The sequence below is a fragment of the Adlercreutzia wanghongyangiae genome, from assembly GCF_035989245.1.
Classification (GTDB): domain Bacteria; phylum Actinomycetota; class Coriobacteriia; order Coriobacteriales; family Eggerthellaceae; genus Adlercreutzia; species Adlercreutzia wanghongyangiae.
In genome coordinates, this window is record NZ_JAYMFF010000011.1 from 1 (window position 1) to 57,671 (window position 57,671).

The following is a 57,671-nucleotide window of genomic DNA, read 5'->3' on the forward strand; positions in this document are numbered from 1 at the left end:
TCGTTAGGGGCGCCGTCGTTAGAGATACCATCGTTAGAGATGCCGTCGTAGGGGCGGGCTTCAGCCCGCCCGCAACCATGGCACCAGGTGCCCCTCTCCTACTCCGGGTCGCCGTACAGGGCGAAGACGCGGCGGCGTTCGGCGCCGATAGTGGTCAGGCTGTTGTGGCCCGGCAGCACGGCGGTGTCGTCGGGCAGCGCCGCCAACTTCTTCAGCGAGGCGCGCATCTCGGCCATGGAGCCGCCCTCGAAATCGGTGCGACCGATGGTGCCGCAGAACAGGGTATCGCCCGACACCAGCACGGGCAGCCCATCGGAGTGGTTTCCAAACTGGGGGATGTTGAACAGGCACATGGAGCCCTTAGTGTGGCCCGGGGTCTCGATGACCTTCCACTTCATGTTGCCCACTTCCACCACGTCGCCGTGGGCCACTGTGCGGTCCACCGGGCAGGGTGTCGGGTTGTCGTCCACCACGTTGGCCTGCGGGTCCTCGATGGCCGGGGCCTCGATGGCCGACGCGATCACCGGCGCACCCGTGGCCTCGCGCAGGGCGGCCGCGGCTCCCACGTGGTCGGAATGACCGTGGGTGAGCACGATAGCATCCAGCTTCGCCCCATCAAGGGCGGCCACGATGGTGTCGGCGTTGCAGCTGGGGTCGACCACCATGGTGCCCTCGCTGTCGGAGATGATGTACACGTTGTTCGCCAAAAAGCCCATGACCAGGTACTTCACATCGACGCACAGTCCGCTGACCTCGTACAGATCGGTTGCCATTGCTATCCTTTCCTCGCTGATTTCGCTGCGCCCTGGGGCATCATGCGGCGGGCGTCGAACACGCCCTCCACATCGGACAGGCGTTTGATCACCCGCTCGATGACCGTCAGGTCGGACACCTGGAACAAGAAGCGCATCTCGACCATACCATCACGGTGGGTGGTGGTGTTGCACGACAGCACGTTTGCTCCCATTTCGGAAATAACCCGTGTCACATCCAGCAGCAGGTTCATGCGGTCCAGCGCCTCGATGAATATCTCCACCTGGTAGCTGGCCGCTGCCGAGGGCGTGCCCTCCCACTCCACGTCGATAATGCGCTCGGGATGGCGTTTCAGATCGAGGGCATTGGGACAGTCGGCCCGATGCACCGATACGCCGCGCCCGCGGGTCACGAACCCCAGAATGTCATCGCCCGGCACCGGGTTGCAGCAGCGCGACAGGCGCACGAGCACATCGTCCACGCCCTTCACCACAATGCCCTGCGACGTGTGGGTCTCGTGCTTCTTCGGGCGCTTCACGCTGGTGAGCATGGGCGCCATCACCCCGGTGGACGATGCCGACGTGCCCACCGTGGGTTTCTCGGCCTCCTCGTTGCCCTTGTCCACCAGAATCTTCAACAGGCGGTTCGACACATGCTGGGCGCGTTCCTTGCCCGTGCCGATCTGCACGAACATGTCGTCGGGGTCTTTGAACCCCATGGAATCGGCCACCAGCTTTAGCGCGCGGGTGGACTGGGCGTTGGAGATGCCCAGGCCGTGCTTGCGCATCTCGCGGGCCAGCATGTCGCGGCCCATCTGCAGATCGTCCGAGCGCGTCACCTTCGAGAAGTACGAGCGAATCTTGCTGCGGGCGCTGGGGGTCTTCACCAGGTTCAGCCAGTCGCGCGACGGGCCGGCGCTCTTCTGCGTGAGAATCTCCACGCGGTCGCCCACCTGCAGCCGGTAGGACAAGGGCACGATGGAGCCGTTCACCTTCGCGCCCACGCAGTGGTTGCCCACTTCGGTGTGGATGGCGTAGGCGAAGTCGATGGGCGTGGAGCCGGCCCGCAGGCTCATAACCTCGCCCTGGGGCGTGAACACGAACACCTCGGTGTTGTCCAGGTCCATCTTCAGCGACTTCAGAAACTCGCGGGAGTCCTCGGTCTCGTCCTGCCAGTCAACCATCTGGCGCAGCCACGCCAGCTGGGCATCCAGGTTGTCGGCCGCCCCGGGCCGCGAGGCGCCCGTCTCCTTGTAGCGCCAGTGGGCCGCCACGCCGTACTCGGAGTTGCGGTGCATCTCCTCGGTGCGGATCTGCACCTCTAAAGGACGGCCCGTGGGGCCCATCACCGTGGTGTGCAGCGACTGGTACATGTTGAACTTCGGCATGGCGATGTAGTCTTTGAACCGCCCGGGCATGGGGTGCCAGATGGTGTGCACCGCGCCCAGGGCCGAGTAGCAGTCCTTCACCGAGCTGGTGATGATGCGCACGGCAATGAGGTCGTAGATCTCCGAGAAGCCCTTGCCCTTCTTCGTCATCTTCTGGTAGATGGAGTACAGGTGCTTCGGGCGTCCCATGATCTGAGCCGTGATGCCCAGCTTGCCCATCTCCTCGTGCAGCACGTCGATGACATCGGCCAGGTACTTCTCGCGCTCGGCGCGCGACTCGGTGACCATGCGGGACACCTGCTTGTACTTGTTGGGCTCCAGGTAGAAAAACGACAGGTCCTCCAGCTCCCACTTGATGGAGTTGATGCCCAGGCGGTGCGCGATGGGCGCGTAGATCTCCAGGGTCTCGCGGGCCTTGAAGATGCGCCGGTCCTCGCGCAGGGCCGCCAGCGTGCGCATGTTGTGCAGACGGTCGGCCAGCTTGATGACGATCACGCGAATGTCCTTCGACATAGCCACGAACATCTTGCGGATGGTGGCGGCCTGTTCGTCGGTGAGACTCTCCACCTCGATGCGCGTGATCTTCGTGACACCCTCCACCAGCGCCCGCACCTGCGGGTTGAAGGTGCGCTCCACCTCCTCGGCAGTCACCTTGGTGTCCTCCACGGTGTCGTGCAGCAGCGCCGCGCAAATGGTCTCGGCATCCATGCGCAGATCGGCCAGAATGATGCCCACCTCGATGGGATGGATGATGAACGGCTCGCCCGACTTGCGGCACTGGCCCGCATGGGCCGCGCTCGCGAACTCGTAGGCGCGCCGCAGCATGGCCTCCTCGTCGGCGTCCATATAGGCGGCGGTCAGCCGCGCCAGTTCGGCGAAGCGCCCGTCGGGCGTGCTGGCTGCCGAGGCGGCTGACTGGCCCGTCGGGTCGGGCCGTCCTAAAAGCGCATCGACGGTCTGCTTGGTAACCGCCCCGCTCGGCCCGGTCGGGGCCGGGCACGCGTTGATATCTTCCCTGTCGGCGCTCACGGCGCCTCCCTTCTCCTATTGGTTGCGGCCGCGACGCGGCACGATGGGATGCGACAAGTGCACCCCCAGGCCCTGGGCATCCAGCCCCAGCGCCCAATTGCAGAAGCCGCCGAAGTCGGCGCGCTCGTCCAGACCCTCGCGGTAGCGCACCGAATCGGTCAGCTCCACCTTCGACGCCCCTTCGTGCACGCGCACCCACAGCGCGGTGCGACCAGACTCGTACACCGTACGCGTCTCGATGAGCCCCAGCTCGCGGAAGACCGCCAGACCGCAGGCCGCCGAGGTGGGGCTGACGGCCCGGAAGTGGTCGGACGCGGCATCGGCCAGGTCGGCTTCCCCCACGCAGAAGTAGTCGCCCGCGCACTGGCGCTGCAGGCTGCGCAGCCGCCGGTACACCTGGGCCATCACGTCGTGATCGGGCGTGGCCTCGGCCAAAATGCGCTCGTTTAGGGCCGCGTCGCCCCGTCCGTACAGCAGATGCACCCAAGCGGGCTTGCCGTCGCGGCCGGCCCGACCGCTCATCTGGTTGAACTCCACGTCGCTGAAGGGCAGATGATACAGCACCACGTGCCGAATATTGGGAATGTCCACCCCTTCCCCAAAGGCCGACGTGGCCACCAGCACCTTCAAATCGTCGTTGCGGAACAGTTCCTCCACCCGCTTGCGCTCGGCACGAGACAGCCCCGCGTTGTAGAAGCCGATCATGCAGGCCAGCTGCGGCACCCGGCGACGCAGCTGACGCGCCAGGGCCACGGAATGCTCGCGGGAGTTCACGTACACCACGGTCTTCTCACCGCGGGCGATAAGGCTCGCCAGGTAGTCGTCACGATGGGCGATGTTGCGCTGGTCGTCCAGCTGCAGGTTCTCGCGGCCCGTCTCGTCGATGACCGACGTGCGCACCGGCAGTACCGCCCCGATGTCGTCGGCGATGGCATCGTTGGCCGTGGCCGTCACCGCCAGCACCGTGGGTGCCCCCAGCCGCGCCAGGGCATGGCCCAGCTGCGTGTAGGCCACGCGTTGCCCGGCCTTGGCCTGACCGATATGATGGGCCTCGTCCACCACCACGAACTTGATGCGGCCCGAAGCGGCAAAGTCGTCCACGTGGAACATCAGGTACTCCGGGGTGGTCAGCACGATGTCCAGCGTGCCGTCGGCCAGCCCCGCGTACACGCGCTCGCGCTCCTCCGGCGTGCTCTCGCCGGTGATGACGGCGCTGGCGATGCCGAAGCGCTCCAGGCTCGCCCGCAGGTGGAACACCTGATCGGCGATAAGCGCGCGCAACGGGTAGATGAACAGGCTCGCCTCCCGCGCTGTCAGGGCGCGCACGGCTGCGTGCACCTGGAAGCACAGCGACTTGCCACGGCCCGTGGCCATCACGGCAAAGGTGGACTGGCCCTCGCGCAGGGCGTCCAGAATCTGGCGCTGGGCCGGATGCAGCGACGCGCCGCCGATGATGGCGTCCACCACCGCGGCCTCCAGGCCCGCCGGGTCGCGCTTGGCCAGCGCCTCCCACGGGGCGCGCAGCTCGGCCAGAGCCGGCCGCGAATCGGCCTCTTCGTGGTCGACGGCGGCTCCCGCGCACAGCTCCTCGTCGGATTCCGCGAACTTGTCGGCGAAGAACGACAAGACGTCCGGATCGAGACAGGCCTCCAAGGCGCAGCAGCTGCGCGCCGGTGCCACCGTTTCCAGCATGGCCTTCACCGATTGGCGGCCGCGCCACTCGTCGATCTGCACCGTGAAGGCGGCGTCCACCACCGCGTCGTTCACGAGCAGCGCATCGATGGCCGGGCAGTGGAACATGATGCCCGCCACCGAGGCCCGCCCGTTGGTGAGAGTGCAGGCGAAGTGGTCCTTGGTCTGCCCCACGGCCCGCGTGTTCACCAGCGTGACGCCCTGGGCCAGAAACACCGGCTGGGGGTTCTCCTGACCGAAGGGGGCCAGACGGTCCACCAAAGCCACGGTATCCAGCGTCAGCTCGTTCAGGTGCACGCAGGCATCCACGCAGGTCAGGGGATGGAAGGCCGCCTCGGGCAGCTTCTGCATATAAGCATCCAGCCCCTCGGCGAATTTCCGCAGGTTCTTCGTGGGAATGGTCACGCCTACGGCTGCCCCATGGCCGCCGAAGCGCGTGGTCAGGTGCGAGAGCGACTCCACCGCCTCGAACAGGTTCACGTTGCCCACCGACCGGCCCGAGCCCCGGGCCTCGTCGCCGTCCACCGTGAACAGCAGCGACGGCACCCCGTAGGTGTTCACCAGGCGCGAGGCCACGATGCCCTTCACGCCCTCATGCCAGCCCTCGCCGGCCACCACCAGCGCCCGCTGGCCCCGGTAGGTGTCGGCTGCCTGGGCACGGGCGATGTCGGACAGCTCGGCCTCGATGGCGCGGCGCTGGTTGTTCACCTCCTCCAGCGCCTCGGCCATGGTGCAGCAGTCGGCATAGTTGTCGCACATCAGCAGGTCGAGCGCCAAATCGGCGTTGCCCATGCGCCCGGCCGCGTTCAGGCGCGGAATCAGCGAGAACGACAAGTTGGTGGCGGAAAGCGGCTTGCCCGCCTGGCCGGTAGTGGCCAGAAGCGCCGCGATGCACGGGCGCGGGTTCGCGTTCATGCGGGCCAGGCCGTCGGCCACCAGCGCCCGGTTCTCGTCGCGCATGGGCATGAGGTCGGCCACGGTACCCAAGGTGGCAAAGTCGGTGTAGCTGCGCCACAGGTGCGGAAAGCCCATGCGCGCGCCCAGCATCTGCACCAGCTTCAGCGCCACGCCCACGCCGGCCAGAATGGCGCTGGGGCACCCGGGTTCCATCTTCGGGTCGGCCACGCACACGTTCTCGGGCACCAGATCGGCAGCCTCATGATGGTCGGTGATGTACACCTCCACGCCCGCCTCCACAATGGCGGCCACCTCGTGCTTGCAGGCAATGCCGCAATCCACCGTAACGATGACGTCGGGGGCCAGCTCGCGGGCGCGCTCGAAGGCCGCCGGGGTAATGCCGTAGCCCTCTTCGAAACGACGCGGGATGAACGGGAAGGCGCAGGCCCCCAGGGCCCGCAAGCCCCGGGTGAGCACCGTGGTGGCCGAGATGCCGTCCAGGTCGAAGTCGCCGAACACCACGATGCGCTTCTTAGCCTCCATGGCCGCCTGCAGGCCGTCGGCCACGTCCGCGAGACCGGGAATGTCGTAGGGATTCAACCAGTCGCGGTCGAGCGACGGCGAGAGGAAGCGCTTCGCCGCGCGCACCGTGGTGATGCCGCGGGCCACCAGCGTGGCGGCGATGAAGCGGGGCAGCCCGAGGTCGTGCTGCAAACGCGCGACAACCGCGGGATCGGCTTCCCGAATACTGAATTGGGCGGTCATAGTCTAAGGCTACCTAACATGCAATGTTCTTGTTTCTTGCACGCCATTTTCGCACAAACCAGCCGCCCTGTCATCGGCCGTTGCCAAACCCTCGCAGTACCTAGCGGGCACCACCCCTCAAAAGCTCGTGCACCTCGCTCGGCGTGGCCGCCGCCATGACCGTCCGCGCAAGCGCATCGGCATCGGCAGCGGACCATTTCGCAATAGTGGCGCGGGTAGCCAGGATAGCTGCCGGGGACACGCTGTACTCCGTCAGCCCGAAGCTGATCCACAGGGGAATGAGCGAGGGGTCGGCCGCCGCCTCGCCGCACATACCCACCGGGATGCCCGCCGCGAGGCCGGCGGCGATGACCGAGCGGATGGAGCGCAGCACCGCCGGGTGGAACGTCGAGTACAGGTAGCGCACCCGGTCGTTGCCGCGATCGACCGCCATGGTGTAGCCCGTCAGATCGTTGGTGCCGATGCTGAAGAAGTCCGCCTCGCGGGCCAGGATATCGGCGGTAAGCGCCGCGGCGGGAGTCTCGATCATCACGCCCACGGGCACGTCCTTGTTGCAGGCCACACCCTCGCGGTCGAACTCCTCGGCGTAGCGGCGGATGAGCGCGCGCACCTGGCGCAGCTCCTCCACGCCGGTGACGAGCGGAACCATGATGCGCACATCGCCGTAGGCGCTCGCCCGCAGAAGCGCCCGCAGCTGGGTGCGGAAGACGTCCTCGCGCGCCAGGCAGTAGCGAATGGCGCGGAAGCCCAGAAACGGGTTCTCCTCCTTCTCGAGGCCCAGATAGGGAATGTCCTTGTCGCCGCCGATGTCCAGGGTGCGGATGATGACCGGACGCCCCTTCATAATGAGGGCCGCCTGCTGGTAGGCGCGGAACTGCTCCTCCTCGGTGGGCATCGCGCCGCCATCCATGAACAGAAACTCGGTGCGGAACAGCCCCACGCCCTCGCCGTCGTTGGCGACAACGGCACGGGCATCGTCCGTCGAGCCGATGTTGCCGAACAGCTCCACCTGGCATCCGTCGGCCGTGACGGTCTTCTTGCCCACGAAGCGCTGGAGTGCCTCCTTCTCGCGCAGGTACTGCTCGCGGCGGGCGCGGGCCTGGTTTAGAGCCTCCTCGTCGGGATCGGCGAGCACCACGCCCTCGGTGCCGTCCACCACCACCGTGGCGCCCTCGGCCAGCAAGTCCACGGCCCCCGGCACCGCCAGCACGGCGGGAATCTCCAGGGCGCGGGCCAAGATGGCCGAATGGCTCGTCATGCCGCCGGTCTCGGTGACGATGCCCACCACGTTCTCCCGATCGAGGCCCGCCGTCATGGAGGGCACCAGATCGTGGGTGACAAGCACCGTGCCCTGGGGCACGCAGGACACGTCCACCTCGCGCACGCCGAGCAGCTGGCAGAGCACCCCGCTCTTGATGTCGCGCACATCGGCCGCCCGCTGGCGGGTCAAATCGTCGTCGGCGGCCTCGAACATGGTGGCGAACATCTCGCAGATCTGGTCGAGGGCCGCCTCGGCGCACTGGCCGGCGTCGATGAGCCCCTCCATCTCGGCGACCATGTAGGGGTCGGCGATCATGAGGATGTGGCCCTCCAGAATCGCCGCCTCGGCGTCGCCCACGCGCTCGCGCACGACAGCGGCCTTCTCGCGCGTCAGCTCGCTGAAGGCGTCGATGGCGCGGCGCAGCCGCTCCTTTTCCGCCGGAGCGTCTTCCACCATGCGGGGAGTGTAGTCCAGCGAGGGGTCGGTGATGATCATCACCGACCCGATGCCGAGGCCGGGCGCGGCCGCGACCCCCTCGAGGGCGGCCATTCCCTACTCCCCCAGGCCCGACTCGATGAGCCCGATGGCCGCGTCGAGGGCCGCCTGCTCGTCGTCGCCCTCGCAGCGCACCTCGATCTCGGTGCCGCACTTGATGCCCGAGGCAACGATGGCCATGAGGCTCTTCGCGTTCACCTCCTTGCCGTCGGCCACAATGGTGACGTTCGACGCAAAGGGTGCCATGGCCTGGGCCAGCACGCCGGCCGGGCGCATGTGCAGGCCGCTGCCGTTGGTGAGGGTGATCGTCTGGGAAACCATATCTGTGCTCCTATCTGCTTAGTCTCTTCCGTTTCGCGCGGGCGGCCGCGCACCGGCGACCGCCCGCGCTCGTTTTTCGATAATCCGCGCTCGTTCACGCTAGTCCTCGTGCTAGTCCTCGCGCTTCTTCTTGAGCAGCGCCAGCATGAGCATGCCCACGACCGAGCCTGCGGCCAGAGCCACGAGGTACATGAGCGCGCCGCCGATGACCGGCACCACGAAGATGCCGCCGTGCGGGGCCATCAGCGTGCACCCGAACAGCCACGACAGACCGCCGGCCACCGCCGAGCCCACCACGCAGGACGGGATGACGCGCAGCGGGTCGGAAGCCGCGTACGGAATGGCGCCCTCGGTGATGAAGGACAGGCCCATGATGTAGTTGACCGGGCCGTTCTTCCGCTCGTCGGCCGTCCAGCGGTTCTTGAAGAAGGTGGTGGAAAGCGCGATGGCGATGGGCGGCACCATGCCGCCGATCATCACCGAAGCCATGATCTGGAAGCTGGCGTCGGTGCCGAGCGCCAGCATGCCGGTGCCGAACACGTAGGCCGCCTTGTTGAAGGGGCCGCCCATGTCGATGGCCATCATGCCGGCCAGAATCATGCCGAGCAGGATGCCGAAGTTGTTGTCGGACAGCCACGTGAGCGCGTTGGACATGCCGGTGTTGATCATGCCCATGAACGGGCCGACGGCGCACATGATGACGGCGATGGCGCCCAGACCCGCCAAAGGATAGATGAGAATCTGCTTGATGCCGGCCAGGGAATCGGGCATCTTCTCGCACAGCTTCTCGATGCCGAGCATGGCATAGCCGCCCGCGAAGCCGGCGAGCAGGCCGCCGAGGAATCCCGAGGGAATGTCGCCGCCCGGCAGCCCAAAGGTACTTCCCAGCGTGGCCATAAATCCGCCGACGAAGCCCACCACCAGGCCCGGGCGGTCGGCGATGGATTGGGCAATGTAGGCCGCCAGAATGGGAACCATGAAGCTGAAGGCGAAGCCGCCGATGGTCTTGAACCAGGCGGACACCGGCGTGCCCGTGCCGAAGCTGCCATCCTGGGGCACTCCGGCGATGCCGTCGATGAGGAAGGCGAGCGCGATGAACAGGCCGCCGGACACCACGAAGGGCAGCATGTGGGACACGCCCTCCATGAGGTGCTTGTAGATCTTGCGGCCCGCAGACTCGCCGGCGACGTCCTCGGCGGCCTCGCGGGCGCCCTTCTCGGCGTGGTAGACGCCGGCCTCGCCGTTCACGATCTTGTCGATGAGCTCGTCGGGGCGGTTGATGCCGTCGGCCGCCTTCACGATGACGATGGGCTTGCCGTCGAAGCGGGCCATCTCCACTTCCTTGTCGGCCGCCACGATAATGCCGTCGGCCGCGGCGATCTCGGCCTTGGTGAGCCGGTTCTTCGTGCCGCCCGAGCCGTTGGTCTCGGCCTTGAGCGGAATGCCGCGGGCCTCGCCGGCCTTGGTGAGGGCCTCGGCGGCCATGTAGGTGTGGGCGATGCCCGTGGGACAGGCGGTCACGGCCAGGATGCGGTAGCCCTCGGCCGCGGCCGCAGCGGCCTCCTTCTCGGCCTTCTTCTCGGCGTGCTCGGCCTTTACCTCGTCGATGAGCAGCTCGGTGCCCTCCACCGAGCCTTCCATATCGGCCGCGGCCTCGGCCTCTACCTCATCGGCGAAGCGCTCGCGCTCCTTCGCGTCGATGATCTGCAGGAACTCCTCGGGAGTTGTGGCCTCCATAAGCTTCTGGCGGAACTCGATGTCCATGAGGATGGTCATGAGGCGCGAGAGCACCTCCAGGTGGGTGTCACCGCCGTCATCCGGCGCGGCGATCATGAACAGCAGGTTTGAGGGGCCATCGAAGGCGCCGTAGTCCACGCCCTCGGGAGCCGTCATGGCCGCCAGGGCCGCGCGCTTCGTGGCGTCGGTCTTCGCGTGGGGAATAGCGATGCCCTCGCCCACGGCCGTGGTGCCTTGCTGCTCGCGGGCGATGATGGCCGCCTTGTAGGCCTCCTTGTCGTTGAGGTTGCCCGCGCCGTCGTGCAAATCGACTAACTGCGCGATGGCGGCGGCCTTGTCGGCGGGGTGGCCGCCGATGGCAATCGCCTCCGCTTGGAGTAAATCGACAATTCTCATAGATGAACCGCACTCCTTTCCGTTGCCTGTTCGACAGAAGTCGCGGATAGCAGGTCGGCAACCTGCTCCGCCGTTGCCAGAGAAGAAGAGAACGCCGTGGCCGACCCGGCCGCCAGGCCGAGGCGCAGGGCGTAGGAAAGGTCACCTTCGCCGGGACAGCATGCCTCGCACCCCGGAAGGACCGCGCCGGCAAGGCCCGCCAGAAAGCCCGCCACCATGGAGTCGCCCGCGCCCACGGAGTTGACGAGCACACCGGATGGCGCGGACCCCCGGGCCACCAGGCCGTCGGCGTCTACGAGAAGGGCCCCGTCGCCGCCGCAGCTGACGAGCACATAGCGTGCACCGCGCGCTGCCAGCTCGCGAGCCGCCCCGATGACGGCCGCCTCGTCGCGGGCGTCGCAGCCGGCCAGCTCGGCCAGCTCGTGGTTGTTGGGCTTTATGAGGAAGGGCCGCGCCTCCAGGGCCGCCATGAGGGCCGCGCCCGTGGTATCCACCACGCAGCGCGCGCCGCGCTCGGCGGCCACCCGGGCCAGCTCGGTGTACAGGCCGGCCTCGCAGCCCGGCGCGAGCGAGCCGGAGAGCACGAGCCAGTCACCCTCCCCCAGCGCCGCGACGCGCTCCCGCAATTGAGCAACGGCCGCGCCCCCCACCTCGGGGCCGCGGCCGTTGATCTCGGTTTCCTCCAAAGCGTCCTGGATTTCTCCGCGCTTCATTTTCACGTTGATGCGGGTCTGGCCCGCGGGCAGGCGCACAAAATCGCAGGGCACCCCGGCCGCTTCCACGCCTTCCGCCAAGGCGGACCCCGTCGTGCCGGCGATAAAGCCCGAAGCGCGCGTCTCAAGCCCCAAACGATGAAGCATCGTGGAGACGTTCACTCCCTTCCCGCCGTAGGACAGCTCGTCGAAGACCGAGCGGTTCGTCGCCCCCTCCTTGAACGAGGTCAGGCGCATCATCCAATCGAGAGCGGGATTGCACGTAACGGTGAAGAACATAGGCGTCCCCCGTATCGCAGCCGACATGCCAGTGCGCAGTATAGCACCGCACTTTCCCGTTCGCCACGTGGGAAGATAATCTTTTTCACACCGCGTCAGCAGCACCACTCCCACGCCGCCCCCATGCGATTGCCGTCGTTACGCGCCGGAAGACGCACCGCGACATCGAGGGGCGCCGCGCCCTCCGCACGCGCTAGCGGTTGTCCACCTTCTCGGGGTACATATCGTGCTGGGTAAGGCGCTGCCACGCCACGTCTTCCCACGGCGTGCCGGGGCGCCCGTAGTTGCAGTACGGGTCGATGGAGATGCCGCCGCGCGGGGTGAACTTGCCCCAAACCTCGATGTACTTCGGGTCCATGAGGCTGATGAGGTCCTTCATGATGATGTTCATGCAATCCTCGTGGAAGTCGCCATGGTTGCGGAAGCTGAACAGATACAGCTTCAGGCTCTTCGATTCCACCATGCGCTCGCCGGGCACGTAGGAAATGTAGATGGTGGCGAAGTCGGGCTGGCCCGTGATGGGGCACAGGCTGGTGAACTCGGGGCAGTTGAACTTCACGAAGTAATCGTTGCCCGGGTGCTTGTTCTCGAAGGTCTCCAGCACTGAAGGGTCGTAGTCGGTGGGGTACCGCGTGCCCTGGCTGCCAAGGTGCGTCACGCCGCCGGCGCGGGTCTCGTCCTCGTCGCGCCCGGCGGCAGAAGCCGTTGCCGACACCGAAGCCGCCGCATTTGGCAGCGGCTCGCCTTGCGTCGACGACAGGTCGGCCACCCGTGTCAAACCCGCGTCTTCGCGCGCCAAATGCGCCGCGATTGCCGCCAGGGCCGAGGCGTCCACCGACCCCTCCGACGGGGCGCTCTCAGAACCGTCATGCTGCTCATCGCCGAAAAGCGCTTCGGCCATCTCCATCGGTTTCATTCCTCGCCTTTCTTCCTTTCGAGATCCGCCAGAACGGTCATATGGTCAAAAACCCACCGATTTATATGCTTTCACGCAGGCGATCCCTGCATTTTGGCCAATAATTCCCTGATTTATAGTGAAGGATAAGCCGAGAGCGTTCTTTTGTATAGACTTCGTTGGTTTTCCGCCCACAAACAACCCCCTCCGAACCCATTTCCAGCAAATTCGCCTTAGACATCCTCTATTTTGTGGCCGCATTCCCACATTGCCTCTGCGCTTTCCTTATAAATCTGCGATTTTGTGACCATTCCAGCCGGAATCGGGTCGTTCCTTCGGCGGAAAGAAGGGCTTTCCGTACCTGCAGCAATCCGTGACGCTCAGCCTTCCACCCACGCCAACGCGGGGTCTTCTGCGCCGTTGGCGGCGAAGGCGGCGGCGCGGTCGAGGCAAGTGGCGCAGCGGCCGCAGGGAACCTCTCCCCCTTCGTAGCACGACCACGTCAGCTCGTAGGGCACGCCCAGCTCAAGCCCCATGCGCACGATATCGCCCTTGGACGCCTCCACGAAAGGCGCCTCCAGGCGCAGCTCACCGCCCGTGCCCTCCACGATGGCGCGGTTCATGGCCTGCACGAATTCCAGTGAGCAATCAGGGTAGGCGTTGCCGGCCACGTCGTCGTGATGGGCACCGTAAAGCACCACCGAGCAGCCCAGCGACAGCGCCATGGACGCTGCCGACGACAAGAACAGCCCGTTGCGGAAGGGCACGTAGGTGCTCACCGGGGCGCCGTCGGATGCGGCCTGCTGCTCGGCGTAAGTGGCCTCGGGCACCGTCTCGTTGGAATGGACCAGAAGCGAGCAGTTGCTGTCGGCGAAAATAGCAGCAAGGTTCAGGAACCGCTGCTGCACGCCGTAGTAGGCCGCCACAGCCTGGGCTGCCTCGATCTCGCGGGCGTGCTTCTGGCCGTAGCCGATGGACAGCGCGTACACGTTCTCCGCACCATAGTCGCGCACGGCGCGGGCCAGAAGCGTGGTGGAATCCACGCCACCCGAGCACAGCACGAGGGCTTTCTCATTGTTCATGATTCATTCCTTCCAGTTCCTTCGACTTCGCGCCTCCGGCGCTCCGCTCAGGACGGCATATGGTACGCCCTCGGTACCCTGCTCGGGGCAACATATGGTATGCGACCCCGTGCCACCCTGGGCGGGGCGCGCAGCCGTACGACCCCGTGTCATTCCGAGTGGAGCGCGCAGCCGAAGCCTCCCTACACTCCGCGGGCTTCGTCGGGCCAGATGATCTTATGCAGCTGCAGTTGCAGGCGCGCACGGTCCAGACCGTGCTCGATGAGATAGGCGGCGATCTCCGCCGGCTCGATGGCGCCCCATACCGGGCTCACGAGCACCTGGCAGCGATCCCACAGCCCCGCCTCATCGGCACGCCGCTCCATGAAGGCCAGATCGTCCGCGCTGCCCACGACGAACTTCACGGCATCGTGCCCGTCCAGCAAATCGTAGTTCTCGCGCATCATGGCGGCCGACACGGCTTCGCCAGCACCAGGCGTCTTCCAATCCACGGTGAAGTGCAGGCTGCCGGGCAGTCCCGCCTCGGCACACGCCGCACGCAGATGAGCCATGGGCGCCAGATCGCGCGAGCCGTTCGTCTCTATCTCCACGCGCATAGGACGCGGGTCGTCCACCGTGAGCAGCGCCTGCACCAAATCGGGCAGGTAAGGCTGCAGCAGCGGCTCGCCTCCGGTGAGCGTCACGGCCGACACGCCTGTCTCGGCCACCCAGCTCATCAGCTGAGGCACGCTCCATCCCTCCACTTCCACGAGCGGATGATTCGCCCAGCGGGTATCACAGTAGGTGCACCACATGTTGCAGCCTGCGAAGCGGATGAAGGCGGCAGGACGACCGGCGGCCAGCCCCTCCCCGTTCACGGACACGAACTTCTCGGCCACGGGGAACAGCTGCGCCCGGGCCGCGATAGTGTGGCGGGCCTGGTGGCGCTCGGCGTCCAACAAGCCGTCGTTCTCTTCCTCAGGCACCATGGTCTAACGCTGCTCCCGGTAGTAGGCGCAGTTGTTCGGCGTCTCGTATACGTCCACCTGCGACACGGGCAGCCCTTGCTCGGCCAAGGCGTCGAAGAACCACTTCGCCAAGTTCTCGGCCGTGGTGCGGAAGGGCACGATGAACAGCGCGAAGCCCTCGCGTTCCAAGCACGCCAGGGTGTCGAGGGCAAGAGAGCCCTCCTCGATGATGAAATGGTGGTCGAGCTTGTCGGTCAGCGCGCGCAGGGCGGCCTTGAAGTCGCCGAAGTCCACCACCATGTCCTTGCAGGTGCCCTCCGTCTGCAGGCGCTCAACCTCCAGATAGGCCACCACGCGCCAGCGGTGCCCGTGCAGGTTCTCGCACTTCCCGTGGTAGTCAGTCAGAAAATGAGAGGCATCGAACGAGCTCTCAGTCTTCAATCCGTACATATCGATTTCTCACCAATCTACGAACATTTGTATGCTATAATGCCAACTGCAGGGAGCATCAAGCCCACTGCATTCACCCCGCAACCATGCTAGCTAGGAAAGGGGGTGATGCAGATGAGCGAAATGCTGGCCTTAATCCAAGTCTTGCTTGGGGTAGCCTCCTTAATTGTGGCCGTTTTGGCCCAAATAAGAGAGAACCCGCCGGATAGCGGCGGGAACCCCTCGCAAATGGACGAGGATTAGGCACCCTCGTCGAAGGGCGTTCCGTTAGGGGCGCCCTTCTTTAGGCAAGGGGAATTATAGCACACCTAAGCCCGCTAGAACGCGGCGTCGAAGGGGTCGGTCACGATGATTTCACTTTGGCCGCGGGTAAGTTCGGTGAGCTTTTCCAGGAAGGGGGTCTGGGTGCCGTCGAGCATGCGGAAGGTGAGCAGCACGTTCTCGGCGAAGTCGCTCTCCTTTAGCTTGGCTTCGCAGGCCTCGGCGATGCGGCACACCTGCTCATACAAAGCGTAAGGCACCTCCAAAATCACATCGACGCAAACCGACACCGTGACGACATCTGCCGCGTCGATGGCCGCCTTCGTCGCGTCGGTGTAGGCGCGCACGAGGCCGCCCGTGCCCAGCAAAATGCCCCCGAAGTAGCGGGTCACCACCACGGCCACGTCCTCAAGCCCCGCATGCTGAATGGCCTGAAGCGTGGGCATGCCCGCGGTCTTGGCCGGCTCACCGTCATCGGTGTAGCGGATGCGGCCGCCGCGCAGCACGTAGGCGTACACGTTGTGCCGCGCCATGCGGTGGGCGGCCTTCACCTCGGCAATGAAGGCGAGCGCCTCCTCCTCGGTGGTCGCCGGCGCAATGCGGCCGATGAAGCGGCTCTTCTTCTCGACGATCTCCGCCTCGGCGGGCGCAGCTATGGTTTTATAGCATTCCACGGACGCACCGTCCCTTCTTGTCCCGCCCGCTGAGATCCGTAGGGGCGGCCTTGAGGCCGCCCGGGGCCGCAACCGCGCTACGCGCGTTTAATCGCAAGCCTTTCGGTGCTGGGACGGGACGGCTGAAGCCGTCCCCTACAGAGTGGGAATGACCGGGGCCGTCCTCCGAGAGATGGGAGTGGCCGGGGCCGTCCCCTACAGAGCCTATCCGCCGCACGATTATTCCCCCAGCTTCTCGGCGGCTTCGAACCACTCGAGCTCCAGGGCCTCTATTTGGGTTTCGAAGTCGGCGATCTCCTCTTGCATGGCGGTGAGCACCAGGTAGTCGGATTGGTCGGCCGCAGCCATTTCCAGCTGCTTGGCCTCGATCTTGCCCTTCAGGGTGGCGATCTTCTTCTCATTGGACGTCATGAGCTTGCGCAAGGTGCGCTGCTCGCCGCCGGAGAGGGCGGGGACAGACGGGCTCCGGGAGGTGTCGGGGGTTGCGGGGCGGCTGAAGCCGCCCCCTACAGAACCGCTCCCCGAGCCTTTCCCGGAAGCGTCCCCGGGGGTGCTCCCCGAGCCTTTCCCGGAAGCGTCCCCGGGGATGCTCCCAGAGCCTTTCCCGGAAGCGTCCCCGGGGGTGCTCCCAGAGCCTTTCTCGGAGCTGTTCCCGGTGTCTTTCCCGGAATTTATCGTGACGGAACGGGCGACCCCCGCTTCCTCTTCGAGGCGCAGGTACTCGTCCACGCCGCCGGGCAGGTGGCGCACCTTCCCATCGATCAGCGCGAACTGGTGATCGGTCACGCGCTCCATGAGGTAGCGGTCGTGGGTAACGAGCAAAAGCGTGCCGGGCCAGCCGTCCAGCAGGCTTTCCACCGCGGCCAGCATGTCGGTGTCCAGGTCGTTGCCGGGCTCGTCCAAGATGAGCACGTTGGGCTCGTCCAGCAAGATGAGCATCAGCGCGAGCCGTCGCTTCTGGCCGCCCGACAGGTCGCACACCGGCTCGTTCTGGTCGTCCTTCGTGAAACCCAAACGTTCCAGCAGCTGGCCCGGCGTCATTTCCTTGCCGTCCAGCATGGTGCGGCGCGAATAGCGGGCGATCACCTGGCGCACGCGATCGTTACCCAGCTTCGTCAGCTCGCCCAGGTGCTGCGACAGCACCGCGAAACGCACGGTCTGGCCGATTTTCACCCGCCCGCGATCGAGCGGCTGCAGACCCTGGATAATACGCAAAAGCGTGGTCTTGCCGATGCCGTTGGCGCCCACGATGCCGTAGCGGTCGCCCGGGCCGATAATCCAGTCCACGTCGTCCAAAATCACGCGGTCGCCGAACCGCAGCGTGGCGCCCTGAAGGTCGACCACCTGCTTGCCGAGCCGTGCCATGGCCATGCGCTTCAGCTCCAGCTCGTTGCGCAAAGGCGGCACGTCGGCAATGAGCGCCTGGGCCGCGGCCACGTGGAACTTGGGCTTCGTGGCCCGGGCCCGCGCGCCGCGCGAAAGCCACGCCAGCTCGCGACGCAGGGCGTTCTGGCGCTTCTGCTCGGCCAGAGCCTGCAACCGGTCGCGTTCCACACGCTGCATGATATAGGCCGAGAACCCGCCCTCGAAGGGCCACACCCGCTGCCCCTGCACTTCCCACATGGCCTGGCACACTTCGTCCAGAAACCAGCGATCGTGCGTGACCACCAGCAGGGCCCCCGAACCCGGGCGCCAGCGCGTCTTCAGATGATCGGCCAACCAGGTGATGGCGCGCACATCCAGATGGTTGGTGGGCTCGTCCAGCATCAGCACGTCCCAGTCGCCGATGAGCAGCCGCGCCAAGTCTACCCTGCGGCGCTGGCCGCCCGACAGCGTGCTCACCGGCGCATCCCAGGCCACATCGCCCAAAAGCCCCGCGATGATAGCGCGGGTGCGGGCGCTGCCAGCCCACTCGTATTCGGGCACATCGCCCACCACGGCATGCTCCACCGTGTCCTCGTCGCGCAGGTCGTCGGTCTGCCCCAGCACGCCCACCGACACTCCGCGGGTGCGGATCACGCGGCCGTCGTCCACCTCCACGTCGCCGGCCAGCACCCGCAGAAGCGTCGATTTGCCGTCGCCGTTCTGGCCCACAATGCCGATGCGCGCGCCTTCGTCAACGCCGAGGGACAATTCGGTGAACACCGTCTTGGTGGGGAATTCCACCCGCACTTTTTCGCAACCGAGGAGAAATGCCACGCGGGCCGCCTTTCGCTTACTTTCGTTTTGGAAGCAGATTATACGCTAGCGAATCTTCCACAGTGCCGTGGCCAATACGGCAGCCGAGAACAACGTGGACAGGCCGAAGGCCGCCTCGTAGGGCAGCGCCGTCAGCGCCGCGCCGCCGTCCACCCCGGCCGCGGCCACCGCGCCTGCGCCCAGCGCCGAGATGATCAGCATCATCAGCGCGGTGCCCAGCGAAGCGCAGGCCTGACGGGCCGTGGCGAAAAACGCGCTGCCGTCCATGATAAGGTGCCGATCCAGCCCCGAAAGGCCCCAGGAATTCAGCGGCCCCACCAAGGCGCTCACGCCCACGGCCCGCACGCCCTGCAAGGTGGTGAGCAGCCACAGCGGCGCATCGGAGCCCACGAACATGAACGAGCCGGCGCCCACGGTGAGGAACAGGGCCGCCGTCACGCACACCTTGCGCGGCCCGATGCGGTCCACCAGCACACCGGCCAGCGGGTTCACGAACAGCGCCACCACCGTGGCGGGAATGAAGGCGATGCCCGCATCCAAAGCCGTCATGCCGCAGGGCCCCTGGATGAACAGCGGCAGAATGAGCGTGATGCCCATGAACGAGGCGAACAGGCAGTTCTGCGCCACGAACGCCGCGCGGTAATGACGCGAGCGGAAGATGCCCATGGAGATGAGCGGATGCTCGATGCGCCGCTGGCGCAGCACGAACATCACGATAAATACGGCGCCCAGCAGCGCGGGCACCCACACTTGGAAGGCCGTCAGCGGCATGGCGGCCGCATTGGAGGCGCCCAGCAGCAGACCGCCGAATCCCAAGGTGGACTGCACGAACGACGGGAAATCGAAGACGGCGTCCGATTCATGGTCGCCGTGGCTCTTCACCAGCAGGGCCGTGGCCGTCCACAACAGCGCCAACAGCCCCACCAGCATCACGTAGAAGCTGCGCCAGCCCCAGGTGCCCGCAAGCGCACCGCCGATGAGCGGCCCGATGTTGGGCGCGAACCCCATGGCGATGCCGCCGATGCCCATGGCCGTGCCCGTGCGCTCGCGCGGAAAGCGTGTCATAGCCACCGACTGCACGAGCGGCAGGGTGATGCCCGTGGCAATGGCCTGCAGCACGCGAGCAACGATGAGCACCGCGAACGTCGGCGCGAAGAAGCCGGCCGCCGAACCGGCCAGGTAGAACCCGAGGGCCAGATACACCAGGCGCTTCACCGACAGGCGCCGCGACAGGAACGTGACCACCGGCACGGTAATGCCCATTACCAGCATGTACGCGGTGGTCACCCACTGCCCCACCGCCGCGTCGATGGCGAAGTCGTCGCATACCTCGGTGAGCATGGAGTTCATCACCGTCTGGGTGAGCGAGCCTAAGGCGCAGGTGATAACGACAATGGCGAACAGGGCATAGGCGTGCCCTTTTTCGGAAAGATGCATGGAAACCTCCGTACCTTCATCGGGTTCATCGGCGTTCAAGATTTCGCTCGGGCGCCCTCGGCGAGGCACGTTGCTACAAAACGAACGGAAGGGCGCACTGGCGCCCTTCCGCTATTATAGCGCTTCCCCGCGGCACAGCCGTCAGTTGAATCGCTGTTGGGTCTTCTCCAAGCCGTTGTCCATAAGGTACGTCACCGCGCTCGCCCCCTCGGCCACGGCGTGCTGAAAGGCCTCGGCGTCGTCCTTGCGCGGTTGCGAGAGCACCCAATCGACCACGGGCTTGCGTCCCGGCGGCCGCCCGATGCCGATGCGCACACGGTACCAATCGCGGGTGCCCAGCTTGTCGCAGATGGAGCGCAGCCCGTTGTGGCCGGCATGTCCTCCGCCGAACTTCACGCGGATGGTGCCCGGGTCGATGTCCAGCTCGTCGTGGATGACGATGAGGTGGTCGGGATCCACACCGTAGGTCTTCATAAGCGTCTTCACCGGACCGCCCGAGGTGTTCATGTAGCTCTGGGGCTTCGCGAGCACCACTTCCTCCCCACGCCACTTTCCCTTGGCCGTGAGCGCCCCGCCCTCGGTCTTCCAGTAACGGCAGCCCAGCTCCTCGGCCAACGCATCCACGGTATCGAACCCGGCGTTGTGCCGCGTATGCTCATATTCCCCGCCCGGATTCCCCAGGCCGACGATTAAATATGTTGTCTTATCTTCCACTTTTTCTCAAATCTTTTGTCGCGCCAGTGGTCCCGAAGGCAGCAAAGTCAACGTAGATTCGAGATAGCGGGTGAGGGTCCGCGCGGAGTTCCGCAGCGAACGGAAATGCCCAGTGGGCATTTCCGCCGAGCGAGGACTGTCTGAGCACGGCGCCCTTACCCGCTAGCTCGAATCGGACAGCCCAAAAGCTATTCGAACAGCTTCCCGATAGAGCCGTTGTTGTAGACCACATCGATGGTCTGGGCGAACAAGGGAGCGATGGACAGCACCTTGATCTTGCCCGTCTGGCGCGCCAGCGGCACCGGCACGGCGTTGGTGACCACCACTTCCTCGATAGGCGAGTTCTCCAGGCGCTCATAGGCCGGGCCGGAGAACAGGCCGTGGGTGGCGCAGGCGTACACCTCGGCGGCGCCCTTCGCCTTCAGCGTCTGGGCGGCGGCCACCAGCGAGCCCGCGGTATCGATCATGTCGTCGTTCAGAATGCAGATCTTGTCGGTCACGTCGCCGATGAGCGCGGTGATCTCGGCTTGGTTGTGCTTGGGACGGTCCTTGTGCATGATGGCCAGATCGCAGTCAAGCGCCGTGGAGAACTTCTTCGCGGCCTTCGCACGGCCCACGTCGGGCGACACCACGCACAGGCGGTCGGCATCCAGCCCCTTGTTGCGGAAGTAGTCCACGAAGATAGGCATGGCGGTCATGTGGTTCACCGGAATGTCGAAGAAGCCCTGGATGGCGTCCTGATGCAAGTCCACCGTGATGACGTTGTCGACGCCCGACACCGTGAGCAGATCGGCCACCAGCTTCGCCGTGATGGGCTCGCGCGGGGCGGCCTTGCGATCCTGGCGGGCGTAGCCGTAATGAGCCACCACCGCCGAGATGGAACGGGCGCTGGCGCGCTTGGCGGCGTCGGCCATGATGAGCAGCTCCATGAGCGCGTCGTTCACATCGAAGCCCTCGCTGGCGCACACCGACTGGATGAGGAACACGTCGGCGCCGCGGATAGACTCCTGGTAGCGAGCGTAGATCTCGCCGTTGGCGAACTTCTCGTGCTTGATGTTGCCGAGGCTCACGTTCAGGTTCTTCGCGATTTCCTCGGCCAGCTCCGGATTCACCGAGCCGGAGAACAGGGCCATGCGCTTGGTCATCTCGGTCATAGGGTGCGTCCCTTCTGCAACGGGTTTTCAGCTTCGGCTATTGTAGTACGCGGCGCGGCCGACGCGGAGGGCAACGGCCCGCTTTGCGCTATTTCTTCTTCTCGATGGGGTGCGCCGCCACCCAACCGGCGATCTCGGACTGGCGGGCGCGACCCAGGGCCAAGGCTCCTGGCGTCACGTCCTTCGTGATGGTGGAGCCCGCGCCCACCAGCGCGCCGGCGCCGATGGTCACCGGGGCCACCATCATGGTGTCGCTGCCCACGAAGGCGTCGTCCCCGATAACGGTGGCGTGCTTGTTCACGCCGTCGTAGTTGCAGGTGATGGAGCCGGCGCCGATGTTCACGCCCTCGCCCATGGTGGTGTCGCCGATGTAGGACAGGTGCGGCACCTTGCTGCCCTTCCCGATGGTGGACTTCTTGATCTCCACGTGGGTGCCGGCCTTCGCGCCCTCGCACAGGTGCGTGGCCGGGCGCAGGTAGGCGCGCGGGCCGCAGGTGGCGCCGTCGTCGATGCGCGCCTCCACGGCCACCGTCTCGTCGATAACGCAGCCGCGGCCCACCACCGTGTCGGTCAGGCGGCTGTTCGGGCCGATGACGCTGTCCTCGCCCACCGTCGTCTTGCCCAGCAGCATCACGGCGGGCAGCAGCTCCACGTCGGGCGCGATTTCCACCTCGGGGCCGATGAACGTGGTGGCCGGATCCCACATGGTCACGCCCGCGGCCATGTGCGTGTCGTTGATGCGCCGCTGCATGACGCGCGTGGCGTCGGCCAGCTGGCGGCGCGAGTTCACGCCCAGACACTGCTCGGGGTCGGCCGTCTTGTAGGCGAGCACGGGACGCCCCGCCGCCCGGCTGATGGCCAGCACGTCGGTAAGGTAGAACTCGCCCTGGGCATTGTCGGAGCCCACCTGCTCCAAAGCCTCGAAGAGCGCCTGGGCATCGAAGCAGTAGAAGCCCGAGTTGCACTCGGTGATGGCCGCTTCCTCGGGGCTCGCGTCCTTCTGCTCCACGATGCGGGCCACTTCCCCGGCGCCGTCGCGCACGATGCGGCCGTAGCCGAAGGGGTTGGCCAGCTCCATGGTGAGCACGATGACCGCGGCGTTGTGCTCTTCGCGCAAGGCGGCCATCTCGGCGATGGTCTCGGGACGAATGAGCGGCGAGTCGCCGGAAAGCACCATCACCGCGCCGTCGAAGCCGGCCAGGGCCTCCTTGGCGGCAAGCACCGCATCGGCCGTGCCGCGCTGGGACTGCTGCACCACCACGTCCGTATCGGCTTCCACCAGCGGAATCACCCGCTCGCGCTGATGCCCCACCACGGTGACCACCTTGTCGGCGCCAGCGGCCTTCGCGGCCTCCACCACCCATCGTACGAGCGGTCGGCCCAGCACCTCGTGGACCACCTTCGGCTTCTTCGACTTCATGCGGGTGCCGGCCCCCGCCGCCAGAATAATCGCAGCAGTTTCCATGAAACGCCTTTCTATAGTCACGCGTGCGCCCACAGCGCTCAATTCCAATAGGCCAGTATAACGCATGGCCCTTATAATCGAGAAAACAGCCACGGAGAAAGGACGGACCCATGGCCCAGGGTTTGGAAGAGCTCAGCCGCGAGCAGCTGGTAAAGCTTTTGGAAATCACCGCAAAGGACCTTATCGCGCTGGACGGCACCTGGTTCCAATCGCTGGAGCGCGCGCAGGGCATGGACGAGGCCATGGAGCACGACCGCGGCGCATGGCGGCGCTTCGTTCCCAGCGAGGCGCGGCGCTTAAAGCAGCTGCTGGAGCTGCCCGACGGCTGCGGGCTGGCGGGCCTGGCGAAGGCGCTGCCCTTCCGGTGCACGTCGCTGGCCAACGAATGGGAGCTGATCTGGGACGACGACGGGCGCGCCCTCACGTTCCGCATCACCAACTGCCGCGTGCAGAATGCGCGCTCGCGCAAGGGCATGGAGTTCCACCCCTGCAAGAGCGTGGGCGAGCTGGAATACGCCGGCTTTGCTACGGCGCTGGACGATCGCATCCAGTGCGAATGCCTTAGCTGCTTCCCCGACATCACCGACAGCACCTGCAACTGCGCCTGGCGGTTCTGGCTCGCGGACGAGGGAGCGCGTCGGACGGTCTAAAGGCCGCCCCTACGGAGAAGGCAGAGGCAGAGCGGAGCGCGTCGGGCGGCCTAAAGGCCGCCCCTACGGGGGAGACGGAACGGGGCGGAGCGGGGCGCGGGTTGTGTCGGAAACCGCGCCCTGCCCGTAGCCCGATAGGCTACTTGAACCGCTTCAGCAAAAGGGAGTTGCTGACGACGCTGACGCTGGACAGGGCCATGGCGGCGCCGGCGAGGGCCGGAGCGAGGATGCCCACGGCGGCCAGCGGAATCATGATGCAGTTGTAGATGAGGGCCCAGAACAGGTTCTGCTTGATCTTGCGCATGGTGGCCTTCGACAGGCGCAGGGCCACGACGAGGTCGGACAGGCGATTGCGCATGAGCACCACGCTTCCGGCATCCAGCGCCACATCGGTACCCGAGGCCATCGCCACGCCAATGTCGGCGGCAGCGAGCGCCGGGGCGTCGTTGATGCCGTCGCCCACGAAGGCCACGACGGCCTTCACGTCGGCGGCCGCATCCTGGGCGGCGCTTGCGGGCGACTCGAGAGGCACTGGTTCGGCGGGAATGCCCATGTCGGGGTCGGAGGCGGCCATGAAGGCGGGGTCGGCGGCCTCCGCTTTCAGAAGGCACTCGTTGTCCTTTTCGGTGCTGCGGGCCTCGGCGGCGGCGTTGCCGAGCATGGCGGCGTCGGCGGCGCCCCGCACGGCGCGCACGCAGTCGGCTTTCTCGAGCGGCTTCACACCGGCGAACACGTGGTCGGGCGCGATGCCCACCTCCTCGGCGATGGACCGGGCCGTGGGCGCGGCGTCGCCGGTGACCATGTAGGAGGTCACGGAGAAATCGCGGGACAGCTCGCGCACCGTGGCCGCCGCGTCCGGTTTGGGCTCGTCACGGAACTGGATGCGTCCGCGCGGCACGCCGTCGACGGACACGAGCGAGCCCGTTTCGCCAGCTGCGGCCTCGTCGCCAGCGGCCTTCCCCACGCCCACGAACACCGCGTGGCCCTCCACAACGCCGCGCACGCCCTCACCGACAACGGCCTCGAAGGATTCCACGGAAGGCAGTGCCACAAGACCCTTCGACTCCGCACCTTCGGCGCTCTGCTCAGGATGACATCCGGAAGAGGCCGCCGCATCGCCGGCCAGCGCAGACTGCGCGTAGGCCACCACAGCGCGCGCCAGAGGGTGCTCGCTTTTCGCCTCGAGCGCAGCGGCCAGGCGCAGGGCATCGTCGGGCACGTCGCACGACACCACCGCCGGCTCGCCCTGGGTAAGCGTGCCCGTCTTGTCGAACACCGCCGCCGAGAGGTTCCCCATGGTTTCCAGCACGGTGCCATCCTTGATGAGCACGCCCAGCTGCGCGCCCTTCCCCATGCCCACCGTCAGCGCCGTGGGCGTGGCCAGGCCCAGCGCGCAGGGGCAGGCCACGCAGATGACCGCGATGGCCGGCATGAGCGACTGCACGAGACGCCCGTCGGGGCCGGCAGGCACCACGAAGAACCAGATGCAGAACACGACAAGCGCGATCAGCAGGATAGCCGGCACGAACACCGCCGCAATGCGGTCGGCGATGCGCTGGATGGGGGCCTTGGTACCCTGGGCGTCCTCCACGGCACGCACGATGCGCGCCAACGTGGAATCGGCGCCCACGCGCAACGCGCGCACGGTCACCGATCCGGTGGTGTTCTGCGTACCGCCCGTCACGGCATCGCCGGCGGCCTTCACCACGGGCAGCGTCTCGCCGGTGAGCATGGACTCGTCCACCTCCGTGACGCCTTCCACCACCACGCCATCGACGGGCATCTTCTCGCCGGGACGCACGAGCACCGTGTCGCCCGCCACCACTTGGGCCAGGGGCACCTCGCGCTCTTCGCCGCCGCGCACCACGCGGGCAACCGGCGGCGTGAGATTCATCAGCGACTCGATGGCCTGGTTCGTGGCACCCTTGGCGCGGCTTTCCAGCATCTTGCCCAGCAGCACGAAGGTGATCAGCATGGCGCAGGTTTCGAAATAGGGCATGCCGTCGTTGATGGCGAGGGATTCGTGGCTCGACCAGTCGCCGCGCACCACCGGCAGGAAGGTGATCCACAACGAGAAGAGAAACGCGATGGTGGTGCCCAAGGCCACCAGCACGTCCATGTTCGCCGAACCGCCCTTGAGCGAGCCCCACGCCCCCTGGTAGAAGCGGGCGCCGCAGCCGAACTGCACGGGAATCACCAGGGCGAGCAGCAGAAGGTTCGCCGCGAACATGGCCTGCACATGGGTGGGTTCGGCCACGAACGCGCCGGCCAGCGCCGCCCCCACCCCCATATGCCAACCGGGAATCATGCCAATGGCCACGATAACGACGGTAAGCGCCGCCGAAATGCCGAACACGACCCGATCGCGCTTGGCACGGGCGGCCTCGCGGGCACGGCGCTTCTCGTCCACCAGGGGCGCATCATCGGGAATGATCTCGGCGGTGAAGGCCAGGCTGTCGAACACGGCCAGCATATCGTCAACACTCACCTGGGCAGGGTCGAAGGTTACGCGTCCGGTGTTGTTCGCCAAGTTCACGGCCACATCTTTCACACCAGGAGTCTTGCGGTAACGGCTCTCGATGGAGGCCGCGCAGTTGGCGCAGTGCATGCCCTCGATAGCCAAGCGCAGCGTCGCCTCATGGGGCGCGTCCGTCCCTGCCGCGCCGGGCCCTTCCGCGCCAGCCCGCTTTTCCGCCTGCTTGCGGGCCTTCTCCGCGGCATCGGCGGCAATCTCGACCGCAAAGGGATGCGGACCTTCCGCCGGCATCACGGCAACCTTGAAGTTGGTGTCGTCGAGGGCATGCAGCAAATCGTCCAGGGCCGTCTTGGCCGGGTCGAAGGTCACCGTGGCCGTCTGATCGTCCAAATTCACCGCAACGCTTTCCACGCCCGGCAGCTCTTCAAAGTGCCGCGTCACGTTCGCCACGCACTTCTTGCAGTGCATAACGGCCACGGCCAATCGCTGAGTTTCCATCCGTCCTCCCTACTTCGAGAAGCGGCGCACGAGTTCCATGGCCTCGTCCACCACGGCATCGTTGCCCGCGCGGATTTCCTCCACCACGCACGTGCGCATATGCTCGGCCAGCAGCATCTCCGACACGCGGCGCACCGCCGACTCGGCCGCAGCCAGCTGGGTGAGCACATCGCCGCAGTAGCGGTTGTCATCGATCATAGCTTTCACGCCGTTCAGCTGCCCGATGGCCCGGTTCAGCCGCTTCTGCACGTCGGCCTGCAAGGCGGTGCTGCGCGGCGTTGCTTTCTGGCGGCAGCCGCAAACGGCGGGGGCGCCTCCCTTCAGCTCGTCCATAACATGCCTCTCTCGCAATTTGCTTGAAGAATGAAGTTTGCATTTCTTATACCCCTAGGGGGTATATATGTCAACGAGAAATCGCTTTCTGAACCCAAAACGCCACCATCGAGCTCCCTGCAAACAGCAAAACGCCCGCCATCGAACGATGACGGGCGTATGAGGGAGGGCTTGGAAGGGGGCGCTTAGCCGTTGATCAGCTCACCCTTTGCCAGGGCCGCACCCACCAGATTGCCGAAAGTGAGCGCGCGACCGTGGCTGATGCCGGGGCACGTAACCGGATACGACATCCCGAAGAAATCGCCCTGCACGTTGCCCACAGCGAACAAACCGGCAATGGGCTCGTCAGCATCGGTGCACACCTGCGAGTTCTTATCCACATGCAAGCCGAAGGGCACGGTCAGGGTTACGGCGGCGATGGGCTGGGCGTAGAACGGAGGCGTGTCCACGCTGGCCAGGAAGCGCTCGGGCACGCCGAAGTCGACGTCAACCCCCGACGCGCACATCTCGTTGTAGCGCGCCACCGTCGCCTCCAGGGCATCGGCCGGCACGCCTATCTTGCCCGCCAGCTCAGCCAGGGTGTCGGCCGCGAACATCTCGCCCGCCTCGATGCCGGCCGCCAGACGATCCTCCACGCCAGCCAGCAGCGTATCGGCCGTCTGAGGCTCCTGCGCACGTACCTTCTGCTCGTAGGCGCCGTCGAAAATACTGAAGCCCACGTTGCCCGGCTGATTCATGCGCGCATTCGTGACGAAGGGCTCGTAGGGCACCTCGCAGCTGTAGCGCTCGCCCAGCTTGTTCACCGCCAGCCACGACATGGCGATGGCCGTCAGCGGCAGCGTGGGGGAAATAGGATGCACCATGGGCGCGGCCGCCGAGCGCGAGTGCGCGGCACCGGCCCACATGCCCATCAGAATGCCCTCGCCCCTGTTGCCCTCGGGCGGGAAGTACTGGCACACATCGGCGCGCAGGGCGATGGGGGCCCAGCAGGCGAGCATTTCGTCGTTGCCCGAAATGTCGCCCGTGGCCAGAATCACGCCCTTGGCGGCGTTGAACTGCACGTGGCTGCCGTCTTCAGCGGTAGCGATAACGCCGGTGATGCCGCTTGCCGCGTCGCCCACCAGCTGCTCGGCGTGGGTATTGAAGAACGTTTCGGCCCCGTTGGCCACGGCCTCGTCCAGCAGCGTCTCCACCACATGCGACTCGATAAAGGTGAAGTTGTCGGTGTCGATGACCACGCCCTCGTCGGCCCGGCCGAAAGTGATGCCGGTGCGGAACTCCTTGAACTGATCGTCCAGGTTGTCCCAATCGGTTTTGGATGTGTCGGAAATGGCCAGAATAGACGGGATGTCCCGTGCTGCGCACAACGCGGAGAAGTGGTCGAACACCTCGCCCGAACGCGTTGCCCACGTATGCACCAGCTCGCGGTTCACCGTGCCCTGCGAGAAGTTGAACAGGATGCGCGTAGCCACCTCGGGGTCGATCTCGATGCCGGCATCTTTGTGCACCTGGGTATTGATGGCTCCGTTGTCGGCGCCGTGGGCGGTGTAGCCCGCCGCCTGCTCGATCACAGCCACCGTGGCGCCTGCCGCTGCGGCCGCTTCAGCCGCGGCGCAACCCGAGGGACCCGCACCCACGATAACGATGTCGAAGTCCTTGGTGTCGGCCACATCGGTGATGGGGTCGGGGGCGACTTCCCAGCTGTGCTTGCCCGCCGCCTCAGCCGGCGCGCCCGTTCCGCTCAGCTCGGCGCCCTGCGACGCGTCCGCGCCAGACGATGCCGGCGCGCAGCCCGCGAGACCGGCCATGCCGGCGGCCGCGGCACTGACCACCGCGCCCTTCAGAAAATCGCGACGATTCAAATCCATGATTCCCTCCTATAGATCTCTCTTCCGTGTTGACCGCGGCTTCTCTCGCCGCGACCTTGAAGCAAATCTACGCTGTGCCTCATTGGCCGGAAAAGCCCCGCGAAGGGGGAAATTCAGGGAAACAATGCGCTCCCCCATCGGGGGAGTACTCTGGTTTTATAGGTGTGATCAGGCAATTTTCATAGGTTTCCACCGCGATATGCAGCATGCAGGACAATCGCCTTCAGGGGCATCTGTACCCCCGACGCACCCTACAGAAACACCTGCTGCTCGGCTGCCTGGCGCGCCTCTTCCTCCAAAAGCCTCAGAAGCTCGTCGCGCGAGTGCACCGACAGCTTCTGGTAGAGATGCTTCGTATGCGACTTCACCGTTTCCTGCGACACCACCAGCGCCTCGGCGATGGCAGCGCGGCTCTTGCCCTCGGCCACCAGCACGCCGATTTCCACCTCGCGAGCCGTTAGATGATAGGCCTCGGCGAGTAGAGGCAGCTGCAAGGCGGCTTGCGGTGCCACCTCAGGCACCGCACGGCGTGTGCGCCCGGCATTCGCGAAGAAGATGAGCGCAGCCAGCAGCAGCACGTACACAGTGGCCAGCGAGGCAGGCACAAGCGCCGACGCCGACGAGCCCACAGCGGCCACGAGCCCCAGGTAGCCCAAGCTGCCCAGCGCCTGGCCCATCTGGTTCGCGCACAAACCGATAACGAACAACCGCGTGCCCCCCGAACGGCCGTTGCCCAAAAACGTGCAGAACAGCCACACCAGAGCCACAAAGAACAGAAACCCAATGGTATGAATCACAAACGCCACCGACATCGATTCGCCGGCCAGAAAAGCCAAGGCCATGAAAGCCGCGGAAATGACGACCACGACCCCCTGCAGCAACAACGTGGGCCTCAAGCGCTCAATAAGAAACGAGAGCGCGAACAAAACCGATCCGCCCACCAGCACCGATCCGACGAAAAGCGGCCCAGCAGAGGTGACATCGGAATCGAGATGGCTCATGCCGCGCATCACGCCCGCTGTCAGGCCCACCACAACGATAAGACCGAGCAGGCTTTTCAAGGGCAACCCGCTTAAGGGGAAATCATCCGGCGACGAAGCCGACGAAGCTGCCGAGGCATTCGACGTCTCCTCCTTGCCATCGTCAGCCTGACGCGCATATCGACCGTAGAAATATGCCGCCAGAAGCGGCAGCAGCGCCGCGGCGACCCATCGCGCCAGAGGAACCAAGGCAAGAGTGAACAGCAAGCAGAGGAAAGCCCCCACGGTAAAGGCGGCCGACAGGGCCATGAACGTCGTCTGCGGCGAGACGCGACGCAACCGGTCGGCATAGCTGGCCATCATAAGCCCGGTGCCCACGCCGAACAGAACATTTCCAGCAAGAAAGGCAGCACCTGCAGGAGCACCCTGCCAAACAGCGCGCAAGGCGATGAGCCCGATACCGCACGTCGTCAGCAAGCCCGACAGCCGCGCCAGCCTTTCGAAGTGCACGGTCACGCCCCGGCTCAGCGCCACGACGCATCCGAGCAGCGCCAAAGCGTTGCAGCTCACCGCGATAACCCAGGTAAGATCGGCACCGAGATTCAGAGCTTGATCAGCCCCATCCTGAGAAAACGAGCTGGGCCAAAGCACAATGAAGTGGAATGCCCAGAAGCAGACGAGCGACGCCGCAAGCATTCCGCGACCGCCCAAAGGCGTGGCGGTCAGGCGTTGTCTGAAAAGGGCAAGAGACACGATAACTCCTCGAAGGCGATGCACTTACTGCCGACATGATACCCCAACAGACGAAAGCGGGCCCCTCGCGCTGGCGAGGGGCCCGCAGGAACATGCCCGCTTTAGGCAACCTGACGGCCGGGGCGTTTGCTGGTGCCTAGGCGGTCTCGGGCTGCTCGTCCTCCTTCTTCTTGCGGCGGCGCAGTGCCAAAGCCAGGGCCAGCGACGCCAGCACCAGCATCAGCAATGCGCTCAGGACCAAGGTGTCGCCGGTCTGGGGCAGGCGCTTGTAGAAGATCTTCGTGAACCACGAATCGTTCTCCCACCACCAGCCGATGTCCACCGAACGCTCCGTCTCGAAGGTCCAGTGCTGCGGAGCGGAAGCCTTCCACGTCTGACCGTAGGCGTTCACCAGACCCTCGCGCACCTTCACCACGGTAAGCGCCTCGGTGGCACCCACGCCATCGTCACCCTCCATGGGATCGATGTCGCTGTCGAAGTTATCGCTCGCGCCGGCATGGGACGGCACGAACTCGGCTCCGGCAGGACGATCGGTGACCACGCGGTACTCGTAGGCGTTGCCGTTGCCGTCTACAAGGGGATTGCCCTCGAAGCGGTAGGCGCCGGCGCCGTCGGTGCGCACCGTGGCCACGGTCTGCCACGAGCTGCCCGCCGAGATGACGGGGCTGCTCTCGCGACCGTAGCTGAGGTACTTCGGCTCGTCGTCGGCCCCGTCGTCGCCCGAACCATCGCCCGAGCCGTCGCCGGTACCATCGCCCGAGCCGTCGCCGGGGTTGGAACCGTCGCCGGTGCCATCACCCGAACCATCGCCGGGGTTGGTGCCGTCGCCAGAGCCGTCGGCCGACCCCGAGCCGTCGCCGTCGGCCGCACCGTCACCGCCGACGGTGACATCGTCTGCCAGGGCCAGGGGCTTCTCCAGCGCCCAGGCTCCGTTGTCGGCCGCCGGAATGCGCACGATGCCACGCGCCGCACGCTCTTTGGGCTCGCCCTCGGCGGTCAGGTCGCTGCCCGGCGCGCCGTCGGTGGTGTAGGTGCCGAAGTCGTCGCGCGTGGTCGTCTCAGCCGGAGCCACCACGCGGCGCTCCAGGCGCACCGTCAAGTTGGGCAGCACCTCGTCGTCCTCGGTGCGGATGCCGTCCTTATCGGGATCGTCCCACGCCACGCCGCTGATAGTTACCGACTGGCGCGGCACCAGGCCGGCGTCGTTGGACAAGCTGTCGAAGGCCACCGCCAGCGAGCGCGGCGTGCCGCCCGGCGCGTTCTTCACCAACGACAGGTCGGACTCGGTGCCGTCGGAGCGCTTCGACGGCACGATGAGGCCGCCCTCCGGCGCATCGGGAATAAGGCGGGTGTTCATCTCGTCCAGGTCGGAATCCACCGTGGTGTCGTTGCCCTCGTTCAGCAGCGTCACCTCGTAATCCTCGGGCAGCACCGGCACGTTCACACGGTAGCCGAACACCACGCGGTGCACCACGCCGTTAACGCTCACCTCGCCGGTGGTGGGCAGACCCGTGAAGGCCCAGTCGCCGTTCTCGTCGGAATAGCGTCCCGGCACCTCGCCGTAGATGCCCGTGGCGTTGAAGTTGGTGTCGTACACCCAGTAGCCGCCGTCGGCCGCGGGCACTGCGGCGCGCTCGCCCGTGGCCGCTACCAGCGCCGAGGCGCGCACGGCCACCGGAGCGGCGGGGTCAACGGGATCGGGATCGGTCGGATCGGTCGTCTCACCGGGGTCAACCGGGTCAACCGGGTCGGTCGGATCGACCGGCGTATCCGGCGTATCCGGTCCCTCCGGCGTCTCCGGCTGCTCGCCCTCGCCGCCCGCACCGGGCGTGTCGGGCACCACGGGCTTCTCGGGAGCCTCGGGCTTGGGCTGGATGATGAACGGATCGTCGCCCACGAACTCCGCCGGCATGTACCAGTAGCGTCGCAGCTCCACATACACGTCGTCGATGCCGGGCTCGGTCCACACGCGGTCGCCCGCCTGCACGTCATCGCCCTCGTCGTCCTCGGCGATACGGTAGGCACGCTGACCGTTCACGTCCTCGTCCTCCCACACCGAACCGGCGATGGTCACCGTCGGCGGCCAGGTGAAGCCGAAGTCCACCGACGCGCCCACCGGCTCGCCGTCCTCGTTCTCGCGGTCGGTCCAGTTGACGGGCTGGTGCATCTTCCACAGCTGGCCGTAGGCGTTCACCTTGCCGCCCACCCGCGGAATGACCACGTCCAGAGCGGGCGAGCCGCCCTCGTCGATAGACACATCCGGATTATCGGGCGCCCAATCGTTGTCGATGTCGTCGTTGGCACCCAGGTTCACCGGCGCGTAGAAGGTGCCCTCGGGACGCTCGTAGCGCACACGATAACGCCACGGCAGCCCGTCGGTATCCACCATGGCCAGCGCGCCGAAGGAGTAGCGGCCCTCCATGTCCACGTTGCAGCTGCCCACCTGGGTCCAGCCAGCGGCCCGGCCGGCAGCGGTCGAGGCGGCCGCGGCCCGCGTGCCCGGAGCCTTCCAGCTAGCCGCCACCAAAGGCTCGCCGGTGGTGCCGTTCAAATCGCTGCCGGGAGCGCCGTCGGTGATGGTCCAGCCCTGCTTGTCGAACTCGGCCGGGTCCACCGTCAGCTCGGAACGCGGCACCTTGGTGCGCTCCAGGTACACCGTGCCCAGCGGAATGGGCAGCTCGCCCACATCCTGAATGCCGTTCAAGTCGTCGTCATCCCAAATCTTACCGGCGATGACGGCGGACGACTCGGGTGCGAAGCCCGCGTCGTTATGGTGCGAGTCGTGGGTGTTCGCCAGCGACCAGCGCTCGGTGCTCGCACCCGTCCAGGCGATGATGGTGGCATCGTCCTCGTCGTCCTCGGCCGGGCTCGTCAGCACGATCAGGCCGTGGTGCGCCTCGTCGGGCACCAGGCGCGTCGTGCCGTCGTCCAGGTCGGAGTCGCGCTCGGCGTCGTCGATGGCGTTCAGGTCGGACGGATAGTAGCCGTTCGGGAAGCCCACCACGTTGGCGCGGTAGCCGTACACCACGGCGCGGGTGCCCTCGCCGGCGGGAATGCCGTCGCCGGGCAGCAGCACGCCGGTGGCGGGCAGATGCGTGAACTCCCAGTAGCCCTCGGCGTTCGACACGGTGGAGCCCACCCCGTCGGTGCCGTAGGTGCGATCGAAGCGCCACTGGTTGCTGTCCACATCGTACCAGTAGCGGCGCAGCTCCACCGTCACGCCGGGCAGGCCGCCCTCCTCGTCGTCCCACACGCCGTCGGCGTTGGCGTCCACCCAGGCAGTGCCCGACACCACCATGGTGGCCGGCATCTTGAAGCCCGCGTCGCCGCCGCGCTGCACGTCGAAGGCATCGAACAGATCGTAGGTCAGGCCCTCGTAGCGCACCGCGTACTGGCTGTTGCGCGCCCCGTCGGCCGGCAGCGACAGCATAATGCGGCCGTCGGAGCGCTGGCCGGTCACCGTGCCCGCGGCATCAACCACGTCGTAGGTCTCGCGCACCTGGTAGTTGCCGTCGGCATGATCGACGTCGGTGGTCATGTCGGAGTCGGTGCGCGTGGTGGCCGCCGCGGTGTGGAAGCGCGTGACCACGTACTGGCCCGTGGTGGCGTCGCGCACCACTTCCACCCGGTAGGAGGCCAGGTAGAACTCGTCCTTGTCGGCGCCGCGGCCCTTCGGCACGAAGCTGGGCAGGTCGGTGAACTCGTACACGCCCTCGGCATCGGTCTTCGCGTACACCGAGGCCGTATCGCCCGCCTTGGCGTACAGGCCGGCCGCCGGGTCAACATCGGCCAGATAGGCCGTGGCGAAGTCGCCGTCGGCCACCCACTGGCCGTCGCGGTAGCAGTAGCGCACCAGGCGCACCTCCAGGCCGGGCAGCCCCTGCTCGGGGGTAACGGCACGGGATGCCGGCGTGGCGGGCGTCAGCGGCAGCGAGCCGTCCAGGCGGTCGATGTGCACATCGCGCACGCCGTTGTAGTCCTCGTCGTCCCACACCGCGCCGCGCAGGGTGGTGGTGCGGAACTGGCCGAAGCCGGCATTCATGTGCTCCTGGCCCTGGGGCGCGGTCAGGTCGAAGCCGCCCACCAGGTACTCGGGCAGCGTGGCGGTGTTGTCGCCGGCGCGCTGGGTGAGCACGATGCGGTTCTGGAACACGGGTGCGCCCGTATCGGCGGCCACGTTGAAGGTGATCGGGTAGTTGCCATCGGTGTACAGCTCCTGGTACACCGACTCGCTGATGGAGGTCGGACGCGCCACCTTGGAGTTGCGGTCCTGCTCGCCGCCCGGCTCATCCGGGTCGGTCATCTGCTGCCACAGGGTCAGCGGACGTCCGCCCATGCCCGTCGGATCCACGTCCTCTTCCACGCCGTTGATCTCGATGGTGTAGCCGTTGAGCGACCACACCGGGCTGTCGGGATTCACGCGCGTGGCAATGGGCATGGTGGCGAAGCGGTAGTTGCCCTCCCCATCGGTCTGGGTGGTGATGGTGTCGGCCAGGCTCCACGCACCCGTAGCCGCATCATAGGTCCAGCGCTTCAGAATGACCGTCTTGTTGGCGAAGATGTCCTCGTCCTCGTCGATGAAGCCGTCGTAGTCGGTGTCCTTCCACACCTTGCCGGCGATGTCGGCCGAGGGCGGAATCTCCACGCCGCCGTCGTTGGAGGCGCGGTCGGACAGCATGGCCAGGTCGTAGTCGTAGGTGAACGGCCCACTCGCCCGCTCGGACATGAGGGACGAAGGCGTCGCGCCGCCCGTCGTGGTGCCGTCGCCCTGGTTCGGGTTGTTCGACGGCGCGTAGGTGACCACGTTGCCCGTGAACGAATCGGCATCGCGGCGCTCAAGCAGCACGTCGTACTCGGCCACGTCCACGTTCATCAGGTAGGAGTCGTCGTAGCGCAGGTCGGAGTCGATGGTGTAGTCGTTGCCCTGCTGGTACTTGGCGATGAACAGAGTGTTGCGCACGTCGGGCGCCGCCTCCACCTGGGCGCGATAGGCGAACACCGTATCGGAGCCGTCGGCCTCGCGGCGCTGCGAGGGCAGGTTCTCGAAGCGCCAGTGGCCGCCGGCGCCCGGGTACTCGTACAGCGGCGTCCAGGCGGTATCCAAGCTCCAGCCGTCGGCCGCATCGGCGTCGGGCACGTAGCGGTCGAGGCGCACCTTCAGCGCATGGGTGGAAGGCACGCCGGGCTCGCCGGCGTCCTGCAGGCCGTTAGAGTTGGCATCGTTCCAGATGATGCCCGCGATGTCGCCCTCGGGGGCCGGCAGCTGGCCGATGTCGCCGCCGCGGAACACCACGCGGTCGCCCAGCTCGGTGCCGTCCTCGTCGGTAACGGTCTCCACGGTCACGTCCTCGCCGTCGGTGCGCAGGGTCAGCCAGTCGTAGATGGTGTTCTGGCCGCTCTGCACGTACTGGCCGGGCACCGGCACGTGGGAGCCCTGGTCGCCGCGGTCGGGCTTGTCGGTCACGCCCGCCAAGATGATGCGGCCCTCGTCCACCCGGCTGCCGTCGCCCCGATCGCCGCCCGTCTCGGCCACGCGGTCGATGACGGTCAGCGTGCTGCGGTCGAGCACGTCGGAATCGATGGTGCGGTCGTCGCCCATATGCGAGCGCGTGAGCAGCCAGTGGTTGTCGTCGGACTCGTCGGGCGTGCCCTTGTCGTCCACATGGGTGGCGTACAGGCGCACGCGGTAGGACGCCAGGTACTGCGCGCCCTCGGCGTCGGTATAGGCCGCCGGCAGGTTGTCGAAGTTGTAGGTGCCGTCCTCGTTCGTGAACACGCCCACCTCGCCGGGAGCCAGGTCGGTCCACTGCGCGGGGTCGTACACGTCGGCCACCATGGACAGCAGCGCGTTCTTGTCGAAGGCCCCGTCGCCCACGTCGGCGCCCCAGTTCACCAGGCCGCCGGCCACAGCACCCGTCACGTTGGGCACGCGCACCTCGCGCTGCTCGGTGATGGTGGGCTTCAGCGCGTCACCCGACCCAGCCGGATCGTAGGCCGGGTTGGGCACCTGCACGGGCAGGGTGCCCACCACATGGGACGTGCGCAGATCGGCGCCGAAGGTGGTGGACTGCAGCCACGCGCCCGCGCCATCGTCGGCCGTGGGATCCCAGTACCACTGGGTAAGCACCACGCGCTCGCCGACCATGGGACGGTCCTTCTTCGCAACAGGCTGCTCGGGCTGGTCGGGATCAACGGGCTCGCCGGGCTGGTCGGGATCGGTGGGCTCCACCGGCTCGGTCGGGTCGGTCGGGTCGGAGCCGTCCTCCCCTTCCCCACCGGTCGGGGGCACCGGATCGCCCGCGCCGTCGCCGTCCTCGGGATCGTCTGCAATGTTGCGCAGGCCGTCGTAGTCGGCGTCTTCCCACAGCACGCCCGTGATGGACGCCTGGGGAATCTCCACCAAGCCGGCATCCCAGTTCTCGAAGCGCTGCGGGTTGGTCAGGTCGTAGCGCAGGGGCTTCTTCAGGCCGGGCACGCTCACTTCCACCACGTTGCTCGCCAGGCTGTCGTCCAGCTCGGGGCCGGCCAGCACGATCATGGAATCGCTGCCCTGGCCCAGCTCCTGGTCGATGGGCAGCTTGTCGCCGGCGGCGTTCAGATAGTACACCGGCACCTCGATCATGCCGCCCGTGGTGGGATCGGCCGGGTTGCCCGAGGCCGGCCCGTTCATCACCGTGGTGTGAATATCGGAGTCGGTCTCGTCGTCAGGGCCAAACTCGCCCACGGCGCTGTCGCGGTAGGTGAAGCCCCAGTTGGTGTTCAGCGTCAGCAGGTTCGACCGGTCGATGCGCAGGCGATAACCGGCCAGATACTTCTTCTTCTCGTCGTCCATCTTGTCCAGGTCGGTGTCCAGCGGGTCCACCACGTAGGTGGACAGGCCGGCGAACACGTACTGGCCCGCCTGGTTGGTCACGCGGGTCTTATGCTGCTTGTCCTGCCACTCGCGCTGGCCGGTCTCGTCGTTCTTCACGACCTCCTTGTCCACCAGTTGCCAGGCTCCCTGGCCCGCGCCCAAGGCGTCGGGATTCCACCAGTACTGCTCCAGGGTAACGGTCACGCCGGGCACGCCGGGCTCCAGCAGCCCCTGCACGCCGTCGTAGTTCAGGTCGTTCCACACGTAGTTGCCCAGGTATCCCACGGTGCCCAGGCCGAAGCCCAAGCCGAACTTGCGGTACACCTTGTAGCCCTTCCACTTCTCGCCGTCCTCGTAGATGGCCTGGCCGTTCTCGTCGGTGGGCACCTTGGCGTGGAAGGGATAGGTCTCGCCCTTGGTGATCTTCTTCGTGGGCGACGACTCGGGGTCGGACGGGTTGTAGTTCGGGTTGGGAACTGTGTACTTCTTCAGGTACAGGTCGTTGTCCCACAGCGCGTCCTCGTCGTCGGTGGGCATCTCCAACGGATCCTTCGTGTGCAGGTAGGGCGTCGGCTTCAGAAGGCGCGTGCCCAGATGGTCCTCGCAGCGGATAATGAAGTAGTGGCCCGGCTTCATCAGGAACTTGAAGTCGCCGATGGTCTCGCGCTGCAGGTGCTCGGCCAGCGCGTCGCCCGTGAGGCGCGTGTCCTCGGAGCAGCTGTGATGGTAGTGCTCCTTGGCCGTGCCCGACGGGTTGCCGGCGGCCAGCTCGGCGCACCAGTCGCAGTTGGCGCCGTCGCCGGTGATGAAGATGGCGGGCCTGCCCTCGGCATCGATGGCCGGCTCGGAGGCCACGGTCTCGGTCTCGGGGAAGTACTCGTACAACTCCACCCGCATGCGGCCGAGGCGTACCTCCTCCAAACTCGTCACCAAAGGCAGCATCGGGTCGGTCTGGTCCAGCTGACGGTCGATATAGCCGTCCATCAAATCTTGGTTGGTGCCGTCCTCGCCGTCGAACTGCACGCCCCACAAAGCACCGGTGGCGGTGGTGCCCCAGAACTTGTCGTCCTGGAACACCTGGCCCTCTACGGTAACGGGGGCCGAGATGCCCACGATGTAGCTGGTGGCATCGGCGTCGTACTTCGCGTGCACCGCATCGGGGTTGGCGAAGATGTCCTTGTTGGAGGCATCGGCGAACTCGGGGCCGTACTCCACCGGCGTCACCTCGATCAGCTTCGACGTGGTGGCGATCAGGGCCGTCTCGTCCACATCGGGGGTGTCGGGGTCGTCCTCGCGATGCTCGATGTCCAGCTTGTTGTCGGGCACGCCGTCGCCGTCCTCGTCGGGACCGGTGTACAGCGTGGAAATGGTGTAGCCGGCGTATTCCTTCGGGAAGGTGTAGCGCAGCTTGTAGGAGCCGGGAAGGATGTTCGACAGAATCCAGTAGCCGGAGTTGCCGTAGTAGTCGCTTTCCGTGGTGAAGGAAAGCGGCGCGCCCGCGTCGGCGTTGATGTAGCCGCCGCCCGCGTTCAGCAGGGGCTCGCCGGTCTTCTGGTCGCACTGCACCCAACGGCCGCTGCCGTCGCCGGCGGCACCCTCGATCCACTTCGACACCTGGCCGTCGCGGTTCACGGGCAGCCCGTTCTCGTTCAGCAGCTCCACCACCACGCCGTTGATGCCGGGATCCTCCGCCTCGCCGTCGAAGTCGACGTCCTGGAACAAGTCGGAGGCCAGGCACTCGTTGCCGTCCTCGTCGTAGTAGATGCTCTCGTGCTCGCCGGTGGCCGCGTTGTAGCGCGTGTCGGTGGCCACCATGTAGCGGCCGTTCGGGCCCTTGCGCATGGTGGTATCGCGGCCCTGGTTGTCCTTCACCACGGTACCGTCGGTCTCGTTGCGCAGCTGGTCCCAGTTCGCGTCGATCCACACGTAGTCGCCCAGGTAGCCGCGCTCGTCGGGCGCGTCGATGAAGGCACCGGCCATGGCGTTCTCCACCACGCGAGCCGAGGCGTCGCCGGTGGGCGAGGCGCCGTTGGTGTTGATGCGCTGGATGAAGCTGTTCCACTGGGTGACCGCCGCCAAACGCTCGGCCAGATCGGGGTTCAGGTCCTTGTCGTCGGGATCCAGGTTCATGTCGAACACGGCGTCGCCCTTGGTGGAGCCCAGGTACTTGGGCAGGTTCAGGGGCGCGTGCATGTCGTAGGTCAGGCGAATCTGACCGCGCATGGGCAGGATGACGTCGTCCTTCTTCACTTCCACCCAAATGGAGCGCAGCGAGTGCTTCAGGTGCAGCGCCTCGTCGGGATGGGCCTCCACGTATCGCTTCAGCTCCTCCAGGGGCACGAAGCCCTCGGCGCGCAGGGCCGTCGGGTTCAGGCGATGCTCGTTCAGCCACGCGGCCTTCTCGGTGGGGCTCAGCATGGCCCACAACTCGGGCAGCGAGTCCTCGGTCAGCACCGTCAGCTTGGTGCGCGTGCCGCCCGCGCCGTCGGAAATCTGGTCGGTGCGGTAGGGGCCCACCCAGATCTCGGCCTCGTCGGAGCGCAGCTCGCGCCCGTCGGGGTTGGAATCGGTCGTGGGCGAGATGATCCAGGCCTTGATGGAATCCAAGTCCTCGATCCAGCCGTTCCACGTGCTGCCGCGATCCTGCTTCTCCATGGTGCCGGGCTCGCCGTCCACCTGGGAGGGCACATAAGTGCCCGACAGCAGCTTCGGGTCGTCCTTGTAGGGCAGCACATCCAGAAGCACCGTGCGCACGTAGTTCTTCGCGATGGCCTCCGAAGCGCCCAGGTTCTCGGCCTGGGAACGGTAGGAGTAGTTCGTGCCCTCGGGCACGCCCACCGGGCCGTTGATGGCCTGGGTGTACAGCGTGGCCAGCTGCGAGGAGGAGTACTTCGACTGCGACTGGGTGGAGTTCGAGATGAAGCCCGCCGCCTCCAGCTGCAGCGACAGCATCATCTGGTTGGTGTTGCCGTCCAGATTCGAGTCGCGGGTATCCAACACGAAGGAGGTCTTGTTGTTGGACTGCTGCGTGGGAATGTAGGGGTCGTAGTTGCCCGGCTTGTTGGCATAGCCCGTGGCGCTCATCAAATCGGAGCTGATGGCGGTGTTGGCGTCCTGGCGAATGGGCATCATCAGCTCGATGACCACGGCCTGGCCCATCTGCAGGGTGCCGCGGGTGTTGCCGCCCAAGGCCGACGTGAAGCGCCAGTCCATGAACTTGCGGTTGTAGCCCGAACCCACGCTGCCCAGCTTGTCGGCCACGGTAAGGCTGCCGCCCACCCACGGCTGCGACAGCGACACGTTCGGCTTGGACACGATGCTCGTGGTGGCGAACGACGCGTCCTGGTTCTCGATATGGTAGGTCCACAGCGGGGTTGCGGTGTCGATGTTGCTGGCCAGCTCGTCGTAGATGGTCTCGTAGATGATGTTGCCATCGGAATCCAGCAGCTCCGTCATCTTCGGGTTGCCGTTCTCGTCTTTCACGATGTTACCCTCGTCGTCCAGCACCTCGGTCATGATGGGCACATCGTGGGACTTCGCCTGCGAGGTGTAGCCCAGGTTCAGAGGGCAGCTCGTGCTCGTCGTCTGGTCGTAGGGCACGTATTTGAACTTGTTGTTGTCCAGCATGCCGGCGGCGCCGAAGCCCTCCACGAAGGGCAGCACCAGCGACAGGTCGGGGTTCGAGCAGAAGTCGGCGCGGCCGTTCACGATACCGAGCGACTTCAGCTGATCGGAACTGAGATTCGTGAGCGTAATCTTGTAGCGCATCATGCGCGACGCCTCGGGGTCGATGGCCGGACGGCCCGTCACCCAGGTGTAGCTCTCCGTGGCGTTGCCGTTGAAGTAGGCCTGCTCCATATCGATCTTCAGCGTGGGATACTCGGCAGCGCGGTAGAAGCCCACGCGGTCGCGCTCGGCGCCGGCGTACTTCGTGTCGTCGTAGCGCACCCAGGCCGACACGAAGTGGTTCAGATGCGCTTCCTTGGAAACCGTGGCCTCACCCGAGCCGCCCGCGCTGGCGTCGCCGTCGCGCGCGGCGTTCAAAGCCCGCACGATGGGGGTCTCATCCCCCATCAGCGGCAGGGCCACCGTGGAGATGACGAAGTCTTCCAGCACGTAGGTGTGGCACAGCACGCCCGCCGCGTTGTCGTACAGCGACGAGGGCATCTGCGACTTCGTCTGGATGAGGTTCTTCTTGCCCGACGTGTCCTTGATGGGATTGCCGTTGGTGTCGGTCTGCCACGACCAGCCCACGTTCAGGCGCTCGGGATCGAAGTCGTCGGCCTCCTGCTTGCCCTCGGTACCGGCGATCACCTGGCCAGCGGCGTTGGTCTTGGTGGGAATGGCGTCCACATCCAGGCGGAACTTGCGGGGCACCGGCGTCTCGCGGGCCGCCGTCTCGTCCATGATGGCGTCCCAGCCGGTAGCGCCCTCGGGCACCGCCTTCACCACCCAGCGAATCTGGCGGATGTCCACGCCTCGATCGGTGTACTCGGTGGTATCGATGAGGGTGTTCTCCTTGGCGCTGACGGCATAGCCCGCCGGGTCGCCCAGAATCACCCAGGTGCCCTCGGCGTTGTCGGCGGTGTTGTAGTCGTTGGCGTCGTCCTCGCCGAAGAAGTAGTCGCGGTCGGCGTCGGTGCCGGGGAACGCGTAGTTCTCGCGGTCGTTGTAGGCAGCGCCGTTCTGCTCGCCGAACACCGACTTGTGGCGGTCGGCCGCCTCGGTGGAGGGATTGATGATGCGGGCCAGCACGAACACGCGCAGCTTCGACTCGATCTCGGCCGCCTCGTTCAGGGGCTTCACATTCACGTCCTTGTAGGACGGGCGCTCCTTGAACTTGGCCACCAAGGTGGTGTCCTTGTAGATGATGCCCGCGCCGTCGTCGGAGATCTCGCGGTTGATCCACGCCTTCCAGTCGCCGGCTTCCGCCAGGTCGCTGTTGCCGTTGGCCTGGGCGATGTCGGTGACCAACTCGTCCTTCAGAATGTTGCCGTCCTTGTCGAAGGTGCGGCGGTACCACCCGGCGAATTGGTAACCCTCATCGGGCACGGCCTTGGCGCCGCCCAAGCGGTCGATAGCGCGCTGGTTGCTCGTCTCGAACACCGACAGCGCCTTGTCATCGGCCAGCGACTTGCTCAGCGTCACCGAGCCGTGAGCCGGGCCGGCGTACTTGTCGTCAGTGGTCTTGTCGATATACTCGGCCATATAGGTAACGGTGTAGGTGATCTCGGCGAAATGGGCCACGTACACCGTGGAGGTGTAGTTGCCGTCGTCGTCTTTGTTCAAGCTGGCAAGAACGTTGTCGACGCTGAGCACGCCGTTGCCGTCGTCGTCGATGTCGTAGTCGACCAGCTCTTCCTCAGTGCCGCCGCCTTCCACGGACACCTTCTTGTACCAGCCCAGGAACATGTAGTCGCGAGCGGGCTTGGCCACGCAGCCGGTAATGCCGTCGCCCGTCTCCACCGGCAGCTCCTGGTTCACGCGCACGGTCAGCTCGCCCGGGCTGGACGACGTGCCACCCACGGTGGTCAGGTCGTAGTTCACCTGGAATTTGCGGCCGCTCAGCACCGGCGGGTCCACCGGGTCGGTGCCCTCGGAGCCGTCGCCGGCACCGTCGGAGCCGCCCTCCGAGCCCTCGCCCGCACCCTCGCCGGCCTCGTCATCGGCCAGGGCCGCCGCATCCGAGGCGCCCAAAGCCGCAGCCGTCAGGGGCAGGGCGGTATCGTCGTTGTACAGCGCTGCCATGGCCGCGGGCGTGAGCACCCGGGCCGCCGGCTCGTGACCGCCGAAGGCCGCGGGCTCGGCGCTGGCCGCCGCCGCGGTGTCGGCCGCCACGCCGCTGCCGGCCTCCAAGGCCGTGGCCGCCTCGGCGGCCGCAACGGCAGCCGTAGTCGCGCCGCCCGGCGTCTGGGTGCCCGACGGCGGCGCATCGGGAATGATGTTGCCGTACTTGTCGATGGCCACCTGCTTGGTCTCCCACTCGGCGCCGGGCACCTCCCAGATGCCCGTGCGCACGGCGGCCACATAGGGCAGCGTGCGCACCACGGGCTGCTTGGCATCGGCCAGCGGCGCATCGTAGGACAGAGCGTCGGAGGTGCCGTAGTAGGGCACCTGCCAATCCACGATGAAGCTGTTCACCGCGGCGCCCGTGTTAATGGCCTGGGTGATGACGAAGCGGTTGTCGCCGCCCTGGTGCGAGTCGTCGGCCAGGTTGATGTCGAAGTCCTGATCGGTGATCAGGTTGCGCTGGATGAACGTGTCGCCACGCACCGAGGCACTCGGCTTCAGCACGCGGAAGTAGCCCGACCGGTCGTAGGAATAGCTGTCGGTCAGGTCGCCGTCCTTGTCGTAGTCGGCGGCGGGAATCTCCTCGCCGGTGGTGGTGTCGATGCTGGCGGCCTTATCGGACACCATGCGCACGAAGCCGTTGTAGCGGCTCCAGCGGATGAAGCGCTCCATGTACTGGGGTTGGAAGTCGAACACGCCCTCGGCCGCATCCGATTCGGGCGTGCCGCCGGAACCGCGGCTGCGCGTGGGCTTCACCGCCGCATCACCGGCCTTGTGCAGCACGGTCACGCCGTCGTCGGCCAGCACGTCGTTCTGGAAGATATGGGTCCAACCGGCGCCATTGAAGCCCTTAGTGTTATCCAGCCACGACATGGTGGTGTCGTGCAGCGTGGTGTACACCGTGGAGTTGCCGCCGTCCCAGCAGCGCAACTCGTTCAGGCGGTCGCGGTAGGTGCTGCCCATGTCGTCCAGGGCGTCGGTGCCGTCGCCCAAATTGTCGATGCGCGTGCGCACCTTCAGGGTGACCACGTCGTTCACGCCCAGGTATCCGTCGGGATGCACGCCGTCGAAGAAGGCGTCGTACAGGGTGTCGTACTCCAGGAACTCCTCGTCGGTGGCATCGTCGGGCGGCGCCAGCTCGAACACCACGGTCTCGCCCTCGTGGGACAAGGCCTTCACCGGCGGGTTCTCGGGCGCCACATCGGTGGGATCGTCCAAGTCGGGCTTGGCGTAGTTGGCCCCGCCTGCCGACACCGTGTAGTCGTCGGAAGTGTAGTCGGGCTGGTGGATGATGCGCACCGTCCAACCGGCGTCGATCAGCTGCTTCGGCGTGAAGGTCTCGGTTACCGTGCGGTTGCCCTGGGTGCGCAGACGGTGCGTCCACTCCACCACGAACTGGCTGTCGGTGCCGTCCTGGTCGCCCAGGTACATCTCGTAGTTTTTATCGGTCACCTCGGCCGGCGAGTTCATCAGGGTCTTGCCCGCGTAGAACGTCACTTCCTTGGGCAGATCCAGGGCGAACACCAGCTTGGCGTGCTTGATGGCGCCCGAGCTCTGGGTGCCGTTGTTCATGTTCGAGAAGCGCGCCGTGTACCACAGGGTGTCGCCGTACTCGAAGGACTTCGCGTTGTTGTAGCTGGTGCCGCCGAAGTTGATGGCGTTGTCGTTCTGCAGCCAGTAGTAGCGGTTGTTGCGCGCGCCGGTGGAGCTGTTGGCGATGGACTGGTCCCAGTAGGCGCCGGTGCCCGTGGCCGGCGCGGTCTTGCCGTCGGCGCCGGTGCCCGCGGCCACCCAGTACTCGGTCTTCACCGTGGGATAGGCCACGCGCAGCTTCAGGCCGTTCATAATGCCCGTGTCCTCGCGGGTGTCGGGCACGCCGACCGTCTTGTTGCCGTTCTCGTCGCGCTTGGTGCGGGCGAACGTTTCGGTGTGGCGCACCGTGTCGTTGCCGTTCAGGCCGCGGGTGGCATCACCCAACAGGGCGAAGTTCTTGCGGAAGCGGTAGTCCTCCACGATGATGCCCGCGTTGCTGGTGCCCGGCGTAATGGAGTCCAGGCCGTTCTGGCCCTCGTTGTAGCGCTTTGTGAAGCCCGGCAGCCAGTTGATGGCCGGCTCGCCGTTGCGCGTGTAGTTGCCGTCGTTGATGGCATGGCGCGGCATCACGCCGGGAGTGGCCGTCTGGTAGCCGTTGTTGTTGGCATCGTAGTAGTCGGCGTTGGTGAAGTGAATCCAGTTGCCGTAGCGATCGTTGATGCGATAGGTAGCCAGGCGCGCGTCCAGACGCGTGTCGTCCCACTGGCAACCGCGCAGGCGGTACTGGGCCAAGTTGCCCATCTGGTAGGGGTTGCCGGAAATGTCGGAGTCGGCCAGGAACTGGTAACCGTCCACCTTCGAGGTCACGTAGGTGCGGATGTTCTCGTAGCTGCGGATAACCTCGCCGCGGCTCACCTCGTCGGCGTCCTGGCGGGCCGGCCCCACCGTGATGATGTTGAACTTGAAGGTGTCGGTGTAGTAGGGGCGCAGACGCTGCTCGCGGTTGCGGCTGCCGTTGGCGGTGGCCTCCACGCTGATCTGATCGGGCGCGGATGCATTGTAAGCCTGCGCGGTCTCGCTCGTCAGGTCCACATCGCCACGAGCCTCGAAGCGCAACACGAAGCGATACTGCTCGTTGGCCGGATTCTCCTCGTCGGCCACCTTCTCGTAGGTCACCGTGGCCTTGAAGTCCTTCCAGGCGTCGTTGCGATCGTTGCCGTTGGCCAGCAGGCCCTGGGTGTTGCGGTTCGCGTCGTAGGCCTCGTTCAGGCGCCAGTCGGTGGTGGCGAACACCTGGGGCACATCGGGTATGCAGTTATAGGGCGTGCCGTCGGCGCGTTGGGGCGCGATGCCTTCGGGCAGCACCACCGTCACCACGGGCAGGGCCACATCGCCCATCTGGCCGCCGTCCACGGAATAGGTGTGGTACAGGCGCTCCCAGCGACCACCGTAGTTGTAGTAGTCGCCCTCGGGATGGTCGGCCTGCTGGTTGTAGGCCAGGCGGTTCCACCAGTAGCGGTTCTCCACGTGCACGTTCAGCTGACGGGAATCGGCCTCGCTTTCCATGTAGTAGTCGGTGGCGGGACCCGTCACGCCGTTGGTGCCGATGGTAGACCAGGTGCGCACCACGGGCTTGCGCACGCGAGCGCGCGTGCCCGTCTGGACGTAGTAGGCTGGCGTGCCCTCCACGCCCGAGGTCTTGTAGGCCTTGTCCCACTGCACGCCCGTCGTGTCCATCATGCGCGTGCCGGCCGGCATTTTTTCCAGCGACACGGTGTTGTTCTGCACCGTGCGGCCGTTCACGGCGGGCATGTTGGGCGAGCCGTAGGCGCGGTCGTAGGCGGAATCCATGTTGGCATAGCTGTTGGCGTACCAATAGCGGGCGTTCCACACGTAGTCCATGCCGAAGGGCTGGCAGTTGTTCAGGTCGCCGTCGCCCTTGTTGGTGTCGGCCTCCCAGGCGGCGCGGCCCTCGAAATGATCGATGTCGAACAGCTGATAGTAGGCGCTCGCCTTCGAGGGCACGCCCTTGGTGGCGGTGTCCTTGTTCTCGGTCACATCGCGGGTGTCCACCGGGCGCGTGAGCACGCGGTCGTACCAGTAGCCCGAGTTGTTCGTGCTGAAGATGTGCGAGGCGATGTTCACGTTGATCTTATAGCCCGCGTTGCCGCCATAGCTGTCGGGGTCGGCGGTGTTGGCGGCCTGGTTGTCGATGTCGCGGCCGAACCACTTGCCCAAAGGCTGGGTCACGGTGATGCGCAGCACCCAGGGCTGCGAGCTTTCCACGTAATCGGTGCCGCGCGGGCCGGCGTCGGCAGAGGCTACGGCTTCGTAGGACGAGGCGGCCGGATCACCGGACACGTCAGGAGACGAGGAGCTCTTCAACGCCAGGCCGTTGCGGTAGTCGGCCGGGTTCTGCGAAGAACTGGGCGCATCGTAGCCGGCATAGTCGCCCCAGGGCGTCTGCACCACTTCCACCTTCACCTTGTCGGCGGAAATGGCGGCGTAGTTCTCGCTCGTATAAGGCGAGCTGCTGTAGCCGGTGGGGCCGTTCACGCCGCTGAGCACCTGGGCGCTCACAATGGGGTTGCCGTCATCGTCCAGCTTGGGCTCGGCGCCGCGCGGGAAGATGTAGGTGAACTCGATGCCGTCCAGGTTGCGGTCGCCATAGTTCAAAGCCTGCAGGCGGGCGGTGTAGTCCTGGTTGTACTGCAGGGACACGTCGTACTGGCCCCACAGCACGCCGCGGTGATCGCGCACGGTGCCGCGGTTGGCCCAGTACTCGTACCACCACTCGTGGGCGTCGCGGCCCGACAGGTACTGGCGCTGCGCCTCGTAGGCAGGCGTGCCGTCGGGGTTGCTGCCGGCGGCCATGTTACTGTCAGCAATGGGAATCATCTCGGAGGCCGTGGCCAGCCATGCCTTCTGCAGGTGCACGCGAGTCTGCGACCACACGATGGGCGTAGTGGACCCCCACTTGGTGGGCAGCGCGGTGGCCACACCCTCGTCGTCGGTGTAGGTGCGCAGCTCGCCGCGCGTGCGCGGCCAGGTGACCAGCTCGTTGTAGTCGCGATCGTAGGCGCTGTCGTCGCAATCGGAATTCCAACCCGAGCTGTAGCCGTTGATCAGCTTCACGTACCGGGGCAGATCGTTGGCGATAAGCTCCGCCGCGCCGCTGGGACGCAGGGGCGTATAGCGCGTCCACTGCACGTAGTTCGCCGTACGCACATCGCTGTCCAGATAGGTGCCGCGGTGGCCATCGGCGCCGTACAGGCTGTTGGGCCGCGTGTACCAGCCGTTCTCGCCGGCGTTCTGGTTCGTCGTCTCGCCGGGAATGAAGGTGAGCGACCCGTCGAACATCTCCCACCGATCGGAGTTCTTCACACGCGCGGCGGTGAAGCCCGACTCGTGCATCAGCGAGTCCATATCCATCAGCGCCGAGCCGTTGTTCACATAGGCCGCGCCGATGCCGGGACGCGAGGCGGTGTAGCCGCCGCCCGACAGCGGGTTCACGTAGATGCGGCCCGTGTAGTTGCTCCAGCCCGCGTACTCGTCGGCATAGGTGTGCCAGTACTCGCCCACGCGCGGGAAGTACACCGGCTCGGAGCCCTTCGTGCCCGACCACGCCTTCGACGTGTCGCCGTACACCTGGGGCAGGCCGTCCACGGCCGCGGTCACGTCGAACCACAGCTCGATGGTGTCGCCCACCTCCACGCACACGGTGCCGTGGTTGGCCAAGTCGACCGGCGATACCTCGGCACGCCAATCGGGCACAATGGAGCCGGGGCGGTCGCCGTCGTAGGCCGGGTCCACCACCCACTCGATGCGGAACAGGGCGAAGCGGGTCTCCTTGGCCGCCGACACCGGGTTCATATCGTTGAAGGGCTTGCCCGAGGCCCCGCGGTTGGCGGTGTAGCCCTTGGGCGTCATGTTGTAGTCCATGGCACCGCCGATGTCAGAAGCCAGCTCGGGGGCGTCGGCCTCGGACACGCGGGTCACCTTCATCTTCATGCCGTTGGTGCGCGCATCCAGCACATCCTCGCCGAACACGTTCTTCCAGCGGATGTTCTTCTGCAAGCGATCGGCCAGATAGTCGGCCGTGATCTCGTCGCCGTCGGCCGTCTTCAGGTAATCCAGCGGAATGCGCTCGTAGAACACCGGGTTGTACAGCTCGCCTTCCACGTCCATGCCCGTGTTCGTGCCACGCCGCGTGTTCCACAGCACGTCTTTGTACCAGAACTGCTCGCCGGGAATGTAGCCGGTTTTCTGAGCGGCGTTCCAGGTGGTGGCAGCCGTGCCGGTCACTTGCGCCTCAGTCTGGAACACCTGGTTCTGGAAGCGGATGACGGGCGTACGACGGAACACCGTAAAGCTGGTGGCCGTGTGGGAATCGGCCTTGGTTTTCAGCACCGAGGCATTATCGTCGGTGCTGTAGTGGCTGCGGGCCGGGGTCAGCAGCACGCCGTCGGCACCCGAAGCGCCTTCCTTGTAGAAGTCCAGCTGGGTCTTCTCGGTGTGACGGTGGGTATAGCCCACATCCACGTAGTGGTTCGACGCCACCCACGACTCGGTCAGCTCGCCGTTGACGCGGTTGTTCTGGTAGCGCGCCACGCCCACCAGGGCCACATCGTCCAGGGCATAGGGCGTCGTCTTGCCGTAGGAATCCAGCGCCGCATTATCGCGGGTCACGGGCACATCGTAGTACGTCCAGCGCACGGCCGTGATGAAGCGGAACTTGTTCGAGTTCGCGAAATAGCCCTCCTCGGACACCTTCACGTGACGCGGGTCGCTCTCGTCGGTCTCGGCCGCCTTGGTCAGGGCATCCAGCTCGTCGATGGTAATCCAGTCGGCGGCCAGCTTGTCGTAGTACTCGATGAAGATCTTCGGGCGCGCACCGCGGTCGGCATCGGTCTCGGTGTCCACCGACTCGTGCACCGTGGCGTTGGTGATGGTGGGCTTCTTGGGCGTCTCCGGCACGTCGGGTGCCTCGGTGTCACCACCCTCATCGGGCACCTCGGGCTCCTCGGTGTCACCACCGGGCTCGCCCATCTCGTATTTGGCCACGAAGATGGTGTCGGCATACAGGCCGTCGGCCGTCTTGTTCAGGCGCGGGGCCGCCAGCTCGGGCGTCAGCACCTCGGCATCGAAGCCCTCGGCCTCGCGCTCCTCCTTGGTGAAGGTGATGGCGGTGTCGTGGGCCTCCTGCTCCTCGGTGTACAGCAGGTTGCCGTCCTCGTCGCGCTTCTGCACGTTGTTGCCGTCCGCGTCGGTCTTCGGCACCTCCTCGTACATCAGCTCGCCGTTCTCGTCGCGCATTTCCTCCACCACCGTCTCGGTGATGGGGTTGCCGTCCTCGTCGTAGGTCTGATGTCCGTCGGCGTCCAGCACGGGCTTCTGCACCTCGTGGGTCATCACTTTCTGCTCGGTATCCCACACGGGCACCTGCTTGGTGGTATAGGTGCGCTTGAACCAGCCCATGAATCGCGGCACCTCGGTGTCGGTGGCCGACAGCGTGGTGGTGGCCGCAGCACCGGTGAGCCCCTCGGTACCGAGTGCCTGGATGTCCTGGTTCTTCTCGTTATCTACCCGGCCGCCGTCGGCCTCGTAGGTAACGGTGTAGGTTACCTGCGGGTCGGCCTTGAACTTCGCCACGAAGGCGGTGTTCGCGTACAGGCCCTTATCGTCGGTGTTCAGAAGCGGCGTCAGCTTGTCGGGGCTCAGCTGGGCCTCGGCACCCTCCACCGGCGTATCCTTGAAAGTGACCTCGTCCTTCATAATCACATTGCCATCGTCGTCGCGCAGCTCGTTGCCGTCGTCATCAGTGGCAGGCACCTGGGTGACGATGGTCTCGCGCTTGAACCATCCGGCGAAGGTGTAGCCGGTATCGGGCGTGGCCAGCGAACCGGTGGCACCGGCCGCCGACAGAGCCTGCAGGGTGTTCGACGGAATGTCCACCGAGCCGTGGTCGTCGGCCTCGTAGGTAATGGTGTAGGTGTTGTCGGCCGCGGGCACGAACTTCGCCACGAAGGTGGTGTCGGCGTAGGCCAGGGTCACCGCGCGGGTTGCGTTCTCGCTGCCAGCGCCCTCACCCTCGGCACCTTCGCCTTCGCCCTCGCTGCCGCCGCCTTCGCCGCCAGCGCCTTCGCCGCCCTCGCCCTCGTCGGCCAGCTTGGTCACGGCCAGGTTCGCCGCAGCCACATCGGCGCTCAGAGTGGCGCCGACGGCCAGCTTGCGCTCGGTCACCGTGCCGTCCTCGGCCGTCTCGCGCACGTACCAGCCGTCAAACACATAACCGGGCTGGGCCGTGGCGGTGGCGCCGGTCACGCCCTTGGCGCTGAGAGCCATCAGGTCGGCGTTCTTGGCCACATCCACCGTGCCGCCCGTGGCAGCCGTATAGATGACGCTGTAGGTGGCGTCGGTGTTGGCCTTGAACTTCGCCACGAAGGTGACGTCCAGATACAGGCCGTCCTCATCGGTGGGCAGAATCTGGGCCAGGGCCGTGGCGTCCAACTGGGCCGTGCTGCCCACCGGCGTGTCCACCGGCGTGCCCAGGGGGCCCTCCTCGCGCAGGAACCAGCCCACGAAGCTGTAGCCCTCATCGGGCATAGCCTCGCCGCCCACCAGGCCATCGGTGGTGGAGCACAGCATCTTCGGCGTGGTCAGCGTGGCGGCCGGGCCCTCGATAACCTCGATGCCGCCCGTCGCGCCATCGCCCTCGGTCGGCGCGGCGCGGAAGGTGCGCACCTGACCGTTGTCGGCCGCCGTATAGGTGATGCGGAAGGTGCGCTGGCTCTTGTCCTTGAACTTCGCTACGAAGGTGGTGTTCGTGTACAGGCCGTCGGCGTTCTTCACCACGTAGGGAGCGGCCACCTCGGGAGCGAGCACCGCATGCTCGTCGTCCACCAGGGTGTCCACGTCCTTGCCCTCGTCGTCCATGGTGCGCACGTACCAGCCGTCGAAGATGAAGCCCTCGTTGGGCAGCGCCTCCGAGCCGGTAATGCCCGCGGTGCCCAGCACCTGGATGCCGCCGTCAGACTCGTTGGACACCTTGCCGTTGGCGTCGGCCTGGTAGGTGATGCCGTACACCTGGGTGGTGCTCGGCTTGAACTTCGCCACGAACACGGTGTCGGCGTACAGGGTGTCGGCGCCGGCGGCATCGGAGCCGCCATCGTCGGCCGCCACGGTGTTCAGGTTCGCCACGGTGTCCTGATCGCTTAAGGCATTGGGGATATTCTCCAGCTTCTGCTCGGTCACCGTGCCGTCCTCGGCGGTCTTCTGCACGTACCAGCCATCGAACGCCCAGCCGGGCAGCACCCAAGCCGTGGCACCCGTCACCTTGTCGGTGGCCGTGGCGTCCATCTCGGCGTTGGTGATCTCGGTCTTGCGCTCGTCGTCCACCGTGAAGTAGCCGCCCTCATCGATGCGATAGGTAATGGTGTAGCGGGGCTTGTCCACCTCGTCTTTGCCGTCATCCAAATCGCCGTCGCCCTCCACCGAGCCGCCGCCCGAGCCCACCGAGGCCACCACGTTGGACAACGTGGCATCATGTTTCGTCAGATGATCGGTGGAAGGCGGCATGTCGGCCGGGTAGCGCAGGTTCACGCGCTTGCCGTCGGTATCGCGCAGAATGTCGTAGCTGCCCGGCGACCCCGTGGCCAGCTTCGGCGTGTCGGTCAGCTCGAAGCCCTGGCGGCCCGTATCGTCGGTCAGGCGCACCGTCACCGTCATGTCGGCGGTGTGGTAGGTGGGGTTGTTCAGGTTGTGCACGGTCAGCTGAGCCGTGTCGCCGTCGGAACGCGGTCGTCCCGTCAGCAGCGTGGAGGGATCGAGGCCCGTGAAGTTGAAGGAGATCTGCGGGTCGTCGTAGTGGTTGTCGTTGGCGCGCGTGTAATCGCCCAGGTGATTGTAGAAGCGCGTATAGTTGTACACGCGGCTGCCGAACTGGTTGCGGTTGATCATGAACTGGTCAGCCGGATCGGCCGGGCGAATGGTGTACAGCGTGCGCTCGTGGGCCGTGGTATAGCCGTTCACCCAGCGGCCGCCCATGTCGTTGGAGTAGGCCCACACGTTGTGGTCGGCGTCGCCGCCGCCGGGCACCGTGTACTGCAGATAGCCGTGCATAGGCGCCGACACGGCGAACCAATCGGCCAGCACCGTGGAGCCGCGATGGGGCAGCGTGTCGGCCGTGCCGTTGGCGGCGGTGTTCTCACTCGTCAGGTAGTCCTCGGTCTCCAGCTCACCGGTCATCTGGGTGATCACGCGAATGGTTACGTACTCGCCCGGATCGAAGGTGCGCTGCTCCTTGGGCGTCAGCTCGCCCTTATCGTCCCACTTGTTCTCGCCCACGCGGAACAGCAGCACGCGATTCTCGTCGTAGGCCTCCACGGTGTTGCCGGCACCGTCGGTCACGTTAGACAGGTCGGTCTGCTGGGGCGCCTCGCGCAGCTGGCTGCGGTCCAGGTTGCCGATCATGGCCACCACCGGGTGATCGGTGGTGTTGTCGGCCACCCAGTTACCGTCGCCGCCCTTCTTCTTCGACACTTCCCAGCCCACGATGCGCTGGCCCTTCTGCACGCGGAACATGGCGTCCACGTGCTCCAACGCCAGGTCGTTGTCGGACCCGGCCGCCGTCGACTTGTTGCCCACGCGCAGGGTATATTCCACGTAGTCGCCCGGGTACAGGGCGCCGTCGGGAATGCCCCAGTCCTTGGCTGTGGAATCGGTGCTGTAGGACACCGGCGCGCCGATGTCGGTGTCGGAATTATCGTAGCCGAACACGGTGGCGGCGTTCCCGTTCACCGTAACGGCCTTGCCGCGCACCATGGAGGTTTCCATCTGAGCCAGGCGATGACGCAAGGTGTTGCCCGCCGTGGGGTCGTGGCGCAGGCCGCTCACGTAGGCGCTGCTGTTCAGCGGCGCGCGGTTCGGGTCCTTCGACTGCACGTCGGTAATGGCCAGGTTCTCGTTCCAGGTGTAGGGCGAATAGGCCATGCCCGTCTTGTTGCCCGTGGGCGTGGCGTACTCGTTCCAGTTGCCGGCCGCCAGATCGGTGGCCGTGGTGGCCGTGGCCGACACGAAGTCTTCCAGGGTGCGGTCGGCGTACACGCCGTCGTAGGCAAAAGCGTAGTTGTAGGCGTTGCCGCGCACACCGGTGGGGTCGCCCGACAGGAACTGGTTGGAGTCCAGCATGGTGTCCTGGCGGCGGCGGTTCGCGTTGGGCGAATCGTACTCGATGGACAACGTGGAAATGCGCGTGTTCACATAGGTGCGGTTCACCGTGGCGATGTCGGCGGCGAAGCCGGGAATCAGGTTGGTGGCCGACACAGCCGTGTAGGTGGAGGGGCGAATGCCCTCAGCCCCATCGGTGGCGGCGAACAGGCGGAACTGCTCGCGCAGATAGGCCTCGATGTCGATGGAGTAGCAGCCGGCATAGGTGCCATCGGTCAGGCGGTCCTTCGACACGATGCCGCGGTCCTTCAGCTGCTGCCAGGTAAGGTAGTCGCCCGGATGCAGGCCGTTCTGGATGAGCCACGCCTTCTTGTCGGCGTCGTAGATCAGCTTGATCTGCACCGAGCCGTAGGTGAAGGTGAACGACTTCACACGCAGCCAGTCGGTGTTGTCGTCGGCGGTCAGCACCGGCTTGTTCCCCGCACCCAAAACCGGGTTACCCTCGGCATCCACCTGGGCTTTCTTAGTCCATTCAGGCGTATCGGGCAGAAGCTCGGAGGGAATGTACACCTTCTGCATGCGGAAGTTCGCGTTGGTGGTAGCCGTCAGCGTGGCATGGTTGATATGCGAGGCGCGCAGACGGTTCTCCTGGTTGGTGGGCGTACCGTCGGCGTAGTTCTGGAAGCGGGCCTCGAACGAGCTGGACGCCGGCGTAAGGTTGTCGCCCGCCGCGAAGTAGGGCATGTTGCCCACGCTGGAGTTGTCGTGCTCGCGCTGCAAGCTGAAGTGGTAGCCGAAGGGAATGAGGTAGCCCATCAGGTAGGCCGAATCGGTGTCCACGTACTGGCTGTTGTAGCTGGCATTGCCGTTCAGCGTGCCGAACCACTGGCCGTTCGGGTCGGGGGTGAGACTGTCGGGATTGCCGAAGCCGTGGCCCGTACCCTCGGCCACGTCACTCTTGTAGCGGCGGGTGAACACGCGGGAATAGTTCGTGGAATCGTCCAGCGTGGTGGCCTTCTGGTTCAGGAAGGTGTAGGGGCGGCCGTACACCTGCACGTCGATGTCACCGAAGTTCTTGTTGTACTCGGCGCCGCGATGGCGGCCCACCTCCTGAGCGTAGTCGCCCTCGCCGCCGAAGTTGCGCATCACGATGTCGTAGCTGACCACGAACTCGTTCTCGCTCAACGACAGCGTGGCCACCGGGTCGCCCGCATTCAGGGCGTTCTGAATCTGGATGGCCTTATCCTCGTTCGGGCGCTCGAAGTACACGTAGGCGTGCTTCCCCGACGCCAGGTTCATGGCATCGCGCTTGATGACGGCATAGCGCTCGGTGGTGCTGCCGTCAGCGGCATATTTGCGCAGGCGGAATTTAATGTAGGACACGCGGCTGAACACATCGTCGCCGCCCTTGTTCACCAGGCACAGGCCCGTAGATAAGAAGCCGTAGTATTCCAGATCGGGGTCGGGCTGGCACACCGGCATATCGTCGCGCAGCACGATCTCATCCGAGAAGCTCACCTTGCCGTTCCAGTTGTTCCAATCCCAGCTGCCGTAGCGGCGCTGCAGCGAAACCGAGTAGTACTGGTCGCTGGCGAACTTGATCTCGGTGTAACCGTTGAAGCCGGCGATGCCGTCGCGGCCGTTCTCCCAACCGCCCAAATGTCCCTTGCGGGTGTAGGCGCCCGTCTCGATCACGTTGGCACGGGCCGACGTGCGCAGATGGCGCATCTTGTTGGGCTGATGGGAGTGGCCGTTGTAGCCCGTCGGCACGTAGTCCTGATACGAGAACACCGAGCGGAAGGCGTTGCCGGCGTTGCGCAGGCCGTCGTCGTAGCGCACCACGGCCTTGTGCCCCGTGCGCTCGGCGCCGTTGCCCGTGTCGCCGCCCAAGGTCATGCGCACCTCGGTGGTGGAGTACACCTCCGACTTCACCTGGTAGAAGCGGCCCGTCACCTCGAAAGCATCGTTGTTCAGCGTGTTGTACTGGAACCAAGTGCCGAAGTCGGTCTGGCGGGCATGGGCCTTGGTGGCATCGGTGTACTGGGGCTGGTTGATGGCCACGCGGTAGACAATCTGCGTCACCCGGTCGGCCAGCGCCGGGTCTCCCCCGTTCTCGTACCCCGTAAAGGGATCTTTGTAGAAGTTCTTCTCGTCGGCGGAGAAATCGGCCACGTGCTTGCCGGAGCCGTCCTTCGCCAGCAGGTTTAGACGCAGGTACTTCTTGTCATCGGTGCCCGTGGCCACCGAGTTCAGACCCGCGGCATCCAGGGCGGCCTTGTCCACCGTGAAGCTGGAACCATCGCCGTACTTCACCGTGATGGAGCGCATGTAGGGCAGCGCCTGGGCGCGCACGCGCACGTAATAGGCGTCGAAGGCGTTGTGGTCCAGGTTCTGGATGAACTCCACTTCGGCCGCGGAGTTGTAGGTGCGCCCGTCGATGGTGTGGTAGCGATTGGTGTACAGATCGTCGGCGGGGTCGTTGTAGTACTGGGCCCACCGCTGCTCGTAGTGGCAGTCGCTCTCGATGTCGATGCCGTTGTTCTGGCGCAGATCCAAGGTGTAGGAGCCCAGGGCCTTGTAGCCGATTTCCAGATGGTTGTCACGCTCGGTGCCTCCCCAGCCCCAATAGGAGTTGTAGTAGTTGTGGTTGGCATCGGTGGTGTACACCCACTGCTCGAAGCGATCACCGGTGATGTTGCCCATGTTGTTGTAGCCCACACGGGTATTGGCGTCGAAGTACATCTTTGACATCAGCACCTCGGCGTTGTCGTGACGCGTGGTGCGGTAGTAGTAGCCGTCATCGCGCAGGGCGTGCTCGCGGATGTTGTTCAGATACACCGTGGTGGTACCGTCCAGCACCGTGTAGTGAGTGCCCAAAGCGCGGTCGCTGTAGCCCTCGAAGCCCACGGTTTGAGCCCCCGAGGCCACGCCGCTGTACTTCATGTCGCGCCAGTCGTACAGCGTCAGGTTCTTCAGGTTGTCGATGCCCAGGTAGATGAGGTTTTCCTCGGTGAGCACGAAGTTGCCGTCGTCGCCCACGGGGAAGAAGTCGGGGCCGGAAGCCGTGGGATGGGTGGCCGGCGGCTGGATCATCACTGGATTGCCGTTCTCGTCCAGCACCGGGTTGCCGTCCTCGTCCTTTTCCTCCACCTTGGGCGGCAGCGCGGCCGTCAGGCGGTCGATGGCCTTATCCGATTTCTTGAAGCCCACCAGCTCGTCGTTCAGGTACACGGGCCACAACGTGGCCTTCAGGCTGGTAGCCGTATCGGCATCGCGGGCGCCGTACAGCTGCAGCCGGCCCACGTTCTCCCACTGGGCCAGGTAGGCTGCGGCGATGGTGATCTTGGTGGTGTGGAAGCCCGTCCAAGCCGAGCCCGTGGGCGTCACGCTGTCGGGCCCCTGCACGATACCCGTCTCGTAGCCCAGGCCCAGGTTCAGCGACACGTCGGCGCCGTCGATGTAGGACACCGCATCGGTGTTCCACAGCTGGGCCCACACGGTGAAGTCGCGGTCGTAGGGCACGGCCATGGTTTCGGCCGACCCGTCGGAGTTATTGGTGTTCGGATAACTGCCCGTGCCCAGATCGACGTACTTCTCGTGCACGCGAATGTCCAGGTAGGGACGCGGGGTGTTCAGCGAAGCCGTGCGCGAGCTCACATCCTGGCCGTAGCGGCCGGTGTTGCCGGGCGACGCGGGAATGGCGCCCGTCTGGGCCGCCGTCATGGTGGCGTTCAGCAGCACGGTGTTGTTGTAGTTGTTCCACCAG

At 65.9% G+C, this 57,671-nt stretch carries 23 protein-coding genes (1 of these 23 running past the window's edge); 1 reads left to right on the forward strand and 22 read right to left on the reverse strand.

The window, feature by feature from the left end:
- Window positions 1–98: 98 nt before the first annotated feature.
- The 17 genes from VIN30_RS06330 to glmU form a co-directional block, all read right to left on the reverse strand.
- A complete protein-coding gene (locus VIN30_RS06330; protein ID WP_338210148.1) occupies window positions 99–773 on the reverse strand; it encodes an MBL fold metallo-hydrolase in 675 nt (224 codons plus the stop codon).
- Window positions 774–775: 2 nt separating this feature from the next.
- Complete coding sequence (locus VIN30_RS06335; RefSeq protein WP_420915321.1) at window positions 776–3,148, reverse strand: RelA/SpoT family protein; 2,373 nt, start codon at window positions 3,146–3,148, stop codon at window positions 776–778.
- Window positions 3,149–3,184: 36 nt separating this feature from the next.
- Window positions 3,185–6,523, reverse strand: coding sequence for a single-stranded-DNA-specific exonuclease RecJ (gene recJ, locus VIN30_RS06340; RefSeq protein WP_338210152.1), 3,339 nt, complete (start codon window positions 6,521–6,523; stop codon window positions 3,185–3,187).
- Between the two features lie 100 nt (window positions 6,524–6,623).
- Complete coding sequence (gene ptsP / locus VIN30_RS06345) at window positions 6,624–8,333, reverse strand: phosphoenolpyruvate--protein phosphotransferase (RefSeq protein WP_338210153.1); 1,710 nt, start codon at window positions 8,331–8,333, stop codon at window positions 6,624–6,626.
- Between the two features lie 3 nt (window positions 8,334–8,336).
- Window positions 8,337–8,600 carry an HPr family phosphocarrier protein gene (locus VIN30_RS06350; RefSeq protein WP_338210156.1) on the reverse strand — a complete coding sequence of 88 codons (264 nt, stop codon included), beginning with the start codon at window positions 8,598–8,600 and terminating at the stop codon, window positions 8,337–8,339.
- A 111-nt stretch (window positions 8,601–8,711) separates the two neighbouring features.
- Complete coding sequence (locus tag VIN30_RS06355) at window positions 8,712–10,733, reverse strand: PTS fructose transporter subunit IIABC (RefSeq protein ID WP_338210158.1); 2,022 nt, start codon at window positions 10,731–10,733, stop codon at window positions 8,712–8,714.
- The gene (locus VIN30_RS06360) at window positions 10,730–11,725 is read right to left on the reverse strand and encodes a 1-phosphofructokinase family hexose kinase (RefSeq protein ID WP_338210159.1); all 996 of its coding nucleotides are present in this window, start codon (window positions 11,723–11,725) and stop codon (window positions 10,730–10,732) included. The genes VIN30_RS06355 and VIN30_RS06360 overlap by 4 nt, the downstream gene beginning before the upstream one ends.
- Before the next feature lie 193 nt (window positions 11,726–11,918).
- Entirely contained in the window at window positions 11,919–12,641 is a 723-nt protein-coding gene (gene queF / locus VIN30_RS06365) for a preQ(1) synthase (protein WP_479274121.1), read from the reverse strand.
- Window positions 12,642–13,000: 359 nt separating this feature from the next.
- Complete coding sequence (gene queC / locus VIN30_RS06370; RefSeq protein ID WP_338210160.1) at window positions 13,001–13,702, reverse strand: 7-cyano-7-deazaguanine synthase QueC; 702 nt, start codon at window positions 13,700–13,702, stop codon at window positions 13,001–13,003.
- Between the two features lie 182 nt (window positions 13,703–13,884).
- On the reverse strand, window positions 13,885–14,670 hold the full coding sequence (locus VIN30_RS06375) for a radical SAM protein (RefSeq protein ID WP_338210162.1): 786 nt from the start codon (window positions 14,668–14,670) through the stop codon (window positions 13,885–13,887).
- A gap of 3 nt (window positions 14,671–14,673) precedes the next feature.
- Window positions 14,674–15,099 (reverse strand): 6-pyruvoyl trahydropterin synthase family protein, encoded by a 426-nt coding sequence (locus VIN30_RS06380; protein WP_326426779.1) that lies wholly within the window; start codon window positions 15,097–15,099, stop codon window positions 14,674–14,676.
- Window positions 15,100–15,416: 317 nt separating this feature from the next.
- Window positions 15,417–16,034 carry an IMPACT family protein gene (locus VIN30_RS06385; protein WP_338210165.1) on the reverse strand — a complete coding sequence of 206 codons (618 nt, stop codon included), beginning with the start codon at window positions 16,032–16,034 and terminating at the stop codon, window positions 15,417–15,419.
- A gap of 219 nt (window positions 16,035–16,253) precedes the next feature.
- The gene (locus VIN30_RS06390; RefSeq protein WP_338210167.1) at window positions 16,254–18,233 is read right to left on the reverse strand and encodes an ABC-F family ATP-binding cassette domain-containing protein; all 1,980 of its coding nucleotides are present in this window, start codon (window positions 18,231–18,233) and stop codon (window positions 16,254–16,256) included.
- A gap of 45 nt (window positions 18,234–18,278) precedes the next feature.
- Complete coding sequence (locus tag VIN30_RS06395) at window positions 18,279–19,670, reverse strand: MFS transporter (RefSeq protein ID WP_338210169.1); 1,392 nt, start codon at window positions 19,668–19,670, stop codon at window positions 18,279–18,281.
- Window positions 19,671–19,811: 141 nt separating this feature from the next.
- Window positions 19,812–20,384 (reverse strand): aminoacyl-tRNA hydrolase, encoded by a 573-nt coding sequence (pth, locus tag VIN30_RS06400; protein WP_338210171.1) that lies wholly within the window; start codon window positions 20,382–20,384, stop codon window positions 19,812–19,814.
- 188 nt (window positions 20,385–20,572) lie between these two features.
- The gene (locus tag VIN30_RS06405) at window positions 20,573–21,538 is read right to left on the reverse strand and encodes a ribose-phosphate diphosphokinase (protein ID WP_326424443.1); all 966 of its coding nucleotides are present in this window, start codon (window positions 21,536–21,538) and stop codon (window positions 20,573–20,575) included.
- Window positions 21,539–21,626: 88 nt separating this feature from the next.
- Entirely contained in the window at window positions 21,627–23,003 is a 1,377-nt protein-coding gene (gene glmU / locus VIN30_RS06410; RefSeq protein WP_338210175.1) for a bifunctional UDP-N-acetylglucosamine diphosphorylase/glucosamine-1-phosphate N-acetyltransferase GlmU, read from the reverse strand.
- Window positions 23,004–23,113: 110 nt separating this feature from the next.
- On the opposite strand from glmU, the gene VIN30_RS06415 reads away from it, so the two are divergent.
- Window positions 23,114–23,653 (forward strand): DUF6125 family protein, encoded by a 540-nt coding sequence (locus VIN30_RS06415; protein ID WP_338210177.1) that lies wholly within the window; start codon window positions 23,114–23,116, stop codon window positions 23,651–23,653.
- A 139-nt stretch (window positions 23,654–23,792) separates the two neighbouring features.
- Here VIN30_RS06415 and VIN30_RS06420 read toward each other — a convergent pair whose 3' ends face one another.
- From VIN30_RS06420 to VIN30_RS06440, 5 genes are all read right to left on the reverse strand, one after another.
- Window positions 23,793–26,627 carry a heavy metal translocating P-type ATPase gene (locus VIN30_RS06420; RefSeq protein WP_338210178.1) on the reverse strand — a complete coding sequence of 945 codons (2,835 nt, stop codon included), beginning with the start codon at window positions 26,625–26,627 and terminating at the stop codon, window positions 23,793–23,795.
- Window positions 26,628–26,636: 9 nt separating this feature from the next.
- A complete protein-coding gene (locus VIN30_RS06425) occupies window positions 26,637–26,960 on the reverse strand; it encodes a metal-sensing transcriptional repressor (protein WP_338210181.1) in 324 nt (107 codons plus the stop codon).
- Window positions 26,961–27,145: 185 nt separating this feature from the next.
- A complete protein-coding gene (locus VIN30_RS06430; protein WP_338210183.1) occupies window positions 27,146–28,828 on the reverse strand; it encodes an FAD-dependent oxidoreductase in 1,683 nt (560 codons plus the stop codon).
- Window positions 28,829–29,079: 251 nt separating this feature from the next.
- Window positions 29,080–30,561: a helix-turn-helix transcriptional regulator gene (locus tag VIN30_RS06435; RefSeq protein WP_338210184.1), complete on the reverse strand. Its 1,482-nt coding sequence runs from the start codon at window positions 30,559–30,561 to the stop codon at window positions 29,080–29,082.
- A gap of 136 nt (window positions 30,562–30,697) precedes the next feature.
- Window positions 30,698–57,671, reverse strand: partial view of an InlB B-repeat-containing protein gene (locus VIN30_RS06440; RefSeq protein ID WP_338210186.1) — the 3' portion only. Its footprint extends 7,829 nt past the window's final position; 26,974 of the gene's 34,803 nt are visible here — the last part of the coding sequence; the start codon falls outside the window, past its right edge; it ends in the stop codon at window positions 30,698–30,700.

Bases quoted from the DNA above. Each gene is read 5' to 3' on its own strand.
- queF (WP_479274121.1), bottom strand. From the start codon at position 12,641: ATGAAACCGATGGAGATGGCCGAAGCGCTTTTCGGCGATGAGCAGCAT.
- VIN30_RS06430 (WP_338210183.1), bottom strand. From the start codon at position 28,828: ATGGATTTGAATCGTCGCGATTTTCTGAAGGGCGCGGTGGTCAGTGCC.
- VIN30_RS06395 (WP_338210169.1), bottom strand. From the start codon at position 19,670: ATGCATCTTTCCGAAAAAGGGCACGCCTATGCCCTGTTCGCCATTGTC.
- VIN30_RS06350 (WP_338210156.1), bottom strand. From the start codon at position 8,600: ATGGTTTCCCAGACGATCACCCTCACCAACGGCAGCGGCCTGCACATG.
- VIN30_RS06415 (WP_338210177.1), top strand. From the start codon at position 23,114: ATGGCCCAGGGTTTGGAAGAGCTCAGCCGCGAGCAGCTGGTAAAGCTT.
- VIN30_RS06405 (WP_326424443.1), bottom strand. From the start codon at position 21,538: ATGACCGAGATGACCAAGCGCATGGCCCTGTTCTCCGGCTCGGTGAAT.
- VIN30_RS06360 (WP_338210159.1), bottom strand. From the start codon at position 11,725: ATGTTCTTCACCGTTACGTGCAATCCCGCTCTCGATTGGATGATGCGC.
- VIN30_RS06375 (WP_338210162.1), bottom strand. From the start codon at position 14,670: ATGGTGCCTGAGGAAGAGAACGACGGCTTGTTGGACGCCGAGCGCCAC.
- recJ (WP_338210152.1), bottom strand. From the start codon at position 6,523: ATGACCGCCCAATTCAGTATTCGGGAAGCCGATCCCGCGGTTGTCGCG.
- VIN30_RS06420 (WP_338210178.1), bottom strand. From the start codon at position 26,627: ATGGAAACTCAGCGATTGGCCGTGGCCGTTATGCACTGCAAGAAGTGC.
- VIN30_RS06425 (WP_338210181.1), bottom strand. From the start codon at position 26,960: ATGGACGAGCTGAAGGGAGGCGCCCCCGCCGTTTGCGGCTGCCGCCAG.
- ptsP (WP_338210153.1), bottom strand. From the start codon at position 8,333: ATGGCCGCCCTCGAGGGGGTCGCGGCCGCGCCCGGCCTCGGCATCGGG.
- queC (WP_338210160.1), bottom strand. From the start codon at position 13,702: ATGAACAATGAGAAAGCCCTCGTGCTGTGCTCGGGTGGCGTGGATTCC.
- VIN30_RS06330 (WP_338210148.1), bottom strand. From the start codon at position 773: ATGGCAACCGATCTGTACGAGGTCAGCGGACTGTGCGTCGATGTGAAG.
- VIN30_RS06380 (WP_326426779.1), bottom strand. From the start codon at position 15,099: ATGTACGGATTGAAGACTGAGAGCTCGTTCGATGCCTCTCATTTTCTG.
- VIN30_RS06355 (WP_338210158.1), bottom strand. From the start codon at position 10,733: ATGAGAATTGTCGATTTACTCCAAGCGGAGGCGATTGCCATCGGCGGC.
- glmU (WP_338210175.1), bottom strand. From the start codon at position 23,003: ATGGAAACTGCTGCGATTATTCTGGCGGCGGGGGCCGGCACCCGCATG.